We start from the raw sequence: 57,671 nt of genomic DNA on the forward strand, positions 1-57,671 counted from the left end.
GAAGAAATCAATGTATGAAGTGAGAACAGATATTGTGCAACCTATCGAATAGATATATCAACCCCCATTTTTATTTCTTCGCTCAGTATCGAATAAATCTGTTGCCAGTCTGGGTGTTTTTTCATCATATCAAGGTGTGCTTTAATAGTACCCCCATCTCCCCTGCTTGCCGGTCCTGTTTGCCATTTTGCAGGATCACTTCCATCCATCCTTAAAGCAGTTTCCCTGATCAACGGAAGCAATAATTTAAACTCTGTCTTATTCTCTTCACAAAGATTATACGCGATTCTGTAAAAAAGGTTTGGGAAGTTATTGACCCAAACTGCAGCAAGGTGCATTCTGGCACGCTGTTCATCATCAGCTATTTGAAAATCGGCGCCAACTGACCTCACCAGGTTAATCAGCAGTTCAATATCAGGAGGTTTGGAAGCATTTATGAGGAAAGGGAATTGGGCTGTAACTGGCTCCGACCCTCTTAAACTCTGTAGTGGGTACAATACTCCATATCGATCACTTATACCCGATAATACTTCCCTTGAAACTGTTCCGGCTGTATGAACCACCAATTTTCCTGGCAGGGATATATACCTGCCGATTTCAGGTAGCGCTGAATCGGATATAGCAATAATATAAAGATCAGCATCAGGATTTATCTGTTGCCAATGGCTGGTATATGGTACTCCCATCGCTTCGCCAAACTCTGAGGCCTTGGTTTCATCGCGGCCATATACCTGGAGTAATTCGTGGCCTGCATTTTTAAGTAATACTGCCAGTGTTTTAGCAACATTTCCTGAACCTATCAAAACAAGTTTCATGTAGTACATTTGGTTGTATGAAAATAGCACAAAAGCTTGCCATCAATTACCTCAGGGCAAAATTGAGTCTTACTTCAGTTTTCTCTAAGAGAAAAGCTGCGGAACAAGCGTTTGAAATTTTCTGCACACCCTTCCGAAAAACAAAAAGAAAGGAGCCACCTATCTTTGACAAGGCCGACAGGCTCTATATCCAGGTAGAGGGATACAGGGTTGCTGTTTACAGATGGAATAAGGGAGGTATCAGAAAGGCAATGATTATACATGGTTTTGAATCTTCTGCACGAAATTTTGACCGTTATATCATTCCTCTGATCAAAAAAGGGTACGAAGTGATAGCCGCCGATGCTCCGGCTCATGGGGCATCTGAAGGTTCACAGATCAGTCTGCCGGTTTATATGAGAACAATCGCCGCAGTTTACCATGAGTTTGGTCCCATAGAAAGTTCTATGGCACATTCCTTTGGTGGCCTCTCGTTAGTTCATTTCCTGGAAAATATTCAGCATGGTGACCAGTACAGAATTGCGCTTATTGCACCAGCAACAGAAACAGTAACAGCCATAGATTCTTTATTTAAATTCCTGCAGCTTGATGTAAGTATCAGGGATGAGTTTGAAAAAATCATTATAGAAAAAGGAGGTGTTCCATCCCAACATTATTCCATTGCCCGGGCGCTCACCAATGTGCATGCCCGAATACTCTGGGTACATGATGAAGATGATGATATAACTCCTATAAAGGATGTAAAACCTATAATGAATAAAAATCTTCCGAATATTGAATTTATGATCACCAAAGAATTAGGACACCGGCGAATATACCGGGATAATAAAGTTGTGCGGAAAGTGATTGAATTTCTCTGACAGTATCATGATTAAGAACCACTCCCTTCCCTGCCTTCCAGCATGGGTACAAAAGAAAAATTTGCAAAAATCTCTTCGCTGTAGGAACCATCGGCATGCTTGGTGAGTCTTAACATGCGTTGTACCGCACCATCGCCTACAGGTATCACCATTTTACCACCAGTCTTAAGTTGGGCAATGAGTTTATCCGGGATAAAAGGCGCAGCGGCAGTGATGATGATTTTATCAAATGGTGCATAAGTGGGCAGTCCCGCAAACCCATCACCATAAAAAAATTTAATGTTTGAGTATTTTTTGAGGAAGGGGAACTTTTTATTTTCTTCAAACAGCGCTTTCTGTCTTTCAATTGTAAATACCTGTACGCCCATTTCCGCTAATACACTTGCCTGGTAAGCGCTTCCCGTACCGATCTCCAGCACCTTGTCGAATGGCTTTAATTCTAGTAACTGCGTCTGGTATGCCACGGTATATGGTTGAGAGATCGTTTGACCAACAGCAATAGGAAAGGCTTTGTCTTCATAGGCCTTTTCGTCAAAAGCTGAATCAAGAAAATAATGACGTGGAATATCATTGATGGCTTCAAGTACTCTTTCATCGGAGATGCCTTTTTCTTTTAAGAGTGCCACCAGTCTTTTTCTAAGTCCCTTATGACGGTATGTGTCTTCGAAAGTTCTCATCGGGCACAAGATAAGGAAAGACGGTGAACGATGAATTCCTCATCATTCACCGCTTTAGGTTGAAGATCACAATTTCATATCGCTTATTATTCCTTTTATTCGGGCATCCATCTCTTCTTCTGCCGCAGTGAAAGAAGCTGCGTCGGGAATGGTAGTGTTCACACTGAAGTAGAATTTTATTTTGGGCTCAGTTCCACTGGGCCTTGCACTTATCTTGCTATCATCTTCAAGAACGAATTGCAATACATTGCTTTTGGGTAATGCAATAGTCCACTCCTCACCGGTCTGCAGGTTACGGCCCTTCTGCAGTTCGTAATCCAGAAGCATCACAACCGGCGATCCGTTGATCATCTTTGGGGGGTTGCTGCGGTATGATTCCATCATGTCAGCGATCTGCTGTTGGCCGTCCATTCCCTTTTTAGTAATCGAAATAAGGTGTTCTTTATAGTAGCCATATTGAACATAAAGATCAATGAGTTTCTGGTAGAGACTTCTTCCTTTGTCTTTCTCATATGCCGCCATTTCACATAGCATTGCTACTGCACTGATGGCATCTTTATCACGGATCTGAGATCCTATCATTAAACCATAACTCTCTTCACCACCTACCACGTAATTCTCTTTTCCTTCTTTCTCTTTGATTAGTTCGGCGATCCATTTGAATCCTGTAAGAACATTGTAACAGGTAATATCATTCTGGCGGGCGATCTCATCAATCAGTTCAGTAGTAACAATGGTTTTGACGACCATATCATTTGGTTTTGCCAATCCTTTTGCTTTGCGCGCTTCAATCATATAATTGAAGGCAAGCACGGCAGTCTGATTACCATTCATGAGTACCCAGTTACCATCATTATCTTTAACGCCAATACCTACGCGATCAGCATCCGGGTCGGTACCGAGCAGGATATCCGCATTAATTTCCTTTGCTTTCCTTAATCCATAGGCCATCGCATCTGCCTCCTCCGGATTAGGATAGCCAACTGTTGGGAAATTCCCATCCGGAATACTTTGTTCCTCTACTATTGTCACATTTGTAAAGCCAAATTCTTTAAGCACCTGGGGTACCAGTGTGATACCGGTTCCATGAATTGGTGTATAAACAATTCCCAGGTCTTTTTGCCTTTCAATGACATCGGGATAAACACTAAGGCCCTTTACCATTTTTATATAGGCCTCATCAATTTCGGGACCTATGATCGTTATATTTTTTTCTCCGCCATCCCATTTTACCTCATCCACAGAGGCGATTTTCTCCACTTCAATAATTACGTTATTGTCGTGAGGAGGAACCAATTGTCCACCATCATTCCAATAAGCTTTATAACCATTGTATTCTTTTGGGTTATGTGAAGCTGTGCATACAACACCGCCCTGGCAGCCGAAATGGCGAATGGTAAAACTCAACTCGGGGGTGGGCCTCAGCGCCTCGAACAGGTATACTTTGATTCCATTGGCTGCAAAAACGTTTGCGGTGGTTTCTGCAAAAAAACGGCTATTGTTACGGCTGTCGTGGGCAATGGCTACCTTGATCTCCGAATCGCCGTAAGTTTTTTTCAGGTAGTTGGCAAAGCCCTGTGTTGCCATCCCGATCGTGTATTTATTCATGCGGTTGGAGCCAACACCCATGATGCCGCGAAGACCGCCTGTTCCAAATTCCAGGCTTCGGTAAAAGGAATCTGTCAACTCAGCCGGGTTTTCTTTAGACAGATTCTGAATTGATTCTTTTGTGGTGGAATCATAATTTCCATTTAGCCACTGGTCTACTTTTGCTTGAATTGCTGCATCCATAATAACTGCTTTAAAATAGGCGTTGAAGGTATACAATTTCAGTTTTCAAAACTGATTGTTCTTTCTGAACGTACTTTTATCAATTGAAACTAAAAATTTCGTGCGGCATCCCCAAAATATCATAGTATACTGTTTGCTGTTATTTATACTGCAAACCTATTGCGGCAGGATATGGGCACAGGATTCTGATTCTTTGTCTCCCACCCTTTCCCATAAAAGGAAATGGCTGGTTGCAGGTGGGCATGCCGCCATGTGGACGGGCACTTATATTGCTCTTGATAAAGCCTGGTATGATGGTTATGAAAAACGGGGCTTCCACCTTTTCGATGATGGTAAGGAATGGAACCAGATGGATAAGTTAGGGCATGTGTGGACTGCCTATCAACTGGCGAGGGCATCTGGTACAACATGGCAATGGGCAGGCATCAAACCATCCACTGCTACCTGGCTGGGAGGGGCAAGTGCTGTCGCTTTCCAGAGTATTATTGAATTACAGGACGCCTATTCTGATAAATGGGGTTTCAGCTGGTGGGATATGGCTTCCAATATTGTAGGATCAGGTGCCTATGTTGCCCAACAATTAACCTGGGGCGAACAACGAATACAGGTCAAAATGGGGTATTTTCCACAGGATTATCCCGGCGAGCTGGTAAGCAGGCGGAACGAACTTTTTGGAAAAGGTTCGGTGGAAAGGATCCTGAAAGATTATAATGGGCAGACGTACTGGGCAAGTATCAACCTAAGAAGTTTTATGCCTGAAACAAATATTCCGCGCTGGTTAAACCTTGCAGTGGGGTATAGCAGTGACCTCATGGTGGGGGGAATGGATAATACCTTTACCGATGAAAACGGAGAATTGAAAAATTATAATTCTATTGACCGTACAAGACGCATTTATTTATCTGCAGATGTTGATTTAACGAGGATAGTTACCCGAAGCAAATTTCTAAGGACAATATTCTTTACCATTAATGCTATCAAGATACCCGCGCCGGCTATTGAATTGAATTCCCGGAGCCACTTGCGTCTGCATGCAATACATCATTAATCCATGTAGGCACCAGTGATTGTTTGTCCATCCACCTCAACATATATATGTTCCTGTAAAGTTGTTGCAATACTGATTCCAACATAGTCGGCCTTTACCGGGAAAGCCTTATGGGTCCTTTCCACCAGTGCCAGGATCTGTATTTTTCGGGGATGCCCTTCCAGGAATGGTTTAAGGGCATATAGCAATGTTTTCCCACTATTGGTTACATCATCCACAAGAACAATCACCCTGTCGTTGAAATCTATCTGGCTGCTTATGCTTATTTCGACGGGGTGTCTTTTGTCGAGGCTGATTTCAATTATTTCGGTACTGATTTCTGCGATCTCTTTTAATTTACCCGCAAGGATACGGGCCATTACCACGCCATTATCTTTAATGCCGGCAAGTATAACCGGGTCTTTTTCCTGGCTGAGTTCCTCCGCCATTTCATATGCCATCCTTTCCATCTTCCTGGCAGCAGATGGGGCATCCAGTATATATTTACGTTCGTTGCTCATGGATCAGATTGAGGGCGAAAAATTACAACAAAACATCGAGCCAATCCTAAAACGCTTAATTTAGCCACACAATACCATACTCAATGCAATACCTGCAACAAATCGCCTTCGTATTGTTAGCTGCTGCCGCTATCGGTTTTTTTTCTTTCAAAGTAAAGGAGATCAGAAGAAACATCCTGTTGGGAAAGGATGAACCATATAATGATAACCCCGGGGCAAGATGGAATAATTTGCTTTTGCTCGCCTTCGGACAAAAGAAGATGTTTAAGAATCCTCTGGTTGCTATTATGCACTTTGTGATTTATGCAGGCTTTATAATAATTAACCTGGAGGTTCTTGAAATCGTACTGGATGGCATTTTCGGTACACACAGATTATTTGCGCCTATTCTTGGCGGACTATATAATTTTCTTATAAATAGTTTTGAGCTACTTGCATTGGGTGTGCTTATAGTATGTGTGGTTTTTCTTATCCGTAGAAACATACTCAAAATAAGAAGGTTCATTAGCAGGGATCTTGATGGATGGCCACGTAGTGATGCTAATTATATCCTTGTCACAGAGATCATACTAATGAGCTTATTCCTTATAATGAATGCCGCCGATACAACTTTGCAGGAACGTGGTGTGGGTCATTTTGCTGACCATCTCACGGGTGATTTTGTTGTATCAGGAATCCTCAAGCCATTGATTGCGGGCATGTCAGACAGCAGCCTTATGGCGCTGGAGAGAGGTTCATGGTGGTTACATATTATCGGGATCTTTGCTTTCCTGAATTATCTGCCCTGGTCAAAACACCTGCATATATTACTGGCATTTCCTAATGCCTATTATGCCCGTTTGGAACCACAGGGCATAATGAAGAATATGCCTGCTATCCAGAACGAAGTATTATATGCGATGCAACCCGAACTGGTGCCTGCAGAAAGCGTGGGAGAGCCATCATTCGGAGCTAAAGACGTCCAGGATCTTAGTTGGCGAAATCTGCTTGATGCATATAGTTGTACTGAATGCGGGCGTTGCTCAGAGGCTTGTCCCGCTAATATTACAGGAAAACTACTTTCACCCAGAAAGATCATGATGGATACCCGCGACCGCCTGGTGGAGGTTGGCAATAATATCAGGGCTAACGGGAGCTTTCAACCGGATGGCAAAACACTCCTCCATAATTATATATCAACAGAAGAACTTAGAGCCTGTACTACCTGCAATGCCTGTGTGGAAGCGTGTCCGGTGAGCATCAGCCCCCTTGAGATTATTCTCGAACTGAGAAGATCTCTTGTAATGGAAGAGAGCAATGCGCCACAGGAATGGAATGCTATGTTCAGTAACGTGGAGAATAATTTTGCTCCATGGAAATTCAGTCCCGATGACAGGGATGCCTGGGTGAATTCCTGAAAGATGATTTTAAACTTCCCATTAGCTGACCAGGGTCAATACCTGCCGATTGCTTTTTTAATACCTTGGAAAAAATATTTCAGCCATGGGTATTTTACAAAATAAGGTGGCAATTGTAACTGGTGCGGGCTCAGGTATTGGGCAGGAAATCGCCTTACTTTATGCCTCTGAAGGAGCAAAATTAGTTGTATCTGATATTAACGTGGACCACGGGGAATCAACTGTTGCATCCATATTATCCCAAGGGTGTGATGCCATTTTCATTAAGGCAGACAGTTCCAAACCGGATGATAACCGCATATTAGTTGAAAAGGCAGTTGAAAAATTCGGCGCGCTGCATATTGCTTGTAATAATGCTGGAATAGGTGGACCAATTTCACCAACAGGTGAATATCCGATTGATGGTTGGCAAAAGGTTATTGATATTAATTTAAGTGGCGTGTTTTACGGGCTTCGATATCAGATCCCTGCTATGTTAAAGAGTGGCGGGGGTGCCATTGTGAATATTGCATCTATTCTTGGAATGGCAGGAACCAGGAACTCCCCTGCTTATGTGGCAGCCAAACATGGCGTGGTAGGGTTGACTAAAGCAGCTGCACTTGAATATGCTGATAAGAATATCAGGATAAATTCTGTAGGGCCAGGCTATATCAAAACTCCTTTACTCAGCAGCCTCGATGAAGCAACTATTAAGGGGTTGAAAGTTATGCATCCAATAGGTAGATTAGGAGAATCGCGTGAAGTTGCTGAACTTGTACTATGGTTAAGTTCAGACAAGGCTTCGTTTGTGACCGGCTCCTATTATAATGTTGATGGCGGGTACCTTGCACCATAGCACAATTTTTCAATTGATGCGCTAATCATCAGCATGATTTAGTTATTTTGTTTTCATGACATCAGTTGCAAACTATCTGGCCCTGGGCGATTCCTATACAATTGGTGAACAGGTTTCCATTTTTGAAAGCTTTCCTTATCAACTTGTTCAGTTGTTAAGGGCAGAGGGGAAGTATTTTTCAGCACCTGAAATTGTTGCCAAAACAGGGTGGACTACTGATGAGCTTCAACTGGGAATAAACAATACAAAGTTACTACCTGCATACGACCTTGTAACGCTGTTAATAGGGGTAAATAATCAATACCGGGGACGAACAGCCGATAATTATGAAGTTGAGTTCCTCAGTTTACTTGACCAGGCGATCCGTTTTGCCGGCAATCAACCAGGCAATGTTGTTGTGTTGTCTATACCTGATTGGGGCGTAACGCCTTTTGCAGCTGGCCGCAACCGTGAGTCAATCCGCAAAGAGATCGATGACTTTAATAGAATAAATCGAGACAAATCCAGGCTGTTGAAAGTACACTATGCGGATATTACTGCGAGAACCAGGGAAGCTTCCACTGATCTTAGTTTACTTGCAAACGATGGACTTCATCCCTCAGGAAAAGATTATGCCCGCTGGGCAAAAATGGTAATGGAAAGATTTATCAAATAAAAAGCCCACTGTAACTAATGCTACAATGGGCCTGGTCGGGACGACTGGATTCGAACCAGCGACCTCTTGCACCCCATGCAAACGCGCTACCGGGCTGCGCTACGTCCCGAAAATCCGCCGTTAGAAAAACATGATTATTTTACTAATTGTGGGTGGCAAAAGTACACCAAAATTTGATTTCACAAAAATCAAATAACAGTGCTAATTTTGCCCAACGTTACACCGATGAAAGTATTATTACAACAGGTTGTTATCAACGATCCCCGCTCCGCTTTTCATGGTTCCACGAAAGATATTCTTATTGCCGACGGCAAGCTCCTCCGGATTGATAATGCTATTGAAATGGCAGATGTTCGCACCATTAACGATGATGGTGCTGTAGTATCACCGGGCTGGGTTGATCCGTTTTCACATTTTAACGATCCGGGAACGGAGCACAAAGAAACACTTGAGTCGGGGGCAGCAGCAGCTGCTGCCGGTGGATTTACGACAGTGTTTGTAATCCCTAATACGAAGCCTGCCATCGATACCAAATCTTCAGTTGAGTATATTTCTGCCAAATCCATACACCTTCCTGTTAGTGTTCTGCCAATTGGTGCGGTTACCCGTAATACCGAAGGCAAAGAACTTGCTGAGATGTATGATATGCGAGCGAGTGGAGCTATAGCTTTTAGCGACGGTATAAGACCAGTTCAATCAGCAGGACTACTTGTTAAAGCATTACAATATGTGAAGGCATTTGACGGAGTGATCATTCAAGTGCCTGATGATACCAGCCTTGCACCTCATGGATTGATTCATGAAGGGATTATTTCAACCCGCCTGGGATTACCAGGGAAACCGATGATGGCTGAAGAACTGGTTGTGGCGAGAGATATAAAACTGGCCCGTTATGCGGACAGTCATATTCATTTTACAGGAATCAGTTCACCCAAATCGATAGAGTATGTAAGAAGGGCAAAGGAAGGCGGACTTAAAGTGAGCTGCTCCGTAACACCATATCATCTCTTTTTCTGTGATGAAGACCTGGTGAACTACGATACCAACCTTAAAGTAAATCCACCTTTGCGAAGCCGTAACGATATGCTTGCTTTAAGGGAAGCGGTTATGAATGGATGGGTTGATTGTATTGCCACCCATCACCAGCCCCATGATTATGATGCAAAGGTTCTTGAGTTCGAATATGCTAAGTTTGGAATGATTGGTCTCGAATCGGCTTTTGCAGCAGTGCATTCAGTGCTCCCGCACTTATCATCTGAACAACTGGCCTATTTATTCTCCATTAATGCAAGGCGCATCTTTGGAATTGCAGATGCGATTATAGAAGAAGGCTCGCCGGCAGAACTGACCATTTACAAACCTGATGAATCATTCAAATTCGATAAAGTCATGATTCATTCAAAATGCCATAATTCACCCTTTATCGGCCAGGATCTACGGGGTAAGATCATAGGTGTTGTTTCGGGAATTAAAACCAGTTTTACCCATTCCAAATGATTAATAAGTTTGCTTTACTGACAGGTGCCATTGCAGGAACGCTGTTCGCCGCCAGTTTATTTATATCCTGGCAAATGGGAATTAATTCACTTGCTGCATTTCATAAAATGTATGCATTTCTGCCGGCCATTTTCCTGATTGTGCTGGCTGCCGCATGGTGGTTGCAGCAAAGGCAGGGCTGGCAGTTGGAAATGAAGCATATGATCCGGTTTTCATTTCTGAGTTATATTGTATTTGAGGTTTTTTATTTTTTCGCCAATTACCTTCTTTTTGATATAATAGATCCATCCGCATATCCAAGACTGGTAGATACATTAAACCAGCAGGATGTAGCTAAACTTCGTGCGGAAGGTGCTCCGGAGGATAAGATCGAGGAAACGATCAGGATGGGCGAATATGCCAAAGAATCGCTCGGCTTTGGTCAGCGCATGATCGGAATCGGACAGGCTCTGATATTGGATTTCATTAAATCCGTAATTATTGGTACCATTATCAAACAATTTAAAAGGTAAATCAAGCAGCCCGAATGGATCTTTCAATCGTCATACCATTGTTGAATGAAGAGGAATCGCTTCCTGAACTATGTGCCTGGATACAGCGGGTGATGCAGGATAACAGGTATAATTATGAGATCATCCTCATTGATGATGGCAGTACTGATGATTCCTGGAAAGTGATTCGTGAACTTCAGGAGAAGGATCCTATGCATATCAAAGGAATCAAATTCCAGCGGAATTATGGGAAGTCTGCGGCACTCAATGAAGGCTTCCGTGCTGCCCAGGGCGAAGTGATAATTACCATGGATGCAGACCTGCAGGATTCTCCCGATGAGATCCCCGGACTAAGACAAATGGTTTTGGATGAAGGGTTCGACCTGGTGAGCGGATGGAAGAAAAAGCGTTATGATAATGCTCTCACCAAGAATATGCCCTCGAAATTTTTTAATGCTGCAACCCGGAAGGTTTCAGGCATATACCTCCACGATTTTAATTGCGGGTTGAAGGCATATCGGAAAAAGGTAGTTAAAAGCATAGAAGTATATGGTGAAATGCACCGTTATATACCAGTAATCGCGAAATGGGCTGGCTTCAGACGCATTGGCGAGAAAGTAGTTGAACATCGTGCGAGGAAGTATGGTATTACTAAATTTGGCCTCGACCGTTTTGTAAATGGATTTCTCGATCTGGCCTCAATAACTTTTGTTGGCAAATATGGTAAAAGGCCAATGCACTTTTTTGGTATGTGGGGAACTTTCGCGTTTTTACTGGGTGCTGTTTCGTTTGCCTATCTCGTTATAGCCAAGATCATTAATCCCGAAGTTAGCCTGAGCAACAGGCCAGCTTTTTTCATTGCACTGGCTGCTATGATCATCGGTTCCCAACTTTTCCTTGCAGGCTTTCTTGGTGAACTTATCTCCCGGAATGCATCAGGAAGGAATCTTTATCTTGTTGAAGAAAAACTGGGATTGGGCTGATGCCCTTCAATCAACATGCCACTTAATATCGTCATATTAGGTCCGGCCCATCCCTTCCGGGGTGGCGGAATCACCACTTTCAATGAGCGACTAGCAACGGAACTTCAATCTGCCGGCCATCTGGTAAGAATTGTCAATTTCAGTGTGCAGTATCCTTCCATTTTGTTTCCCGGGAAATCACAATATACAGATGAGTCTGCGCCGCCCGGATTAACGATAGTAAGGATGTTGCATTCTATGAATCCCATCAGTTGGGTCAGAACCGGCAGATACCTGAATAAACTTAAACCAGATCTCATAATAGTACGTTTCTGGCTTCCCTTAATGGCACCAGCATTTGGTACCGTTCTAAAAATTGCAAAGAAAAATAATCATAGCCGGATCATTGCTATAACAGACAATGTTATTCCTCATGAGAAGAGGTTTGGCGACAAAGCACTCACGCATTACTTTATTGGAGCATGCGATGCGTTTGTTACAATGAGTGAAAATGTATTGAATGATCTGAAGAACTTCAACGCAACTAAACCAGCCATCCAATTACATCACCCACTCTATGATAATTTCGGTGAAAAAGTCACAAAGAGCACTGCAAAAAAATGGCTGGATATTCCAGATGAAATTACCCTCATTCTATTTTTTGGGTTTATTCGGAAATACAAAGGTTTGGATATACTTCTTGAAGCCATGCAATGGGTGGATCGTCCGGATGTGAAATTATTGATCGCCGGTGAGTTTTATGATGATCCTGCCTACTATCGAAATATTATTTCCAGATATGGGCTGATGGATAAGGTGATCCTGAAAAACAGCTTTATTCCTAATGAGGAAGTAAGATATTATTTTAGTGCTGCAGACCTTGTTGTGCAACCCTACAGGAATGCCACACAAAGTGGAGTAACACCACTCGCCTATCATTTTGAAAAACCCATGGTTGTTACTAATGTTGGCAGTCTGCCGGATTATGTTCCGCATTTAAAAGCAGGACTGGTAGCGGAAGCCGAGCCACAGTCTATTGCAAAGGCAATTAATGAATTCCTCCGGCTTGGTGAATCCTATTTCAAAGAAGGGGTTGAAGCTGAAAAGAAAAAACTGGGCTGGGGTCATTTTGCAAAGGCTATTGAAGAGCTTTACCAGAAAATTAAAAATTAAAAATATGATGAGCCGAATCAAAGCAATAATCAATGAATCCATTTCAGTGAAAACTGTGTTGGTTCAAGACCAGCAAATGATGGAAAAGATCGGGCAGATCGTGGATTTAGTAACAGAGGCCTTCCGCCATGGAAACCGTGTTTATTTTTGCGGTAATGGTGGAAGTGCTGCAGATGCCCAGCACCTTGCAGCTGAATTCAGTGGCAGGTTTTATAAGAATCGAAAAGCGCTTCCCGCCGAAGCTCTGCATTGTAATACTTCTTACCTCACCGCTGTAGCAAACGATTATAGCTATGATGATATTTATGCCAGGCTGGTGGATGGAATAATGAACAGCGGTGATGTTCTGTTTGGATTTTCCACTTCTGGAAATTCCGGCAATATTATAAAGGCATTTGAGGTTGCAAAAACCAAGGGCGTTGTTACGATCGGCTTTACCGGTGATACTGGTGGCAAGATTAGGGAACTTTGTGACCACCTTATCAATATCCCTTCAAGCGTAACGCCAAGAATACAGGAAAGTCATATTATGGTTGGACATATAATTTGTGAATTGGTGGAGGAAAAATTCTTTGCATGATCAAACTCCATGAGATCGATAAAAGCTGGTCACTTTTCCTGGACCGTGACGGGGTGATCAATCATGAAAAGCATCTCGACTATATTTACAATTACGCCGAGTTTGTATATTATGAAGGTGTTGATGAGGCAATGACAACCTTTGCACGAAATTTTGGGAAAATTTTTATTGTTACCAATCAGCGTGGGGTTGGGAAAGGATTGATGACCGAATCTGACCTGAATGACATACACAAAAAGATGGTAGAAAGGTTTCAGGGATTGCATTGTAATATCGACGCAATCTATTACTGCACCTCACTGGATAACAGCCATCCCGACCGAAAACCGAACCCAGGCATGGCTTTCAGGGCAAAAGAAGATTATCCCGAAATTGATCTTTCAAAATCAATCGTAGTAGGTAACAACCTCAGTGATATGGAATTTGGACGCAATGCAGGGATGCATACGGTTTTTGTTCAAACCACCCATCCTCTCCAACCCCTTCCCCACCCTTCAATAGACCTAGCATTCAAGGACCTGTTAAATTTTTCAAGGGCATTGCCACCGGCATGAAAACTGTAACTTCATTGCTCCATATGGATATGAAAACATCAATTTTCGCTATTTTCTTGTTGTCACTGGCCATTACCGTTTCCGCACAAAGCCGAATAACGGAAGCCAATTATACAGATCTTTCAAAGAGGGAGCTGTCTTTGAAGGGTTATGCGGATAGTATGATCAATGCGCAGAATGCCGGTACTCGCTTTAGAAGTGACAGCATATTCGTGCGCAATCTTGTTAAGGCATTACAGGTTCAGCACTCATTCGATTACGCCTTTGATTCCATACAATCAATATCCCGTCTATATGCTCCGGATAGCAGCTTTCGGATATTTACCTGGCAATTGAAGAAGGATGAATATTTCTATTATCAGAAAGGAGCGATCCAGAAAAAGACTAAAGATGGATCTTTACAACTCTATCCGCTTTTTGATGCATCAATGTTTACCGCAAAACCCATGGATTCGGTTCGCAGCAGGCGAAACTGGATAGGTGCCATTTATTATAAAGTCATTCAAAAATCATGGCAGGGAAAGAATTATTATACCCTTCTTGGATTTGATGGATTCACGGTGAGCAGTAACCGTAAATGGATGGAAGTATTGACCTTTGATGAAAAAACAGGAGAGCCAATGTTCGGGGGACCATATTTTACTGTTAAGCCGGATACGGCAAAGAAAGCGATAAGTCCATACCGGTACCTCATGGAATATAAGAAGGAAGCCAGCACTACATTCAATTATAATGGCGAAATGGATATGATAATCTTTGATCATCTAATATCCGAATCAGACGAACCACATCGCCCCCAGACCTATATTCCGGATGGAGATTTTGAAGGCTTTCAGTGGAAGAACGGAATGTGGGTGCATGTCAATAAAGTATTTACTGATGTGCCTGACGAATTCAAGAAAGTAGATCCACTATTAGGAAATGCACCGGCAGAGGAGGCTATCCGTGATAAGGATGGAAATATTGATGAGAAGAAACTGGAAGAGCGCTCCCGGCAAAATGACCAGAAAGCAAAGGAAAAAGTAAAACCAAAACCGAAAAAACCGGGTGGCGGACAATAGTAACAGGATTCCCTTCAGGCAACTGCTGTTGCAGTATAGCAATACTGCGCTTAATATTATTTTTCCGCTGATCCTCTTTCCCTATATGACCCGTACCCTGGGCCCCACAGGTTATGGCGTTATTGGATTTTATGAATCATTGATGCTGGTCGTAAATGTATGGGCAGCTTTCGGTGTTAATTATTACGGACTTCGTTTGCTAAGCAAGTCTGCCATAGGTGATACAGATCATTCCAATACCGTTTTACATTTACTCCTGATCAATACCGTAATGGCCATTTCGGGTGTGCTTGTTTACCTTTTGTATGTATTCACCAAACCAATTCCAGTTTCAGGTTTTGAAATCACCTTGCTTTATGCTTTTATCATGGTGATCTATATGTATCACCTTGACTGGTATTTTCAGTCGCAGGAGAAGTATAAGTTCCTTCTTCAACGAACATTTTTTCTGCGATTGTTCGTTCTGGTTAGTGCTTTGATTTTTGTCCGAAAGCCTGAGCACCTTATTTATTATATTATCATCAGTACGCTAAACTATACACTAATTGCCGCCAGCGCATTCTGGCATATGCGTGATCTTTTTACTCATTGGCGCTGGGATCCTGCCTTGTTCAGACGACTGCTTATTTCATTATCACCATTTGCATTACTGGGAGTGTTGAGTTCATTGTATTTCACCATTGATACGATTCTACTGGCCAGGACAGGAAACATTACAGCCCTTGGACATTATACTGTTGCTGCTAAAATGGTGCGACTTGGATTGAATGTTTTTATTGCAGCTTCCATCGTATTCTTTGTCAGATTATTCCGCACATCAGTTGACAAGCGCTTACAAAAAGATAGTTTGTTAATGACCCTTCATCTAAGTATTCCGATTGGAGCGATGCTTTTCTTTTTTGCCAAACCTGTCATCCTGTTTATATCGGGTGAAAGTTACCTGCCGGCAATCTCAATACTCCGGATCTTTTCCATTCTATGGGTAATAGTTCCTTTGCATGATTTTTTCAATATACAAGTGTTGATGGTCCATCATCGTGAAAAACTACTGGTGAGAATATACCTGGCAGCAACAGTGATCTCATTAATATTGAATCTTGTTTTGATACCATTCTGGTTTACTGAAGGGGCGGCAACAGCAGTGGTTATTTCGGAGACATTTGTGCTATTTGCAGCCATCTGGTTCTCCCGTCCCTATTTCAGGATGAATGCTGAAATGACAAGGGAGATAATTTATTGTGCAACCGCATACCCTGTAGCCTTGTTAGCCTGGAAACTAACTACAGTAATGGAGATCGGTGTTTTATGGCAACTACTTGGAGGAACAATAATTTTCCTTGCAGGATACTTATTTCTGCAGGTTGTGATATTCAGAAATGCTTTTCTATTAAGGATGCAGCTGGCAATTAAAGGAGCGAGATCTTAAGCATGGCCTAATCATCCAGTTTAAGCACAGCAAGAAATGCTTCCTGGGGTATTTCAACTGCACCGATCTGACGCATGCGCTTCTTACCTTCTTTCTGTTTCTCCAATAATTTTCGCTTACGACTGATATCGCCACCATAACATTTCGCGGTAACATCTTTGCGCATAGCACTGATGTTTTCCCTTGCAACTACCTTAGCGCCGATGGCGGCCTGGATAGCTATAAGGAATTGCTGCCTTGGCAGGAGTTCTTTTAATTTCTCGCAAAGTTTGCGGCCGAAATCATTAGCACGTGCCCGATGTATCAGGGCACTGAGGGCATCTACCCTTTCAGCATTAAGCAGGATATCCATTTTTACAATATCTGCTTCACGGTAACCAATAGGATGATAATCAAATGAAGCATACCCTCTGGTCTGGCTTTTAAGTTTATCATAGAAATCAAAGACGATTTCTGTAAGCGGAAGTTCGAATACCAGTTCAACACGTGTTGTAGTCAGGTAACTCTGGTTTATAAGAATTCCTCTTTTCCCAAGGCAGAGTGTCATGATATTCCCAATGTATTCGGGCTTGGTGATGATCTGTGCTTTGATGAAAGGTTCTTCAATTCTATCGATCCGGCTTGGATCGGGCATTTCAGTAGGATTGTTTACAATCACTTTTTCACCCTTGCTTGTGTAGGCGATGAAACTTACGTTGGGTACAGTAGTGATAACAGTCTGGTTAAACTCACGCTCCAGTCTCTCCTGGATGATTTCCATATGCAGCATGCCAAGGAATCCGCAACGGAAGCCGAAACCAAGTGCCTGTGAAGTCTCCAGTTCATATGTAAGTGAAGCATCGTTGAGTTGCAGTTTATCCATGCATTCGCGCAATTCCTCAAATTCATCTGTTTCAACAGGGAAGATTCCTGCAAATACCATTGGCTTCACTTCCTCAAATCCCCTGATCATTTCAGGCGTGGGATTGTTTGCCAATGTAATGGTATCTCCCACCTTTACTTCCTTGGCATTCTTGATACCGGTAATGATATATCCAACATCGCCCGCCAGCACCTCTTTTTTCTCAGTCATCTTTAGTTTCAGGATACCTATCTCATCTGCAAAATATTCCTGGTCGGTAGACACGAACTTTACTTTATCTCCTTTACGGATCTTGCCGTGCAGAATTCTGTAGTATACGATGATGCCTCTAAAACTATTAAAAACACTGTCAAAGATCAATGCCTGAAGAGGTGCTTCAGGATTTCCTTTTGGTGCAGGAATTCTTTCTACAATTGCTTCAAGGATTTTGTCCACTCCCAGTCCGGTACGACCACTGGCAAGAAGTATCTCCTCTGGTTTACAGCCCACCAACTCCACAATCTGGTCCTTCACTTCTTCTATCATGGCACCATCCATGTCTATCTTATTGATCACCGGAATGATCTCCAGGTCATTGTCGATGGCCAGGTAAAGATTACTAATAGTCTGTGCCTGTATGCCCTGTGTAGCATCTACGAGCAATAAGGCACCCTCGCAGGCAGCGAGCGCCCTGCTCACCTCATAACTGAAGTCAACGTGGCCTGGTGTATCAATGAGGTTTAGAATATATTCCTGGCCATTAACATGCTTATAATTGATTTGAATAGCATGGCTCTTGATGGTAATGCCTTTTTCACGCTCCAGATCCATATCATCCAGTACCTGGTCCATCATATCACGATCGCTGATAGTACCTGTACTTTGCAGCAGGCGATCTGCCAGGGTGCTCTTTCCGTGGTCAATATGGGCAATAATGCAAAAATTCCGGATATTCTTCATCTGGTGGTTTCTTAAATAAGTCTGCAAAGGTAAGCAAAAAGGTCGCAGTAATACCTTTATACTAAGCTAAAAACAACTACTTTTGCAGCAAATTTTCAAGGGACATGGATCTAAATCAACAATTTGAGCAGGCGGTAGCAGAAAGTAAGGAGCTTAAAGAGCGACCCAGCAATGATACTCTGTTACAGCTTTATTCCTTATATAAGCAGGCAACTGAAGGTGATGTGAATGGCGAAGCTCCTGCCATGTTCGATTTTGTGGCTAAGGCAAAATACGAAGCCTGGTCAGCACTTCAGGGAAAGACCCAGGATGAGGCCCGGCAGGAATATATTAACCTTGTTCAAAAACTAAGGAATTGATTCAGATCCCACCTCTAATGGTGGGATTTTTTATGAGGTTTTCCATTTCCCGCAATGCACTACGAAGATGATTCCCTTCGCTGATTTCATTTGCCATGTTTCGCATATTACTGATTGCCCTTTGGTAATCATCTTCTGTTAATGCAGATATCAAACCTGGAATTTCATCCAGACTATTTATTAGCCACCCTATTCCATTTTCGCGTATATAAGCTGCCGAACCGGCAAATACTGGCGCCAACACGGGCATTCCAGCCAGAATATAAAGTGATAATTTATGATGGTTTATATACTGCATATAATCACCGAGGCTACCAGAAGCCTGATGTATTGAATCGCCATCCCATATAAGTCCGAAACTTCCCTGAATCATTGCTGGTAGCTCATACGGATCAAATACGCCATACCATTTACAATTGCCGGCTGCTTTTAAAAACTTCGATGGGTCGGGCCCGTAAGTATGAAAATACAATTGTGGTAAATGATCGAGTTCATCGAGAAATTTACTTTTCCCGAGGTTGCCAGCGAAACATATTTCGTTGCTTATTTTACGCGGGACGAATCGCGGCTTAGTAAGAAAATCGAAAGGCCCCCACTGAACAAATTTAGCAGCAGGAAGCTGGTGCGATAAATATTTCATCATCGCGTTATTATGCGCAACGAAATAATTAAATGAAGCCATCTGCTTTAATTCTTTAATAAGCAGGCTCGGGTTGCCGTCTTTTAAACCATCGATATCTGCCACCAACAAAATAATGTCGATATCCTTTTCCCTGAGCTGGCTGATCATCAACTGGTACATACGGGGATAAAGTGGAAACTGACATACAACCAGAGATCCCGGAGATATTTTTCTAAGAATACGTTTCATAGCAAGCCATCTCCTGAATGTTCCCAGCAAACTATGGCTTTCCGGAAGCCTGACAGGCAGGTAACCTTCAGCAAGTAATATCTTCTCAGCATCGGTATTACCAACCCCTCCATGCATAAAGCGAATGGAGTGATAGGTATGCAGAAAATAACGGTCGGATGCCATAACGGGAATAATACGTAATATTAATTTGGTAAATGTATGAATTGCAATGAAGCTTGGTATCCAGGAAACAGAACATTTTGAGGGCGTATATCCGGTTATTCGCTTATTTGATAATGGCCATAACACTATTTACCTGTTTGTTAACCAGGGAACAGCTGATCGCCTTTATGATTTATTTGGCGAAGATGCAAAACGGTATTTTTGGGTAATCCGGTTAAATAACGAATCTACCTGGTCATATTGTAATCGTATGATCGGCATCATAAAAACAGAAGAAATTTCTTTCCTTTATCTTAATACAGTTAGTATGCACCATGTAGTGTATGCATGGATGTTATACCGGTTACCAAAGTTGCAAACAGTCCTCACCGTTCATGATGTTAATTGTCTTTTTCATGATAAGCCCCGTTTATCTCCCAGAAGCATAATAAAATATATTGGAAAGAGATTGCTTTCAAAAAGAGTAAATGCATTTAATACAGTGTCTGAAACGGTTAAGCCTTACCTGGAATCTGAAAGTGGGGGGGCAAGGGCAATCTTTACTGTGCCAGGAGCAGTATATGAAGCAAAATTATCAGTTACGTTTATTGATGATAATATTAAAATAGTAATTCCTGGTTCTATAGACCGGAGGCGAAGAAATTATGAGATGGTCTTTGAGCTCCTTACCCTTACCCTGGATATGCCTGTTCAATTCATATTATTGGGAGGAGGCGATGATGATTATGCGCGATCAATCTGGAAAAGATGTTCAGAAATAGAAACCAGAAGAATCACCTGGTATGAGACCAGAATTGTTGACCAGGAAGTATTTGATAAGTGCATGAATAGCTGTCATTTTGTGTGGGTGCCATCAGTGGTTGAAACCAGTATTTGCGATGGTATTCCCGAAGTATATGGTATCACAAAATCATCAGGTAACATTTTTGATATTATAAAACATGCTAAACCTTTTATAGTACCCCGATCACTGGTAATAGACCCGGTTATGGAATCATCTTCTTTCCGGTACCAAAATGCGACAGATATAAAAGACTATTTAAATTATATGATAAGCCACAAAGCCGCTTATCACGAAATGGCACTGGCAGCACAGAATGTTTCCGGTTCATTTACCATAGATGCTATCAGGAAGAAACAGTATCCCCTGTTTGAATCAGGGTTGGATAAAATTTCCCATAATGCTGTTTGAATGCATTATAAACTGTTTCATAAGGAATGATCTTTGAAACTTCGGGATCATTTCCAGTGGAATAGAAATAATCATTCAGCTTTGGATTGACTATTTTCAGGAGCAGGTTGTAGTCGTAGATTTCTGTTGGACTGGTACAGTTGAATATGGCAATGCCTGGAATGCCATAGGCCAGAGCAATATGCATGGCTAGCGTATCACCCGACAAAACAAAACCGCAGGAATTTATTTCACGCAGATAATCTCGTATATCTTCCCGCTTACCAAAATAAATAACCTCAAACCCTTCTTTCTCTAACTGGTTACCAAGTGCCTCATAGCCATGCCACTGTTTATATGCCCATCTTGCACCTGCTGTTTTCTCAATACCAATCCTGCGTTTATTTCTTTCAACGGGGGGCTGATATATCTTGTATGGCTGACCGGTAAATGGAACCCCCAGACTTTGAAAAAAGAGTTCCTGGAAACTGTATGGATTGACCTTTTTCAATTCGTTGGCTGCTTCCTTACCTAAAGGTGAAATAAGACTCATGTCAAGCCATGGCTTAGAATCATTTGTATACTTTATACCATTATCCCAGTATACGCCAACCAGTTTTTTAGTATTAAGAGAACTGGCAAGTTTGGCGCAATCAGCTTCCTCTTCCTGGGAGAGCACGAGGTCATAAACATCAGACAATACTGTATCGGGATAATTATTAATATCGAAAACAGCTATCTCCTGATCAAGATCCTGGAAAAATGCAATATAGGGTTCGCTTGTAAGCCAAACCACACTATCATCCTTAAACAGGTTCAATACTGAAGTAGTTCTAACAACATCTCCGGCGGCTCCTGTTTTAATAACCAGGATCTTTCTTTTCTGTGTCATGGCGCTAAAAATACAAGTTTGCTTTTAATTATTGGTCCTCCTGCTTGGCATCCTGGATAAGACCTTCTTCTTCCCAGCCCTTATCAACGGATAGGTTTGGCATTCTATTGTCATTTTGAATGATCTTTTCCATTTCCTCTATGAATTCCCGTGAGGTATTGATATAAAGTTTCTGATCACGGATAGATGAAAGTTTTTTCAGTGACCATTCATCGTATTTCCGGAAAGTGATAGCAGCCCTTTGAGCTGTATATGCACGGAATCCCAGCTTTTTCATAGTATCCACCCCCATTCGAAGTGAACTATCAAGTGTTTCACGATATATATTAAGCATACCCGCATTCATCTGGTCATATGCATCATTACGGTTAGCCGCTCTCACCATGATCTGCAGATTGGGGAAATGCTTTTTTATGGTTTCAATCATTTCCAACCTTTTTTCTGCATCTGAAATTGTTACCAGAATGATGCTGGCCTGTTCTGCACCTGCGGCATGAAGAAGATCATACCTTGATGCATCTCCATAATAAACCTTAAATCCCATTTTACGAAGAAAGTCCACCCGGTCAGAATCAATATCCAGAATAGTTGTTCCAATACCATGAGCCTTCAGAAACCTGCCAACTGTATTTCCAAAATGCCCGAAACCGGCAATGATAACTGGGTTCTTCTCATCAATTATATCAGCGGCTTTATCATTCTTTTCAAGTGTTCCAAATTTGGGTTGGATAATTTTTTCATTGAGAATAAAAAGAAGTGGCGTTAGGGCCATACTTAGGGCTACTGCTGCCAGAATCATATCAGCCGAAGAATCTGGTATGATTTTCTCCTGCCTGCTATAAGAGAGCAAAACAAATGCGAACTCCCCTGTTTGGCATAAGCCCAGTGAAAACAACGCATTCTGATCGGTACTAAGTTTAAAGGATTTGCCGAGAAACCATAAGATGATCCCCTTCACCAGCAGTAGGGCAAATAACACTAACGCTAATTGCAAAGGTTCTGAAGCAATAAGATTGAAATTTATAGACGCTCCTACTGCAATAAAAAATAACCCCAATAGCAATCCTTTGAATGGTTCTATATCACTTTCCAGTTCATGCCGGTATTCACTATTGGCAAGTACCACACCCCCAAGAAATGTTCCAAGGGCCGGACTCAATCCCACCAAACTCATTAATACTGTTATGCCTATTACGAGAAGTAAGGCGGTAGCTGTAAAAATCTCCCTTATCCTTGCCCCTGCCACTAATCGGAGCAAGGGTTTAACCAGGTACCGCCCTGCAAGAACTATTCCGCCAACTGCTCCCAATACGATCAATGTTTGAAGCCATCCCGGTTGTTGGGCTATAAAGGAACCTTCCGTTTCATGATTAGCTTGAGAAGCTGACAATGTAGATAGTAATGGAAGAATACTGAGCATGGGGATTACTGCAATATCCTGGAATAACAAAACCGCAAAACTACTTTGTCCGGCTTCACTTTTCATGAGCCCTTTTTCCTGCAATGTTTGAAGTACAATGGCTGTTGAACTGGGAGCGAGTATCATTCCTGTAGCAAGGGATTGTTGCCAGGTGAAACCTAAAGCGGCTGTAATGCCTGCGATGACAATAACGGTGATCAATACCTGTAATCCTCCCAATCCAACAATTGACTTTCTGAGTTTCCATAGAAGTTCGGGTTCAAGTTCAAGGCCTATAATGAACAACATGATCACCACCCCGAATTCTGCTACATGCATGATATCAGTACTCCTGTCTCCCGCGAGATTAAGAATTGCAGGTCCAATCACAATACCAGCAATTATATATCCAAGAACAGAACCCAGGCCTGCTTTTTTAACCAGGGGAACCAGTATTACAGCCGCAGTGAGGTAAACCAGGCTCTGGAATAAAAAAGATTGCTGATCCATATATTATGATTGTATGGATGATGGTATTGGAATAAGATCATTCATATAATTGCAGGTATTTTTTTCAGCAATACTGAAGCGGTCATCAGCGAGGGAAAGTAATAGCTGCTCATATTGAATGGCGTGCAGATGCATATCTGTTTCGGTGAGCTTATGGGTGCCATGAATTACAAAAGGAGGCCAGTATTCCATATTGCAAAGGGTTGCACTGTGTTCAAAAGGAAGCAGGTAATCACGGATCTTTCTATTGTTCTTACCCGTTGGAAGATATGATTGAAGTGAGCCGCCGCAACTAATGGCATTAAGCATAATCTTTCCTGTGAGAACCTTACCCGTACGTCCATATGCCCATCCATGTTCAAGTACAAGGTCCATCCATTGTTTAATAATGGCGGGTGCACTGTACCAATAAAAGGGGTGCTGAAATATTATAATATCATGCTGAAGCAGGAGCTGCTGTTCCCTTTCAATATCAATATGGAAGTCAGGATAGTTTTCATACAGATCATGAAAACGAATTCCCTGCTGAGAAGGAATATGTTTTACCAGTTTAAGATGAACCCTGGATTTTTCAAATGCCGGGTGAGCAAAGAGCACAAGAATTTTAGCCATTCTAAAAATTACATGAGTAAAAACTTGAAATGAAAAAAAGCTATTCCCAGAAATGATTTTTGTAGCTGTTGCAAACAGGCTGGTGATCATCCTCATGGAACATTAACTTCTGGAGTTTATCTGGCGGAACAAATGATTGCATCGTTTGAAAAACAATCCGTTCTTCATACCGTACATGCTGATCAAGCTGGTCGGTGAGATCTGATAATAACCTGTAAGTTACTCCTTCCTGTTTCAAATGTTCCATTCCGGTTCGAATCAATTCATGATCGCGCAGTATGGTTTCTGCAAAAACCTTCCCTTCAGGATAACCTTTAAGCACAGGGATGAGCTTTGATTCTTCTTCTTTAAAATGAGGCAAAAGATCCTGCTCCCAGCTTTTAAGGAAAAAATCTGTCATAACTCCTACCGGGGCCTGTTTACTGATGCCTTTGCGGATCAGTAAACAGGTCATCAAAGCAGCCTTATGCTGCCTCGACAATGGTTGTAGTGCATCAGCCCTTTGCATAATATAATTATTTAAGTGCTTCCATTATTGCTATAAACTCCTCTTTTACAAGAGACGCCCCACCTACGAGGCCACCATCAACATCTTCACCACTGAATATTTCGCGGGCATTGGCGCCTTTCACACTTCCTCCATAAAGAATGGAAATTGAATCAGCGATGTCATTTCCAAATTTTTCTTTCAGAACAGTCCTGATATGGGCATGCATTTCCTGGGCCTGCTCTGCAGATGCCGTTTTACCTGTACCAATAGCCCAGATAGGTTCATATGCTATAATCAGTTTCTCTGCCTGGTCTGGCTGAAGGTGAAACAAAGATTCTGCCAGTTGTGTTTCCACATAACTATTCTGGCTCCCTGCTTCACGAATGGATAACGGTTCTCCACAACAGAAAATGGGTTGAATTCCCTGGCCGAGAAGAAGGTCGATCTTTTCTGCCAGTTGGGCATTTGTTTCATTAAAGTATTCACGACGCTCACTATGACCAATAATGCAATATTTTATGCCGATGGAGTATAACATTTCAGGTGCCACTTCACCTGTAAACGCTCCTGATTTTTTATGGTGGCAATTCTGTGCAGCAACTGAATAATTAGATTCATTGGCAACTTCGCTGTTGGCCATTATAAGATAAGGAAAGGGTACTGCGAATATAACCTGCTGGTGAAAGTGAAGCGGAGTTTTAGCTTTCAGGATTTCATCCAACAGTTTTTCTCCCTGCTGGTAAGTTAGATTCATTTTCCAATTTGCTGCTGCGATTTGCTTTCTCATTCTATTGGTGTTGATTTAATAATTATCGTAAATGTATTTTAAGATATTCTCTTCTCTTTCACTCAATACCACATCTTTCAGTTTTTTCCAATTTCGAATATCTCTGATGGACTTATCATAATCATATTTGCGTATACCATCTGCGCCCCAGGAAAAATTGGGAATGTATTTGGGTAATAACCCCGATCCAAAAATACTGCATGATACACCCACCACAGTTCCTGTATTAAAAGAGGAATTGATGGAAGCCCTGCTATAATCTCCCATCAACAAACCACATTTAATGCCCGTCATTGCTTTATTTCCTTCACTTGCAGGCGAGTATACAAGCACCTCTCCTGCATTGTTTTTAATATTTGACGCTGAACTGCCGGCTCCGATATTACACCACTCTCCAATAACAGAATCGCCAAGGTATCCATCATGCGCTTTATTGGAATACCCCATCATGACTGTATTCTTTATTTCACCACCAGCTGTACAGGCAGGGCCAATGGTTGTGGCACCATAAATTCTTGATCCCATTTTGATTACAGCATCCTCACAAACGGCGAGGGGACCACGGATGGTTGTTCCTTCCATTACCAGTGCATTTCTTCCTATATAAACCGGACCCGTAACCGCATTTATTATTGCGTGTTCTACACTTGCGCCTTCTTCGATAAAAACCTGCTCCTCATTGCTGACCTTATTTGTTGGTGAAATTGGCGCTGATCTTTTGTCCTTCGTAAGGAGATCAAAATCAAGCCGCATGGCAGTATCATTCAGGTGGAAAATATCCCATGGATATACGATTTTAGGTGTATCATCCTGAAAGGATATTGTTTCACGAACCCTGATTTTATGGAGGCTGGTTACATCGCTGGAATGAAAATGAAATGCTATTGCCCCGGCAATGGGATGGGTAAGAAACTGACCGGGCTCCAGTGAGATAACAGCCTTTGCAAGTGCAGGGGTTGGAATAATATTGGAATGAACCAAAAGATAATGACCCTCGTTGATTTTGGAATCAATGGTTACAGAACGATCGCCCTCCTTATAATCTCCTTCCCATTTATCATACGATGGTAGTTTCAGCATCAACTCCCATTTTTCACGGATGGTGAGTATACCAATTCGGATATCCTGTATCCGACGGGTCAAGGTAAATGGAAAGAGGTTTTCTGGCTGGCAATATTCTTCGGAGAAGATAATGCATTGCATGCTTTAAAGGTATGCAAAAAAGCATGACTGAAACATGGAGGAGGCACCAATAAAAAAACCGGCATTTGCCGGTTTCTTTCTTTTATTTTTTCGCGTATTTCTTTTTGAACTTGTCGATACGACCTGCTGTATCCAACATAACATTCTTACCTGTAAAGAAGGGATGTGAGGTATTGGAGATTTCCAACTTGATAAGCGGATATTCGTTACCGTCTTCCCACTGCACTGTTTCTTTTGTTGCGGCGGTTGATTTGCTGAGGAAAGAGACACCATTACTCATGTCCCGGAATACTACAAAGCGATAATTTTGCGGATGGATACCTTGTTTCATAACTGCTATTTTTAGGCAGTACGGATTTTGCCGTACTATTTTAATTTATTTACGAAAGCGCAAAATTAGCGCATTTACACTGTTTCTTCCAAAGAAATCTGCTTTGAACCCTAAAAATTCATAAAAAATTGAATATCAGGACTTCATATTAATATATTGAAGCGGTATATTCAATCCCCATGTTTTACTGGCCTGAATTACTGCCTGAAGGTCATCGATCTTTTTTGCTGTTACCCTCACGATATCCTCCATAATGGCAGCCTGAACTTTCAGCCCGCTATCTTTAATAAGTTTCACGATCTTTTTGGCATCCTCCTGTTTCAATCCATTACGAACGGGGATTTCTTTTTTAAACAGCTTACCACTCTGGAAGCCTGGCTTTGCCTCAAAATCATAAATATTGGCATCCAGGCCCTGTTTGATGGTGCGGCTGATCAGTACATCAGTAACCTGGTTAAGTTTCATATCACTTTCTACCTCAATCACCAGGTTATAATCTTTCTTGTTCAAATCGATCTGTACATGCTGATCTTTAAAATCAAAGCGGTTGGTTATCTCCTTCTTTACTGTATTGATGGCATTATCCAGGGTCTGGATATCTACTTTGCTGACCAGGTCAAATGATGGCATATTTAAGTTTTACCCTGCAAAAATAATGATCGTCCCGTAGAAACAGGACGATCTAACCTTAAACTAACTAACACTCTAGAGAAATATTTATTGCTGGTTACCTCCACCAACACGATTTTGTTCATCAGTTGCGCTTCCGGTTTTCCGGCGCTGTGGTCCTCCATTTTGCAATTTGCCAAATCTATAATTGAAACTTAGCGCTGCTCTCCTGTTATCCCACCTTGCATTGATTTCTGTATCAATTGATCCAAACTGGGTATAACCCCTGAATTTTTGTATGTAGAATGGATCGTTGATAGAAAGTTTGAGGGTGCCTTTCGATTTCAGTACCTGTTTGGAGACACCAAAGTTTATAACACCCATTGGCAATGCCACGATCAAGCCACCATCCTGCATTTTACTGCGGTAGAATCCACTGATCTCACCTCCCCATGTCTTGGCAAATTTGAACTGGTTGTTCATATTGGCCATGAATGCAGTAAAGCCTGCATCAAGTGGTAGTCCATTTACGAAACCTGTGAATTGGTTATTGAATACATTTCCATAAAGGGATACTGTCCACCATTTGGTAATGGGTTGGTTATAACTTATTGCAATGCCAACATTTCTTCTCCTGGCGATATTTTCCTTTGTCTGGAAGGTCACCTTTGTGCTATCATTCTGCTTTAGGATATCATTGATTATATCTGTAGTTACTGAATAGTTAAGTGTTGTATTCAATACACCTTTATAATTATGTGACACTTCAATGTTATGGCTGAATTGTGGCTGGAGATAAGGGTTGCCCATCCGGAAGGTGTACTGGTCAAGGAAATACTGGAATGGGTTCATGTCCTGGTAATTGGGTCTTTCAATTCTACGGCCATAGTTTGCACTGAGTTGGTTCTTATCATTTAATTTATAGCTAAGGAATGCTGTAGGAAATAACTGTGCATAATCTCTTTTGAAGCTTTCATTATTTGAAAGCTGCGTGCCCTTGGCATTGGTATGTTCCATGCGGAGGCCAGTCTGGAATGACCACTTCTTTAACTCCCTGCTGTAATTAATATACGCCGCATTTATATTCTCTTCATAGAGGAAATGATTACTGCGGGTAAGATCGTCAGCCCAATCTTTTGCATCAGCATCCCATAGATAATAGCGTGCATCATTATCTGTTTTTACGAGGCTGGTCTTCAATCCTGCTTCCAGTTTACCAAGCTTTCCCAGTGGATGTACATAATCTACTTTCGCGCTGTAAATTTTAATATCTGATGGAAGATTACCCCTCAGCAGAAAAGAATCTGCAAGCTGGTTCCCTGGCTGGTAAAAGGTGTAGTTGTCGGATGTTTGCACAGCATTGGAACCATACCATATATGATCAAGATCAGCAGTTATTTCCCTGCCTGTTGTATCGAGGCGTTTCCTGAAATTGAAGTTGGCTCCAAAATTCTTCCATTTGTCAGTATTCCTGCTAATGGCAACATTGGTTGAATCAAGTAAACTTTCCCCATCGTAAATGGCTGCAGATCCTTCAGATGAAAAAGTCCTTGGATTGTATGTGCCATTTACCTGCAGACCTATCGAGGTATTTTTATTGAACGCATATTCTGCACCAGTCCTGATTCCCATATTTTTACTGGAGAAATGCCCATTGGATTCCTGGTCAAAAATGGCAGAAAGTGGTTCTCCTCCTTTGCCCGGGAACTTGCGAACCAGCTTGAGTTCATTGAATCCTTCCCAATAAGAATAATTAAGTGCTGTAAATAAGGTCCATTTATCTTTTTTATAATTCAGGTTAAGGCTGTTTGGTGATTTTGGATACAGCGCCTGGATATAACTTAAGTTAACAGAGCCATTGAATCCATTCTGGCGACCTTTCTTAGTACGGATGTTTATAATTCCACTGTTACCTGAAGCATCATATTTTGCTGACGGCTGGGTCATGATCTCCACAGTTTCCAGTTGGTTGGATGCAGTATTACGAAGCAGATTCGCGAGATCCTGTCCACCCAGAAAAGTCTGCTTTCCATCTATTAATACAATCACTCCCTGCTTTCCTTTAAGGCTGATATTGCCATCGCGATCAACTGTAATACCAGGTGATTTTTCCAGCACATCCAAAGCTGTGCCACCGGCATTGGAAATAAAAGCTTCAACGTTCACAATAGTTTTATCAGCTTTTACTTCTACCATGGGTTTCCTGGCAACCACAGTTACATTCTCCAAAGACCTGGTTGCGGCTTCCAGTGAAAGCGTACCGACGTTAATAGGCTCAGTACCCTTTATTTCAATATTCTGTTTTTCGAACGGTTTGAATCCAACGAGTGAAGCAGTAAGCTTATAACTGCCATCTCCCAGATTGATGATTTCAAACTCTCCCTTTTTTGTGGTGGTTGAAATTTTTACCAGCTTACCACTTGCCTGCTGGTATAGTGATAATGTAACGGCCTCCAAAGGCGTACCCGTTGCATCGGTAATAATTCCTTTTACAGTTGCTGTTGATTGCGCTATTGCCATGCCGGAAGCAGCAATAGCAATAAACAGGAGAAGTAGATATTTTTTCATTGATGAGGTTTTTGGTATACTATAAGTAAAATTCATTAAGAAGATCTGATATCAATAGTTAATTGGTTCGGATGGTTTTTGCTGTATTTCACAGGTTAGAAAAAATGACCAATACATGAGCGGTCCAAATCAGGTACGAATTAATTAGGGGAAACTTATCTTGGAGAGATGGAGAGATGGAGAGATGGAGAGATGGAGGGATGGAGGGATGAAGGGCTGAGGCAATGTAACGGCTTTCCATCTCTCCATCCCTCCATCTCTCCAAAAGGTTTAATGGTTATGATACTTAATTATTGCCTCCCATTTTCACCCGGTTCAGTTCATCGCTGGCTCCGCCTGTTTTCCTTTTTGATGGTCCCTGAATCGGCTTACCAAAACGATAAACGAACGATAAATTAACTACCCTTGAATCACGGCTGTTACGGAACCAAGCTTCGGTTGACTGGAATTTAATATCACCCTGTGCTACCTGGGTATAGAACATATCGCGAACATTCAATTTTACCGTTCCTTTAGATTTGATCACCTGCTTGGAAACACCAGCTGATGCAGCACCCATCGGGTTGATCATTATCTGGCCTTCAATTCCCTTTGTTCTGTACCATCCACTTAGTTCAGCGCTCCAACCTTTATTGAATTTGAACTGGTTATTTATATTTATCATCAGGTTGCCCGCTTCAACATTGATTGATTCGCCATAAAGCTCCCCTTCAAATTTGCTGTAGTTATAATTTGAATAAAGGATCGCTGTCCACCATTTCTGAACCGGCACCTGGGCACTAATGGAAATCCCTGCATTCTGACGTTTTCCTATATTACCCTGTCTAACAATTGTTGCATATCCATCCTGGTCAAAAGTTTCACTAAAGAGATTTTTAGTGTTGCTGTAATTCACAGTTGTTGTAAGGATACTATTGAAAGTATGTGTGAGCTCTACATTCCTGGTAAATTGTGGCTGGAGATATGGATTTCCTGCCTCGTAAGTGAACTTATCGATAAAGAACAGGAATGGATTGAGGTTCTGGTATGCCGGACGATCAATTCTCCTGCCAACTGAGAGCGAGAACTGGTTTTTGGCATTGGCTGCATAACTGATAAAAACGGTTGGGAAAAGACTACCATATTTTCTACTGAAGGATGAATCCTGCTTAGTTGGGTTATCGAATTGCTTTCCTTCATAATTTGTATGCTCATAGCGCAGACCAGTTTGAATTCCCCATTTTTTAATCTGCCTGTTAATATTAATGTAACCTGCCATTATATTTTCTTTATACTGGAAACGGTTAGATTTATTGAAATCTGTTTCCCAGTTTTCATCAACAAGGTTGGAATAACTGGCAATGTTATCGGTAGTTACAAAGCTGGTTTTTAAGCCTGTTTCAAGTTTCATATCCTTGCTGAGTGGTTGAGCGTAATCAACTTTTGCAGAATAGATATCAACATTAACAGGTAGCCCACCTTTCATGCTCTCATTGTATTTCAGATTCCAGTCAGGATCATAAGTACTGTTCAGGAAATTCTGTTTATTATTTGATCTGTAGGTTACATAATCAAGGTCGGCAGTTAGTTCCTTTCCTGTTGAATCAAACTGATGCCTGAAATTCAGGTTTGCCGTTCCATTCTTCCAGAGATCTTTTATATGATTATCTGCATTGATGATGCTATCAACCCCACGCTGGCTATCCATAAGGTAACTTATGCCATTGGCAGTCCAGTCTTCAGGAGATATATTACCATTGAGAACAATACCCAAGGTTGTTTTCTTTGTTACAAAAAAATCAGCACCAATCTTAAGGTTGTAATTGTCATTGTTGTTGCGCATGAAAGTACTCTGTTCAAAAATATCAGTCACTTCCTTTGAATTGGGATCCTTATATTTCCTTTTTATATCCAAAACCTGGAAACTGTTCCATTTACTGTAACCACCATTGGCAAACAAATTGAATTTCCCGTTACGATAATTGGTATTGAAACTGTTATTCGTTCTCCAGTATTTTCCTTGTGAATAATTGGCGGTAACACTACCGTTAAATCCTTTTTTCTTTTCCTTTTTCGTTTTAATATTCACGATTCCTGAATTGCCTGCTGCATCATATTTTGCTGAAGGGTTAGTCATGATCTCAATCTGCTCTATTGAACTTGCTGGCATTGACTTGAGCAGGCTTGCCAGTTGCTCGGCACTCAGGTAAGTAGGCCTTCCATCCATCATCACCATCACACCCTGCTTGCCCTTCAGACTGATATTGCCATCTTTATCTACGCTTATCCCCGGGGCTTTTTCGAGAACTTCCAAAGCAGTGGATCCTGCATTGGTTACAGCTGCATCAACATTGATCACCATTTTATCAATCTTCTGTTCGATAAATGGCTTTCTGGCTGTTACAGTAACTGCTCCAAGCTCTTTAGACTCGGCAACCAGTTGAATGGAAGGAACTGTTACAGCCGCGGCCTCACCATTTATTTGTAACGGTGCAGAGAAAGTCTTTTGGTGTCCAACCGCAGAAACCATGATTAAATACTGACCGCTTCCAATGGTTTCGAAATTGAACTTTCCGGTTTTATCGGTAGACAGGATTTTGGCTACTGATGAATCTTTTGCGTGGAGCAGGCTAACTGTTACTGCCTCTAGAGGCTGTTGTTTCTGGTCGAGTACAATTCCCTGTACGCTGGCTGATTTCGATTGGGCCTGGCTGAGGAAGGATAAGGTTGTTAAGGCGAGTGTCAGCAGAGTAAGAAACTTTTTCATGATAGGTTCTTTAATTAGTTTGGTACCGTTTAAGGTCTATTACAAGTCAAAGGTAGGTACTATGTAATGCAATGTACATTGTTTTGTGGCGAATGGCTATTAGCATTGATTTTCGGTAATTACTTTGACAAACAATTGGACGTGGAACTAAGAAGGAGGTTACAGGCTTATCCAATTACTGGATAAATGGTGAAGGAACCGGATGGACGGAAATACAAAAGCCACCCTGTTAAGGATGGCTTTTAATTAATATGTAGTCAAATTATCTGGTGCTGGTAACTGGACGATTTTTGTCCACCATTTTGCCCATCCAGATCCAGAGTGCGATTCCTGTCAATACTAATAATGAAGAGATCAGTTCAGCCTGGGTGGGATGGAATCCAAAAATATCATACTCGGTGTTAACCCTGATTTTCTCTATAAAAAAGCGTTCAATGCCATTAAGGATAAGATATAGAGCGAAAAGTCGCCCTGGTATATCTATCCTTTTCCTGAAATACCAAAGTACGCCGAAGAGCAGCAGACACGCAATGGTTTCAAAAAATGCGGTCGGGTAAACGGCTTCGGGTAACTGGTTGCAGTATTGTCCTTCGCAACCTGGAATAGGTACCCCGGCACTAATAACATTATTGGGGTAAGTATAAGCCCATGCCCAATCAGGCAGGAAAGATGGTTTTGGCGATTTATTGGGAATTCCCCAATCACCATCGCCGGAAATATGACATCCGATCCGGCCTATGGCATAAGCCAGCATTAATGCTGGTGCCGCAGCGTCACACAGATGGCGGAGTGATATCTTATGTTTCCGGGCATACCAGAAAATAGCTAATGAGGCACAGATCAATCCCCCGTAAAAAGTGAGACCACTAAAAGAAAGCAGAGATCCGATAGGATCAGCTACAAATTCATTCCAGTTCTCCAGATTATGAAACACCTTAGCACCAGCAAATCCAAATACTGCAGCAAAAACTACTATATCTCCTACCCTGTCCTGGGGCCAAACCCGGATTGTCCTTTCCTCCGGCCTGGCTAGCTTTTGCTTGTTTTTTTCATACCATTTTAGTCCCGCGAAAAAAAGTCCGGTTATAATTCCAACCGGCCAGCTGCCATCCGTCGAAAATATAAAGGCCTGGGGGTCGGCCGGACCCACTACGAAAGCCCCAATGATCTTATACCCCAACAAAAATCCCAACAGGAAATTTGTTATTAACTCAGAAGCACTTGCTGGCTCACCTATTTTGATCTTGGTGTCTTCATACTGAAGAAGGCCTGCCTGGCTCTTACGACGCAGTTCCATGGTAAGCACCCATGCTGCAAATAAGAATGCGAGTGCTACAAAAAAACCAAACGAATTCACAAACCGGAGGCCAGTGATCTCAATGCCGAACAGGTCCCTGAAGGCATAATAGAGGTTGGGGTACATGCTGGTTGTTTAGTATGGCTTAGCAGTATTGCTCAAATGCTGAGATAAGATTATGGGCGATCATCTGTGCAGACCTACCTTCAATCTGATGTCTTTCAATAAAATGCACCAATTGTCCATCTTTAAATAAAGCTATAGAGGGGGATGATGGCGGATAAGGCAGTAGATGTTCTCTAAGCTTTTTTACGGCATCGATATCAAAACCGGCAAAACTGGTTGTGAGATAATCAGGCTTCTTGGGACTATTGGCCACTGCCATTAATACTCCCGGGCGCGCTGTTCCTGCCGAACATCCGCAAACTGAATTCAGCACTACAAGGGTAGTACCTTCCTGCTTCATCTGGTTCTCAACGGCATCTGCATTTAAAAGTTCAACGAAACCTTCTTCCGTTAACTCTTCTTTCATGGGCATCACTATTTCTGCTGGATACATAGTATTTGATTTTAAGATTGCAAAACTACTGGAAAAAACATTCGGGCAACTGCTTTGGTTTGAATCAGCCAAAACGGCGGTCAATTTCTTGCGAATACGACAGAATGGCTGTTATATTTTGGATAATCACTCCAGAAATATCAAAATGGCATCTAAACTTCAACTGGTACAGGCTTTGTCGATCTCATTCATATTAAAACAAAAAAAACAAAATCTATATGACCATGGTAAAGTTAAATCAGCCCGCACGTCCTTTCGGTACTCTGCTTGACGATTGGTTTCAGGAATTTCCTTCCTTCATAGGCAGAGAAGTATCACAGGCCTTACCCCAGGCCCCGGTTAACATTGTTGAGACCAATGAGGCCTATCACCTGGAAATGATAGCACCAGGTCGATCCAAAGAAGACTTTAAGGTGACGCTTGAAAATGGTCTCCTGACCATCGCTTTCAATCAAAAGTCAGAGGAGAAAAATCCTGACCTGAAAATGATTCGTAAAGAATTTAACCTGGCTTCTTTTAAAAGAACATTCACCGTTGATGAGAAGATCGATGGTGCAAATATTCAGGCAAAATATGAAGCTGGAATATTAAAATTACTCCTTCCCAAAAAGAATGTGGAAAAGCCACAACCGCGGGAAATTACCATTCAATAATTTTTCTCACAAGCAGTTGGTTTTGGTTATACCCCGTTGTTTCCACAACGGGGTTCTTTATATTCAAACTATTTTACATGCACATTCTAACAAATTGTTTAACAGGCTTCTGTTGAAAATATGCTAATATTGCTACACTTTTCAACCCTTGCAAATAACGAACAGAGAATGGCTAATTTTCGTTTTCGGCTTCATTGGTTATGCATATTGGCATTGTTGATTACAACATCCGTACAGGCCCAGACTGATACCATTCCTAAACGGGATACTACTTTATCACTGGATACTGTTCCTGCGTTAACCCATCCAGATTCAATTCAAATAGTTGCTCCCGACACTACATTGAGGATATTAAATCTCAATCCATATATCACACTGCATGTAGATTCTGCCATCGTATATAACCTTGATATAAATCGGGTTGACAGTGCCCGTTATTTCTGGTTTTTGAAGAATGCTCCGGTAGGACTCAAGATCAATAAAGATGAGGGGATCTTAACCTTTAAAGCTGAAAAATCATTGTTCCTTTCGGGCAGGCTGAAATACGACCAGGAATACCGTGTTCATCTCGGTGTGCAGAATCTATCTGATCCCAAGGAGCGCGTGGATACCTTTTTCACTCTGCTTTTTTATAATACCGAGATCACACTTTCCCAGATAAAACCAACCATCAGCAGCACCGTTATAATTGAAGAGGGTGATACCCTTTCTTTTAATATCCAATGCGAGAATGGCAATTTCCCTATAGAATCGATTACAACATTAACCAATATGCCCATAAAGGGCTATACAGCTATCCAGAAATGCAATGACAAATTTGAATGGCCTATTCCTTATGACTTTGTAAGAGATACTGATTCGGCAAAAGTCAGGGTTTTTAATATCACTTTGATCGGCTCCGATAAGTTCTACAATCGCGACACCTCGGTTATACGTGTAGTGGTAAGAGATGCACTCAACTATCCATTCCGCCTACAAGAATATCAAAAGCTTACGAAAGACATTTCACTCTATATTCTGCAGCTGAAATTTACCTTTAAGGAACTCGATAAAAAAGTTCGCGGTACCAAAAAAACCCGCACTTCCTTTGATCTCCTTTCTGGTACTTCTGCATTAAGCGGAACTATCCTGTCTACCAGCCAATCCGAAAGTTCAAAAAATGCTGGTAAGGTCATGCCAAGCGTTGGTGTTGCACTTGTGCCGGTGAAAGAAGCTGTTTCTCCTGTTAAGACCTATGAGCAGAATTCGGCAGCCCAGGTTCGTACCAGCATTAAACGCCTTGAGTATTCACTTCAGGACAATGCACTAAGTGGTGAACTTGATCTCGAAATTCTTAACAAGATCAATAAGCTTCGTGGCGAATTGAAACAGGTTCAGGTATCATTGATTGATGTACCCATGGTTGATACAGGCAACCTTAGTGAAGAAGATCTGAATAAATATTTCAATAACCCAAAGGTCAATAAGAAATACAAATTGTCGAAAAATTAAAGATTCCCCATTACAATCTGCAAGCAAGTTTTCTTATAAGCAACCATCCTTTCTCCTGGTATCTATAAGATATTGTATTTTCCATTTGCCATCGAGTTTTACCAGCTGAAAGGAGTTTACGCCGCAATGGCTAAAAGTGGTTCCTACAAAGAATTGATAGGGCGTCCACACAGCAGCAAGATTTGCATCAATTTCTATGTTGCCATAGCTAATGCGTTCATCATAAATTTCTTTGTGAGGCTTGCCAATCGAACTAATAAATCCGGATACTTCATCTGTCCTCACAACTGTACTACCATCTTTTTTCTGAATAATTGTCTGCAGTATGGCACCTGGTGCAAACGCATGCGCCAAAAGTGCTGTATCTGACGACCTCATGCCGGTAAAAAGCTGATCAATCACTTTTTTTATCTCATTTTCCTCAGCCAACTGGGCAGATGCAGTCCATGAGAAAAACATTAACAGAAAGCTAAAAAACAACTTCATACTTATATATGTTTAAACGGAAGACCTATCTTATGGTCTGCTAAACTAAAGCGTATCATGAAAACTACTCTCAAATTTTTATCAGCGGTAATTAAGTGGTTGTCTGAACAGATCGGAAATGGTTCAGAATCTCAACCTGAATTGGTTCCGGTACCTGTTAAACAGCCTCCATATTCGAATTCCTGATCCGCTCCTGCTCCAGTACCAGCTTGCGTTCTATGGCAGTCATCGGAATAAGTTCTTCTTTAGCCAGGGCCAGGTCATAAGGTCCAACCGGAAGTAATAATTTGGCTAGTATCGGTGCTGTTTCCAGAATTATGATCAGCAGGCTGATCAGCAGGTTGGCGAGCCAAACACTTTCCTCTTTTTCGGATAAATCATGCAATGCCTTATTTCTTTCCAGGAAGCCGATATTATTTCGGGCACCCTGGGCAAACGCGGTTTTGGTAGCGTTAAGACTGTCGTTGCCCGTGGAGAGCAGCATTTGCTGAACGGCAAGCAGTGAGTCAATATTTCCAAATTCTGCCGCATATTGCTGGGCCGTTTGCTGGTAAGCCCCCATTTTGAGCCTTGTAATCGTTTCAACACCCCTCTTCCCTGATCCGCCTGTGCCATCCGCTTCCTTCACATAAGAAAGTTGTAGCCCCAGCAAAGTATCTTCCATGGCCTTACGCCTGGTTGACAGGAGGTTACGCTCTGCGGCAGTAGATGCCATTTTCACCTTGTGAAGAGAATCCTGGGTATTATTATATTGCTTAATCTTTTCTACCAGGTTAGTTTCTACCTGCTGGTTGATCTCCTTTTCAAATAATTTTAGTTCCAGCGGTCGCGCAATCGTGATGCCGATCATCACTGCAAGCACAATACGGGGGAAAGCAACTCTTATCTGCCGGCCCTGCGACATTCCGTACTTCCTGATACTCGCTACCATGAACCTGTCGAAATTAAAAATGATAAGTCCCCAGATTATAGCGAATGCCACAGCCCAGCCAACGTTTTCAAATATGGTGTAAAAGGCGTAGCCAGAAGAAAGTGCAGCGAGAACAAAGGTGGCGAGCAAAACGCCCCCCAGGGTGTTATATTTAGGATGTTCAGTTGAGAATTGCTTGAGGGTGGGTCCATGGGCACCGGCGCACCACCACAAAAACGATCCGCCTTCCCCTTTACTACCTGTAAACGAATCGTAGCCGGCAATATCATTGCCCGGGCTATCCGTGGAATTAGCCATAGTGTTGATTGTAAGGTGAAAAAACTAGTTAGGTAGAAGTTGGGATACTGCAATTAACGGTGATTCCTCGGTATTATTTCTTAAAAGAATGGTAAGGTGTGCAAAAGGCCGGAATTGGTATTTTCGCCCTTATACACTAAACTTGCAGGTTCCATCTTTCATTTTATAATTGATTTTGAACTACATGGCTAAGAATTTATTGATAGTGGAGTCGCCCGCAAAGGCCAAAACCATCGAAAAGATCCTGGGTAAGGATTTTGAGGTGAAAAGCTGCTACGGACATATCCGCGACCTGGAAAAAGACGAGATGGGTATCGATATAAAGGACGACTATAAGCCCCGTTATATAGTTCCGGATGATAAGGAGAAGGTGGTGCGGGAATTGAAGCAGCTGGCAAAGAAGAGTGAGGAGGTTTGGCTGGCAACGGATGAGGACCGTGAAGGGGAAGCTATCAGCTGGCATCTCTGCGAGGTACTCGGATTAGATCCCAAAACAACTAAGCGGATCGTGTTCCATGAAATCACCAAGCCCGCTATTCAAAAGGCAGTGCAGAACCCGCGGACGGTTAATATGGATCTGGTTAATGCCCAGCAGGCTCGGCGGGTACTTGATCGGATAGTTGGATTTGAACTCAGTCCGGTTCTCTGGCGCAAAATGAGCATGGGAAGTTCCCTTAGTGCCGGCCGGGTGCAGAGTGTGGCGGTACGTCTGATAGCAGAACGTGAGCGTGAGATCAATGCCTTTAACACCGTCAGCCATTTTAAAGTGGAGGCCTGGTTTACTGCCCAGGATTCTGGTAATAGACCTGTGGGTTTTAAAGCTGAGGGACAGCGTTATTCTAATGAGGAAGGGGCCGAAAAGTTTTTACAATCCTGTATAGGGGCCAGTTATTCCGTTTCAGATATCCAGGTAAGGCCAGGCAAGAAATCGCCTGCTGCTCCTTTTACCACTTCCACCCTGCAGCAGGAAGCCAGCCGAAAGCTTGGCTATTCTGTGAGTAAGACAATGCTGCTGGCACAGAAGCTCTATGAAAGCGGAAGGATCACCTACATGCGTACCGACAGTGTAAACCTCGGCGAAACGGCCATGGAAGGCATCAGCCAGCAGATTAATGCACAATATGGAAAACGATACTTCCAGGCCAGGAAGTATAAGAATAAGAATGAATCGGCACAGGAGGCGCATGAAGCAATCAGGCCAACCTATATGGACACCATTTCAGTTGATGACCCTGATACACGCAGGTTATATGAATTGATCTGGAAGCGAACCATGGCTTCCCAGATGGCGGATGCCGAACTGGAAAAGACGACCGCAAAGATCCTCATATCTACTAATAAGGAAGAACTTACTGCAAGTGGTGAAGTGCTCAAGTTTGATGGCTTTCTGAAAGTTTACAGAGAAGATCGTGATGAAGAAGATATGACCGAAGAGGAAGGCAGTGAGAGCATGTTACCACCATTATCGTTAAAGCAGATTCTTCCATTGCGCGAAATGCGTGCAACCGAAAGGTTCAATCGCCCTGCGCCTCGTTATACAGAAGCATCACTGGTAAAAAAGCTGGAAGAATTAGGTATCGGAAGGCCTTCTACCTATGCTCCTACCATCACTACTATCCTTAAAAGAGGATATGTTGAAAAGCGTGATAAAGATGGAACGCGTCGCGATTTCCGGATACTGAAACTGGATGACAGAAATGTCATAAAGCAGATGGATCATGAGACCACCGGAGCCGAAAAGTCGAAACTGTTTCCAACTGATCTTGGTTTGGTGGTTACCGATTTCCTGAACCAGAACTTTAATGATGTGATGGATTATGGTTTCACCGCTAAAATTGAAAATGAATTTGATGAGGTAGCAAATGGAAAACGCGTATGGCATAAAATGATCGATGAATTTTACAATCCCTTTAAAAAGGATGTTGATAATACCATCGAGCATGCAGAACGTATCCGTGGAGAACGTGATCTAGGTGTTGATAAGGAGAGCGGAAAAAAAGTTGTGGCCAGGATGGGCAGGTATGGCCCGATGGTGCAGATCGGAGATGTAAATGACGAAGAGAAACCACGCTTTGCCAAATTGAAATCAGGGCAAAGTATTGAAACCATATCATACGACGAAGCCATGGAGCTTTTCAAGCTTCCAATGACCATTGGTGAGTATGAGGGACAAGAAGTATCCGTTAACATCGGAAGGTTTGGCCCCTATGTTAAATGGGGGGAAGAGTTTGTCTCTATTCCTAAAGGTGAGGACCCTGTTACACTCGATATTGACAGGGCTGTTGCACTGATCAATGAAAAGAAACATGCTGATGCTCCTATAGCAACCTACGAGGGTATTCCTGTTACCAAGGGAAAAGGCAGGTTCGGTCCATTTATCAAGTGGAACGATCTGTATATCAATATTCCCAAGGCATATGATTTTGACAGGTTGGGACAGAAAGAAGTAGACGAACTTGTTTCAAAGAAAATCGAAAAAGAAGCGAACCGATATATTCATCAATGGCCTGCAGAGAAGATTTCGATTGAGAATGGCCGTTGGGGTCCCTTTATCCGCTTTGGTAAGAAAATGCTTAAACTCTCGCGTAAAGGGGATGGCGGGAAATATACAGAGGAAGAACTCGCTGGCATCACATTAGAAGAAGTCAAGAAAATGATTGAAGCCGAATTGCCTGGAGCATTTGACAAAAAAACAAAACCAGCCCCAGCCAAAAAAGCAGCAACTAAAAAAGCAGCGACAAAAAAAGCCCCGGCAAAGAAAGCCCTGAAAGGTAAGAAGTAAGAATTAAGAGGTAAGATTTCCTTTGGAGTTATACCTCTTACATCTTACCTCTTAGATCTTACCTGAGTTTGTTCACACTCGTGGATAATTATCCTTCCAACTCTATCCTGTTCACCCGATATTTATTTGCAGATCCCTAACAATAAATGACGGCCTTCATGCGTCATAATAATGTTGCTGATCACTATCAATTTTGTGTGAATGGAAGAAACCCGTGAAATATCTGCCCTTTTTCATCTCATCGATGACCCCGATGATGAAGTATTCACTACGGTGAGTGACAGGATCATCTCCATGGGCGCCAACATCATTCCAAACCTGGAACATCTATGGGAGATAACACCTGATGAATCTGTCCAGGAAAGGATTGAGCTTCTTATCCATCGGCTGCATTACTGTGATCTGACGGTTGAATTCCAACGATGGAAGAATCTAAAGGAACCCGATCTTTTATCAGGGGCACTATTAGTGGCGAAGTTTCAATATCCGGATCTCAATGTGAACACTGTTCTACAGGAGATCGAAAAGATGCGACGTAATATATGGTTAGAGTTAAATAATTATCTCACACCTCTTGAGCAAACAAATGTTCTCACAACCATCCTGTATAACTATTATCACTTAAAAGGATCGGAGCTTAATTATGGCGAACCGAATGATTTTCTGCTCAATAAAGTGATTGAAATAAAGAAAGGTAATTCCATCAGTAACGGTATTCTTTACCTGGTTATGTCTGACCTGCTTGATATTCCAATCCGTGCTGTGAATATCCCACGTCAGTTTATTCTTTCCTACTACGATGTAGAACCCGGGCAATGGGATCTATTACCCAACAATCCTATTCAACGTATCCAGTTTTATATTGATCCCATGAGTGGACAGGTGTTTACGCAAAAAGATGTGGAGGCATATTTCCGCCGTATATCTGTTCCCCCCACCGCCTCCTACTTCAGGCCAATGAGCAATATCAGGATCATCCAAATGCTGCTGGAGGAATTTGCAAAGTGTTTTGATAACGATAAGCAATACTACAAAAAAGAAGAACTGCTGAAACTTTCAGTTATATTAGGAGAGTAAATCAAACTCTTTTAGCATGAAAGCAGATATTGGCATTACTCCTAAAAATGCTCAGGCAGTTTCCATTAAATTGAATACTCTTCTTGCAGATGAACATGTGCTTTATATGAAGCTGAGAAATTATCACTGGAATTATGAAGGGGATAATTTTTCGGAGATGCATGCTTTTTATGAAGCCCAGTACGAGCAGCTTGCAGGCAGTATTGATGAGATAGCGGAGAGGGTTCGCATGTTGGGAAATTTCGCAACAGGTAGGTTGAAAGATATGCTGGCACTGGCCAGGCTTGAAGAGCCGGACTATACTACTGACCAGAAAGGTCAACTAAAGAATTTATTGAATGACCACGAATCATTAATCAAACAACTCCGCGCTGATATTGATGAGGTGGATGAAAAACATAAGGATGCGGGTACTGCCGACCTGTTAACCGGCCTCATGCGTGAACATGAAAAAATGGCCTGGATGGTCCGAAGCTACCTATGACAGGTAAGCTTTAAGATTTAAGAGGTAAGATTTACATTGGAGTACTTTCTCCCAAATCTTACCTCTTACCTCTTACTTCTTACTTCTTACTTCCTTACAGGTCCCATCCTTTTCTTCTTTCTCTTTTTACGAATTGGTTTGCATCTTCGAAATTGGTGATGCGCATATTCTTTGCATCCCAGAGAAGCGTTTTTCTTCCGAGGTATTTATCACCCCATCCTTTCAGGTTTGGATTCTTAAGCATCCAGCTGCGAATGGCGAGGTTTCCTATCAGAATGCTTTCAGTGAATGGACCGGCAAATTCAAATGGAGAGCTCGTTTCAGCCTTTCCATGACCTGCTATGCAGGCATTCACCCACTGAACATAATGCCCTTCCGGAACACGCTTTAACGTTGGTGCAGGAAGGTTGCTTTCCTTCATTTTTACTGTCGGTAACAGTCTCGGATTTTCGCCATAACAATCCATCAGGAGTTTACCCTTATCACCAATAAACAATGCGCCACCATCCCAGTTACCGAACGCTTCTTCCGGTAATAACTCATCAGGGCGGGCGGGTAGTAATCCCCCATCATGCCAGGAGACTTTTATTTTTCCTTTCCCATCTTTCCGCGGATAGCTCAGGTGTATGATTGATGATGGTGGACATCCATCAACATAATTTCCTTCAACCCACATATCCTTCCAGATATTGGCAACACTGCATTCAACCGATTCCGGATAATCAATAGGAAGTATGCGATAAACCGGGTCCATAATATGACAGGCCATATCACCCAAAGCTCCGGTACCAAAAGCCCACCAACCTCTCCAGTTGAAAGGAATATAAGCAGGATTATAATCTATATGCTGGGCTGGACCAAGCCACAGATCCCAATCCAGTTCTTTTGGGATATCATGTTTTCCGGAAGGCGTTGGAATACCCTGAGGCCATACCGGGCGGTTGGTCCAGCAATGAACTGTATGTACTTCACCTATAAGTCCTGCATCTACCAGTTCTTTAGATCGGCGAACACCTTCACCGCTTCCTCCCTGGTTACCCATCTGGGTGACCACTTTATAGCGTTTAGCCGCTTCCGTTAGCAGGCGTGCTTCATAGATATCATGAGTAAGTGGCTTCTGCGTATACACATGCTTACCCAGCTGCATAGCCGCTAAGGTTGCATTGGCATGCGTATGATCGGGGGTGGATATAGATACGGCATCTATATTTTTATTTTCTTTAGAGAGCATCTCCCGGAAATCGCGGTAATAAGGTGCTTTCGGAAAAGCTTTACGGGAAGCTGCTGCTGCCCGGTCGTCAACATCACATAGCCCCACAATATTTACCTTCTTTGATTTGAAGAATTCTGCGAGGTCGCTTTGTCCTTTACCTCCTACTCCAATTCCTGCTACGTTAAGTGTATCACTGGGGGCAATATGTCCTTTTCCCAGAACATGCCGGGGAACAATAAAAAAACCTGCCGCTGCCAGGGATGAGTTTCGAATGAATTTTCTGCGTGATGCTGATTTGCTGGGCATAATTACAATCGGTTTGCTTGTTAAAAGGAGATTCAATTTACACTGTAGATGGTTAAAATCAAAAGTATTATTTCATTCAAATCCACAGAACTCATTGTACTTTAGAAATAAAAATGATCGAATGGTCTGATTTTGAGAAAATCGATATGCGGGTGGGTACAATAATAGCTGCAACTTCCTTTCCTGAAGCCCGTAAACCAGCTTACCAGCTTATCATTGATTTCGGTTCAATGGGAATAAAAAAATCATCTGCCCAGATCACCGTGCTTTATTCAACAGACTCATTGGTAGGTATGCAGGTCATTGCTGTAGTGAACTTCTCACCCAAACGGATTGCAGGATTCACCAGTGAATGCCTCGTTCTTGGAATATATAATGAAAACAATGATGTAGTTTTATTGAAACCCGAACGACCCGTTTCAAACGGTCATAAAATAGGTTGATCATTATGCCTCAATCGTGGTACCACTCTCCCATTGGCATTATTCGCATAACCGTTACTGAAAGTTATGTGGAGGAAGTTCATTTTTGTGAACAGGATGATTTAAGTAATATGTCGCAGGCCAATAGCTGGAACTCCCTGTTACAGAATTGTACCGACCAGCTTATTGAATATTTTTCTGGTCAGCGAAGGCAGTTCGACCTGCCCGTGAACCAGGCCGGAACGGGTTTTCAGCAGCAGGTATGGGGTGAACTTACAGCCATCCCCTTTGGACGTACAATATCATATATGGACCTGGCAAGAAAACTGGGTGATCCAAAAGTTATACGCGCTGCTGCTTCTGCAAATGGCAAAAATAATATCGCCATAATCGTTCCCTGTCACCGCGTAATAGGAACTAACCGCGAAATGGTAGGTTATGCAGGCGGTATCGGGAGAAAGAAATGGTTACTGGATCATGAAAGAAAGATCGCCCATGGTGTTCAAACTCTTTTCTGATTCAGGTGCCCATATCACCGCCCGAAAAGGATAGTGGCAACAACATGCTCGCGCTGGAGATAATGTATACAGGCCCTTCCATTCCACCAAGGATCAGCCGTATAGGGTGCTTAACCCGGTCTTCATATTCCTGCAGCGATTGCCTGCAAATTCCGCATGGTGTGATGGGATGATTACTTTCCACCTGGCTGCTCCGGTAACTTAATGCAATAGTGTCTATCGGGATCTTGGGGAAAAGAGAAGAAACGGAAGCCAGTAAAACCCTTTCTGCGCATAACCCTACAGGAAAGGATGCATTTTCCTGGTTGGAACCAGCGAGGATCTCCCCATTGGCAAGTTTTGCTACCGCCCCCACAAAAAAATTGGAATAGGGTGCATAAGCATGTAATGTAACTTCCCTTGCTTCGGCCAGAAGCCAGGCATCCTCTTCTGTCAGTTCATCGAGGGATTGGTATACATCATAATCAAAATGGAATGCTTTTCTGGTCATGGTTATGATAAGTTATATCCCTAAGAAGGTACGCTATTTTATACTCCTGAACAACCTGTTCCAGCGGATACCATTATTCATGCTCATCCAGATGATCCAGGCCTCTCCTACTACATGGTCTTCAGGAACAAAACCCCAGAAGCGACTATCCTGTGAGTAATGCCGGTTATCGCCCATCATCCAGTAATAATTCATTTTAAAAGTGTACTGGTTGGTCTCCTTGCCATTGAGCATGAATTTTCCGTTCTGCTGTTCAAAACTATTTCCCTCATACACACGAATGGCCCTTTCATAAATGGAATAATTTTCAGGAGTGATGGTAAGAGTTGCACCTTTAGCAGGTATCCAAACCGGACCAAAATAGTCAACGGTCCATTTGTGTAATGTATCATTTGGAAAAGTAAGCTTTCCCCATAACCTGGGATCTACCTGGTCTTTACTTGTAAGCTGGGCGGTGAGTGTTTTTGCAAAGCCGGATGACTTCATTTTTTCTGCTGCTTCATGCGTAAGTAAAACCATGAACTTATTATTTCCCATTGATCCAAACTCTTCCGGATTCTCAATATCAATATTGAAATTTTCCAGCATGGATGCCTGGTCCAGTGGCTGGCCATTTGTTTCCAGTTCATAGGGCAATTGTGAATGCGGAGGATTGAAGCCGGGCTGGCTATTGATATATACCTGTCCGCCGCGAACCTCCAGGGTATCTCCTGCTATTGCTACACAACGCTTAATATAATTTTCACGCTTGTCAACGGGACGTATCACCAATGGATATGTGTCGGGATCATTTAAAATGTATTGGCGACCTATGTTCATATCGCCATTTCCGATGCGCCTGGCCTCCTGGTAAAAAGGAACAAGCGATTGGTAGGCAGGTGTATTGATAACAGTATCACCTTCAGGAAAATTAAAAACGACCACATCATTGCGTTTTACAGGGCTTGCAAACCAACGACTATAGGGAAGCTTGATCATTTCAGTATAAGACCGGGAAGACGTGCCGGGAATAGTATGATGCATAAAGGGGATGGCCAGTGGGGTATTAGGAATACGCGGGCCATAGCTGAGCTTACTTACGAACAGAAAATCATTTACCAGCAAAGTTTTCTCCATCGAACCGGTTGGAATCGTATATGCCTCAAAAATAAATGTGCGGATCAGGGTTGCGGCCACTACCGCGAAAATACCTGCATCAACCCACTCACGTACTGTTGATTTCTGGTAGTGTTTTACTCCCGCCGGGCCGATGAACCTGGTATTCTTATCCATCCCCACATAGGGAAAATAGATAAAGGGTACAAGGCAGGTAAGGGCATGCTCCCAAAAGCTGAATTTGGCAAAGCATTTGACCCATTCTATGAAAATTCCCATTGTCACAAACCATCCTGCAACCGGAATGAACTGCCAGAAGAACCAATGTTTGGGTCTTTGTGCAACATCCAACATAACCCAGGTGTTATAGAAAGGAATCCATGCTTTCCAGGAAGGAACACCCGCTTTTTCGAACATCTTGGAAAGTCCGAAAGCCGGGAGAAATACCAACAGTAATGAGATAAGGGTTATGATCAGGATTTGATACAGTGACATTCAGTGAATTTTAGATTCCGGCAAAAATACCATTCTGGAGGCAAAATGGTGTTTATTCAATCTATTTGTGTCGGATTTATTATAATTGTGACAGGCAGCGATTAAAAGATTTGTTAAGGAGGGGTAAGTTAGCATCATTAGTAGCAAAAAATGAATCATTTTACCATCAGTGATATTGAAAACCTTACCGGTATAAAGGCGCATACCCTTCGTATTTGGGAGCACCGTTATGGTGTTTGTAATGGAAAACGAAAAGATAGTGGCCACCGCTATTATGATGACGAGGACCTTAAGAAAATGCTTCGCCTTTCCATTCTATATAAAAATGGATTTAAGATCTCCAAACTGGCCGGCTTAAGTGATCTGGAACTTCGTAAACTGGCATCAGTTTACGATAAAGGCTGTTTTCATGAGAATTATATCGAACAGTTAATGCTTGCTGCACAAGCCTTCGACTTTGAACATTTTGAAAAGTTATTAAGAATATATATTGAGCAACTGGGCTTCGAGAAATCTGTTATCGAAGTTTTTTATCCTTTCCTCGAAAAGATGGGAATGTACTGGTTAACTGATAAAGCCATGCCAGCCCAGGAACATTTTAGTAGTAACCTTATTCAGAAATCCATGATGGTTGCTATAGATGAACTGCATGTTCCGGTACTTCGTGCCGATAAAAAAATTCTCCTGTTTACTCCTAAGGGGGAAGCTCATGAGATTCCTTTGTTGTTCATGCAATACCTTTTTAAACAACATGGGAAAGCAACGGTATATATGGGTGCCGAAGTTGAACTAAGCAGCATTGAATTTTATTGCCGTCACAAGAAAGTAACACATCTGTATTTTCACCTGATCACACACCTGAACAATATTGATCTGAAGACTTACCTGGCAGAGCTATCAGATAAAGCACCGGGAACAAAAATTATAGTATCCGGACCTGCATTAAAAGATGTAGCCGAGCAGTTACCCCATGGCATCAAATACCTGCGTTCGCTGCAGGAGCTGTTAACATTTGCCAAAGCGAATTAATCAGCGCTTGGGAGAAACATTGTTGATCACATCCTCTTTGAGAATTGACTTGCCTGAGAGAATAACCAATCTTTCAACCACATTTTTCAACTCGCGTATATTACCTGTCCATTCATATTCTTTGAGTGCTTCCATGGCAGGTTTTTCTATTTCTTTTTTCGCGATTCCATATTCCGCGCAAATGTTCTCAAGGAATTTATCAACCAGTTGCGGAATATCATCTCTCCTCTCATTTAGTGATGGTACATGGATGAGGATCACACTAAGGCGGTGGTATAAGTCGAGCCTGAAATTCTTTTCTTCAACTTCTTTAAGAAGATCCTTATTTGTAGCTGCCACCACCCTTACATCAACTGATATCTCCTTATCACCTCCTACCCTTGTGATCTTACCTTCCTGGAGTGCGCGCAATACCTTAGCCTGAGCACTGAGACTCATATCGCCGATCTCATCCAGGAATAAGGTTCCACCATTTGCCTGTTCAAATTTTCCAATGCGTTGTTTGATAGCTGAAGTGAATGATCCCTTTTCATGGCCGAACAATTCACTCTCGATCAATTCCCCCGGAATAGCCGCACAGTTAACTTCAACAAGCGGACCGCTGGCCCTGTTGCTTTTCTCGTGCAGCCATCTTGCCACCAGTTCTTTACCTACGCCATTTTCTCCTGTTATCATTACCCTCGCCTCAGTAGGTGCTACTTTCTCTATGGTATCCTTGATTCGTTGGATGGCGGGTGAATTACCAATCATGTCCTGCACCCTGCTAACTTTTCTTTTGAGCACTTTTGCTTCTGAAACCAGCGATGTTTTATCCATTGCATTTCGCAATGTAATTAGAAGCCTGTTTAGATCCGGTGGTTTAGAGATATAGTCGAACGCGCCTTTTTTTACTGCCTCTACTGCAGTTTCAATGGTACCATGACCAGAGATCATAATGATGGGAACGTCGGGGTTTGCTTCCCTTGCTTTGTCGAGGAATTCAATGCCATCAAGTTTAGGCATCTTGATATCACAGAGCACCACATCAAATGTGGTTTCCCTGAATTTTTTCAATCCCTCTTCTCCATCAGAAGCCTCTTCAATTTTATAGCCTTCGTATGATAAAATTTCTCCTAATGTTTTCCGTATGGCTCTTTCATCGTCTATGATGAGGATATTTGACATATGCTTTTATTGATGCGTTCAAATGTAGTATAAATGATTTTCAAAAAGCAACCTTAGTATTCATGATATATACTATCGTAATTCTACGAAAAAAATCGGGTAAAAGCGGCCTTGACAAGGCATACAAGGCGTTGTATTTTTGTTATATCCTATTGAAAGCAAAAATATCCTACTATGACTACCCTGAAACATCCTTTAAAAACAACTAAAGAAGTAAGTGTATGGCAAATGACTGCAAAACTGGTGGTACTTGCCGGCATCCTGATGGCTTATAGTTATTGCTTCCTTCTTACGGTTGGAAGTGTACTACGTTAAGCGTTCTTTTCTCAGAATTTTATAATGGTTAATGCAAAGAGGTGTCTGAATTTCAGACACCTCTTTGTTTATAAGTAATTCAATGAATCGAATTATTTTTTCATGTACATCACTTCCTTCACCAGTTTCACTGTACGTTCTACATCAGGCAGGGCAAGTGCCACAAGGTTGGGTGCATAATGCAGAGGAGCATCAGCTGCTGTAATACGGCGGATGGGAGCATCCAGGTAATCAAATCCTTCCTTCTGTATGCGGTAAGCGATCTCAGAAGAGATAGAAGCGAAAGGCCACTGCTCCTCCACAATGACAAGCCTGTTTGTTTTCTTCACGCTTTCAAGGATAGTCATCCAGTCGAGCGGACGAATTGAACGCAGGTCAATAACTTCTGCATTCACTCCTTCTTTTTCTAATTCTGAAGCAGCACCCAGTGCCACTTTCATCATTTTATTAAAAGAAACGATGGTTACATCACTACCTGCTTTTTTAACATCGGCCTTTCCAATAGGGATATAATATTCTTCTTCAGGCACCTCAGATTTTTCACCATACATCACTTCACTTTCCATGAAAATGATAGGGTCTTCTTCATAACGGATGGCTTGTTTCAAAAGCCCTTTTGCATCATATCCGTTACTTGGAGATACAACCTTCAGACCAGGAATATTGGCATAATAACTTTCGAATGCGGTGGAGTGCTGGGCGCCAAGCTGACCGGCAGAACCATTGGGTCCGCGGAAAACAATGGGGCATGACAACTGGCCACCACTCATAGCAAGCATTTTTGATGCCGTGTTGAGGATCTGGTCGAGAGCCAGAACGGCGAAGTTCCAGGTCATAAATTCAACGATCGGACGGAGGCCGTTCTGTGCAGCACCAACGGCTACTGCTGCAAATCCCAGCTCAGAGATCGGTGTATCAATAACACGCTTGTCGCCAAACTCATCCAGCATACCCTGGCTCACTTTATAGGCGCCATTGTATTCTGCTACCTCTTCACCCATCAGGAAAACACGGTCGTCGCGACGGAACTCTTCATTCATCGCTTCGCGGAGCGCTTCTCTAAATGCGATTGATCTTGCCATGCTATTGCTTTATTTTGGAGTGGCAAATTTATTGGTTCAACCTCAAATGCGCAAAAATTAGAGTCCTTAAGCGCAAAAAGTCCCGATAATCGGGACTTTTGCTAAACATTTGCCTGTATATCAGTTCAAAATTGCCTTTCTTATTTCAGAATAAGTGCGCGAATCATCCACCAATACCTTGCGCTTGTTCATCGGCAGCTTCTCATAGTTGCGAAGATCCTCCATATTCATAGTCTCTCCTCCTGCTGCACGAAGTGTTCCTGTAACTATATAATTCACTGCTGCTGCCAACATTGATTCCTGCAGATCACCCCATTGCTTATCAAGACCATCTGCTACAATTTTATCAGGTGTGAAACCATTGAAGTAGCTTCCTTCGTTGGCGCTGTTAACAAGCCTTGAAGAAACAGGGAATACATACCAGTTGCCAACAGGAATCGGGAAATATCCGACTGGCTTACCATTGGTAGTATTTGGCCCAACTGTTTTTACTTCCATATGTGGTTTCATCAGGTTGATAAGCGCTTCACTTGCCGATGCAGTATTCCTTGAAATCAGCATTACCATTTTTGGAACATTCACTGTTCCTTTTTTAGAAAAGTTTACAGTCCGATTAAACTCCTGCAGTATATCATTATATACCTGCTTGTACATCACATTTCCATTTGATGCATTTGGAACGATATAATTGGCGAGCTCTTCCTGCAACGCAACATAGCCACCCCCGTTATAGCGAACATCAACCACGAGGTCGGTAATACCTGCTGCGGCAAACTCACTGAAGGTCTGCTGGAACCTGTTCTTCATTGTGGTCTGGTCACCCAGGAAAGAATTCAGCACCATATACCCGATCTTCTTTCCTCCTGTATTATAAACTGTATCCAATACAAGGGGTTGTTCCTGGTAAGAAGTTGCAGCTATCGTAAGATCAACTGTGCTTCCATCTGGCTTCTGAAAATTGATATCTGCAGAGGTACTGTAGTAGATGGCATTAACCACAAAATCAATAGTAGCCTGGTCTGCAACATTAATATTTCGACCATTGATCTTCATGATACGCCATGCCCGCTGAACGCCTGCCTTGCCAGCAGAAGATGCAGGCTCCACATAGGTTACACGGAGATCATTTTCTGTACGGAAGAATATCCCAATTCCAAAATCGCCACTGATACCACTGCTGATATCATCCCACTCAGATTGAAGTATTCCAAAACTCCACCTGTCAACCGGATTGGTAAATCCTGGTTCCTTGCTATATGGACGGATGCCTGTCATAACACCATCAGGATCGGCAAACTGCCTGGGATTAAAATTGGCAGGGATCTGCTTGTACCATAGGTAGGCCTCACGGGCTATCATGAGCGAAGTATCTTTCACTTTATCAGCAGCAGATACTGGCGGAGGAGGCGGTGGAGTAGTATCGTCCGTTCCCTTGTCCTTTTTACAGGAACTGATGAAAAGGCCGAGTAAGAGCGATAGTGTCAGTATGCGTTTCATTAGGTAATTTTTGCTTTTCAATATACGCGTTTGTTTTTTTTATAGATGTTTTGTTGGCCCGAATGGTGGCAATACTGGCAAAATATTAACCAATTAAGGTAATTCCCTTGTCATCAGCCAATCCGTTTGAAGATCACGACCTAACATAAATGGATGACTGCCAACTTTTTCAAATCCCCATTTCTGGTAAAAACCGATTGCTCGCTGGTTATGTTCCCAAACGCCCAGCCATATCCTTTCAAATCCCAGGCCAGAAGCAAATTCCAGCAAATGCGACATCATTGCCTTGCCAACCCCTTTACCGATGGAATCAGCGATGGCATAAAAACGCGCCAGCTCAATACTGTTTCCTGCGGGGATGCAATCGGGATGACCTTCCGGCCTTTCCCTTAAACGCAGGTATCCAACAGGGCGTTGCCCATCCCATGCAATAAAAAAATGATTACCGGGGAGGAAGATTTCTTTTTCCAGTGCTTCCGGCTGCAGGTGCTCGGCCAGGTATAATTCCATATCCTCAGCAGTGTTATCGGCTGCAAAAGAATCATAGAATGTATCCCTTGTTAAAGTTGCAATAAGAGATGCATCTTCCGGTAAGGCCTTTCGAACTTCCAGCATACTATTAATTGATATTTTCTATAACCATGGCAGAAGCTCCTCCTCCTCCATTACAGATTCCTGCAGCACCATATTTTGCATTATTTGCCTTTAACACATTCAATAGTGTTACAATTATCCTTGCACCTGAACATCCAAGGGGATGGCCTAATGAAACTGCCCCACCATGAACATTTACTTTTGCCGGATCAAGCTGCATACGCCGACTATTCTCTATTCCCACTACAGCAAATGCTTCATTGAGTTCCCAATACTCAACATCCTGCATTTTCAGTCCTGCTTTTTCAACAGCTTTAGGAACTGCAAGAGATGGCGTAGTGGTGAACCACTCAGGTGCCTGCTCGGCATCGGCCCAGGAGAGGATTCTTGCGATTGGTTTCAACCCCAGTTCATCTGCTTTCTCTTTGCTCATCAACACCAGTGCTGCTGCGCCATCATTCATGGTGGAGGCATTTGCTGCTGTTACAGTTCCATCTTTCTGGAAGGCAGGTTTCAATTCAGGGATCTTATCAAACTTAACATTGAATGGTTCTTCATCTTTTGCAAACATGATGGGGTCTCCTTTTCTCTGGGGAATGGGAACCGGGATCACCTCATTATCAAACTTTCCGGTCTCCCAAGCTGCCTGGCTTCGGCGGTAACTCTCCTTCGCGAAATTGTCCTGCTCCTCCCTGCTGATGCCACAATCTTTTGCACAAAGCTCTGCTGCATTGCCCATGGCCTTTCCATCATATACATCGGTTAAACCGTCCTTGGCAAGTCCATCAATCAATGTACTATTCCCATACTTGTTTCCCCAACGCATATTCTCCACGTAGAAAGGAACATTACTCATACTTTCCATGCCGCCTGCAACAACAATATCAGCATCTCCCAAACGGATGCTTTGTGCTGCCAGCGCCAGGGCTTTCATCCCACTGGCGCAAACTTTATTGATGGTTGTACAATTTACCGAATCTGGTAGTCCCGCAAATTTGGCTGCCTGCCTTGCTGGCGCCTGGCCAAGATTAGCCTGTATTACAGAGCCCATCAAAACATCATTTACTTTGTGCGGATCAATTCCCGCCTTTTCCAATGCTGCCTTTATTGCGATTGCCCCAAGCTGGGTGGCAGAGATATCTTTCAGGCTGCCACCAAAACTTCCCATCGGTGTGCGAACTGCGGAAATAATATAAACGTCTTTCATATGCAAGTTTTCGAATTTGAATTATTAGCAAATGTAAGGAGGATGCCTGTAAAACTAACAGTTGATAGTTTCATGGTTTGTCATCTCCCAGCAGTTCCGCCATTGCTTGTCCGCCCTCCATTCTTTCGGCCACCAATTTCAGGATCGCCGCGAATGGCACAAACAGGATCATGCCGGCTGCACCCCAGAGAATACCACCAATAATAATGGCAACGATGGTCATCAGCGTGTTCAGGTTGAGCCGCCTGCTTACGGCCCAGGGAAATATTATATTGGCTTCCAGGTATTGCACGAAGGCAAAAATCCCGATCACGCCAATGGGATACCAGATCGAATTGTAGGTGACCCATGAAAGTGTAATCGGAAAGAGCGATGCTACCAATATTCCCACATAAGGAATAAAAGTAAGCAGTGCTGCAATGCATCCGAACAGAATGGCATGGGGTACACCAAGAATTAAAAGGCCAACACTATTAAGAACTCCCACTATAAGGTATACCACGATCATTCCTTTAATGAATTCATAGTAGGAATGAATGGCAAGCTGGATAATTTCGATTATACCTGTACGATAGTGTACCGGCAAAAATAATATGAGTGCTTTTACGAGCCTGTGTCGATAATACAAAATAAGAAAACTGTAAATGGGAATGAGGAATAACAAAACAGCCGACACGGCAGATGCGCTGATGGTTTGCTGTACGAGGCCAAAAATATGTGAGGTGGAATTCTTGCCGAATTCCTCCAGCCATTCTTTCTGGGTTGCTTCACTAATATTCCATTCCTGCACCAGGTAAGCTGAGAACTGGATTGACGACTGGTTTAGCTTATCTCTGAGTAGTGGCCATTCATTTCCAAAATTCTGCAATTGCTGTATTAGCAGGAATATTATCCCACCCAATAAGAGCGTAACCATTACGAGGTTTATAATGATAGCGGTAGATTTTCCTATTCCTTTTTTCTCCATCCACTTACATATGGGATACAGGATAAAACTTATCAGCAAGGCAAAGCTAAGTGGGATAAAAAGCGAGCGCCCGGTATAGAGTATTATACCTGCCAGCACTATGGCCAGCAATATTTGCAGGTACCTGGGCATTTAAATTAGTTTGTTGTGAATCTACTTAAACTGTTCTGCTTTTGCGACGTTTAAACCATTTTTCAATTTCCACTGCAAAAAATACTGCTGATGAAATTGCCATCGCAATACCCAGATCAGTAAGCGAAAGTGGTGCTGTTTTAAATATCGGATTCATCACCGGTGTATAGATAATCATGAGTTGTAAAAGAAAGGTCAGTGCCACTGAAAATATCAATCTCTTATTCGAAAATATCCCTTGTGTAAAGAAGGAATCCTGCTCCGATCTTATCGCAAGGACATGCCCCATCTGGCTGAAACAAAGAACCGTGAATACGATCGTTTGCCAGTCGTGGTTACCCGACCTGATTTCAAATGCCTGTGTAATAAGCGTGATGGCACCCATCAGCAATCCAACCCAGATGGCATGGAATCCAAGACCCTTGGCAAATATGCTTTCATTGGGATGGCGTGGTGGCCTCTTCATAATTCCTTTTTCTGCCGGCTCATAAGCAAGTGCAAGTCCGGGTAATCCATCCGTAACGAGATTAATCCATAATATATGAATGGGTAGTAAAGGCACTGGCAGTCCAAAGAATGGCGCAAGAAATATGGTCCAGATTTCACCTGAGTTGCCCGTCAGCACATACTTGATAAACTTCCGGATATTGTCATAGATCCTTCTGCCGCTTTTTACAGATTTTACAATGGTGGCAAAATTATCATCCAGCAAAATCATATGACCTGCTTCCTTGGAAACATCTGTTCCGGTGATGCCCATTGCAATACCGATGTTTGCTTTCTTCAATGATGGCGCATCATTTACACCATCGCCGGTCATTGCAACAAATTGTCCTTTTTCCTGTAGGGCCTGCACGATCTTTAATTTCTGCACAGGTGAAACCCTGGCGTATACCCGAATATGTTCCACTTTATCAGTGAACTCCTGGTCGGTCAATGCATCCAACTGCGGACCGGTAATCACCTCATCATTATTCTCTTCCAGGATACCGATACGTTTTGCTATCGTCTTTGCGGTAAGGGGATGGTCGCCCGTTATCATAACCGTTTTTATTCCGGCAGTTTTACATTCTGTGACGGCCTGAATAGCTTCTTCGCGTGGTGGGTCCATCATACCTACCGCACCCAGAATTTCGAGGTTGCTTTCAATGGTTTTCACCTCTTCAACAGAAGGTTCATGATCCCACTTACGCATGGCAAAACCCAATACCCGCAGACCATCCATGGCCATTGTATCAGATGCATCCTTTAATTTTTCACTATCCTCATCTGTTAAACCGGCTGCTTTTGTAACCAATATATCCAACGCTCCTTTGGTGAAGGAATAATGAGCATTATCATGGCGATGAATGGTGGTCATCATTTTACGATCACCGTCAAAAGGAATTTCATTTACGCGTGGAAATGATTCTTCCAGTTCAAACTTGATGATATTATTTTGTTCTGCCAGTTCATATAATGCAATCTCCGTGGGATCGCCCATGGCATTTTTATTGGCATCCGCCACTACATCATTATTGAGGGTGAGTGCATGGAGCAGCCATTTTTCATTTTCACTGATACCATCGAGGTGCATATCTGCCGGGGCAATGAAGTTTCCTTCTACATACACTTTTTCAACCGTCATTTTATTTTTAGTAAGTGTTCCGGTTTTGTCGGAACAGATATAGGTGACAGATCCCAATGTTTCAACGGCAGGAAGTTTGCGGATTAGTGCCTGCTGCTTTACCATTCTTTTGGCGCCAATTGCGAGTGCGATGGTAACTACTGCTGGCAATGCTTCCGGAATAGCTGCCACGGCAAGTGAAATTGCTGTAAGCAGAATGGGCAGTGGTTCTTCACCCCTGATAATACCTATGATGAAGACAAGCGCACAAATAGCCAGCACCGCCCAGGATAGTTTTTTACCAAAGGCTGCCAGCCTGTGTTGTAAGGGTGTTTTTGATTCTTCTCCCTGCAGCATACCGGCGATCTTTCCCAGTTCTGTATGCATGGCAGTATGCACCACTACCGCTGTTGCACGGCCATAGGCTACATGTGTGCTTTTGAATGCCATATTGAGCCGGTCGCCCAGCGGCACATCCTCCCGATCAAGTGTATTGGGATTTTTTTCTACTGCTTCAGACTCTCCTGTAAGGCTGGCCTCGGTTAGTTTCAACTGGCTTGTTTCAATCAACCGGAGATCAGCAGGAACAATATTTCCTGCTTCCAGTTTGACGATATCTCCCGGCACCAATTCTTCAGCGGGTATA

Annotated in this window: 55 protein-coding genes and 1 tRNA gene (2 of these 56 running past the window's edge); 25 read left to right on the forward strand and 31 right to left on the reverse strand. The window is 42.5% G+C overall.

The window, feature by feature from the left end; genetic code table 11:
* Window positions 1–52, forward strand: the final stretch of a protein-coding gene (locus V6M43_RS11230) for an SRPBCC family protein (RefSeq protein ID WP_332735268.1). Its footprint begins 965 nt before the window's first position; only the last 52 of its 1,017 coding nucleotides appear in the window; its start codon lies beyond the left edge, outside the window; the stop codon is at window positions 50–52.
* On the opposite strand, the gene V6M43_RS11235 is transcribed toward V6M43_RS11230, so the two are convergent.
* Window positions 42–815 carry a Rossmann-like and DUF2520 domain-containing protein gene (locus V6M43_RS11235; protein ID WP_332735270.1) on the reverse strand — a complete coding sequence of 258 codons (774 nt, stop codon included), beginning with the start codon at window positions 813–815 and terminating at the stop codon, window positions 42–44. The genes V6M43_RS11230 and V6M43_RS11235 overlap by 11 nt on opposite strands.
* A gap of 17 nt (window positions 816–832) precedes the next feature.
* Here V6M43_RS11235 and V6M43_RS11240 point away from each other — a divergent pair, with 17 nt between their 5' ends.
* Window positions 833–1,675 carry an alpha/beta hydrolase gene (locus V6M43_RS11240; RefSeq protein WP_332735272.1) on the forward strand — a complete coding sequence of 281 codons (843 nt, stop codon included), beginning with the start codon at window positions 833–835 and terminating at the stop codon, window positions 1,673–1,675.
* 11 nt (window positions 1,676–1,686) lie between these two features.
* On the opposite strand, the gene V6M43_RS11245 is transcribed toward V6M43_RS11240, so the two are convergent.
* Complete coding sequence (locus tag V6M43_RS11245; RefSeq protein WP_332735274.1) at window positions 1,687–2,352, reverse strand: protein-L-isoaspartate(D-aspartate) O-methyltransferase; 666 nt, start codon at window positions 2,350–2,352, stop codon at window positions 1,687–1,689.
* Window positions 2,353–2,418: 66 nt separating this feature from the next.
* Window positions 2,419–4,143, reverse strand: a complete 1,725-nt coding sequence (locus tag V6M43_RS11250; protein WP_332735276.1) for a phospho-sugar mutase — start codon at window positions 4,141–4,143, stop codon at window positions 2,419–2,421.
* Between the two features lie 100 nt (window positions 4,144–4,243).
* Between V6M43_RS11250 and V6M43_RS11255 the strand changes: the two genes are divergently transcribed.
* Window positions 4,244–5,191, forward strand: coding sequence for a DUF2279 domain-containing protein (locus tag V6M43_RS11255; protein WP_332735278.1), 948 nt, complete (start codon window positions 4,244–4,246; stop codon window positions 5,189–5,191).
* Here V6M43_RS11255 and V6M43_RS11260 read toward each other — a convergent pair.
* Entirely contained in the window at window positions 5,188–5,691 is a 504-nt protein-coding gene (locus V6M43_RS11260; RefSeq protein ID WP_332735280.1) for a phosphoribosyltransferase family protein, read from the reverse strand. The genes V6M43_RS11255 and V6M43_RS11260 overlap by 4 nt on opposite strands.
* Before the next feature lie 83 nt (window positions 5,692–5,774).
* On the opposite strand from V6M43_RS11260, the gene V6M43_RS11265 reads away from it, so the two are divergent.
* The 3 genes from V6M43_RS11265 (at window position 5,775) to V6M43_RS11275 (ending at window position 8,578) form a co-directional block, all read left to right on the forward strand.
* Entirely contained in the window at window positions 5,775–7,088 is a 1,314-nt protein-coding gene (locus V6M43_RS11265; RefSeq protein WP_332735282.1) for a (Fe-S)-binding protein, read from the forward strand.
* An 85-nt stretch (window positions 7,089–7,173) separates the two neighbouring features.
* Complete coding sequence (locus tag V6M43_RS11270; protein WP_332735284.1) at window positions 7,174–7,923, forward strand: SDR family NAD(P)-dependent oxidoreductase; 750 nt, start codon at window positions 7,174–7,176, stop codon at window positions 7,921–7,923.
* A gap of 55 nt (window positions 7,924–7,978) precedes the next feature.
* Entirely contained in the window at window positions 7,979–8,578 is a 600-nt protein-coding gene (locus V6M43_RS11275; protein WP_332735286.1) for an SGNH/GDSL hydrolase family protein, read from the forward strand.
* A 32-nt stretch (window positions 8,579–8,610) separates the two neighbouring features.
* Here the strand turns inward: V6M43_RS11275 and V6M43_RS11280 are convergent.
* Window positions 8,611–8,687 (reverse strand) — tRNA-Pro (locus tag V6M43_RS11280).
* Between the two features lie 116 nt (window positions 8,688–8,803).
* On the opposite strand from V6M43_RS11280, the gene V6M43_RS11285 reads away from it, so the two are divergent.
* Genes V6M43_RS11285 through V6M43_RS11320 form a run of 8 tightly spaced genes read left to right on the forward strand, consistent with a single transcriptional unit; the run spans window position 8,804 to window position 16,322 of the window.
* Entirely contained in the window at window positions 8,804–10,075 is a 1,272-nt protein-coding gene (locus V6M43_RS11285) for a dihydroorotase (protein WP_332735288.1), read from the forward strand.
* A complete protein-coding gene (locus V6M43_RS11290; RefSeq protein WP_332735290.1) occupies window positions 10,072–10,587 on the forward strand; it encodes a DUF4199 family protein in 516 nt (171 codons plus the stop codon). Before V6M43_RS11285 ends, V6M43_RS11290 begins: the two co-directional genes overlap by 4 nt.
* 14 nt (window positions 10,588–10,601) lie before the next feature.
* Window positions 10,602–11,549, forward strand: a complete 948-nt coding sequence (locus V6M43_RS11295; RefSeq protein WP_332735292.1) for a glycosyltransferase — start codon at window positions 10,602–10,604, stop codon at window positions 11,547–11,549.
* 15 nt (window positions 11,550–11,564) lie between these two features.
* Window positions 11,565–12,701: a glycosyltransferase gene (locus tag V6M43_RS11300; RefSeq protein ID WP_332735294.1), complete on the forward strand. Its 1,137-nt coding sequence runs from the start codon at window positions 11,565–11,567 to the stop codon at window positions 12,699–12,701.
* Window positions 12,702–12,705: 4 nt separating this feature from the next.
* Window positions 12,706–13,281: a D-sedoheptulose-7-phosphate isomerase gene (locus tag V6M43_RS11305; protein ID WP_332735296.1), complete on the forward strand. Its 576-nt coding sequence runs from the start codon at window positions 12,706–12,708 to the stop codon at window positions 13,279–13,281.
* Window positions 13,278–13,835, forward strand: a complete 558-nt coding sequence (locus V6M43_RS11310; RefSeq protein ID WP_332735297.1) for a D-glycero-alpha-D-manno-heptose-1,7-bisphosphate 7-phosphatase — start codon at window positions 13,278–13,280, stop codon at window positions 13,833–13,835. Before V6M43_RS11305 ends, V6M43_RS11310 begins: the two co-directional genes overlap by 4 nt.
* A complete protein-coding gene (locus V6M43_RS11315; protein ID WP_332735299.1) occupies window positions 13,832–14,896 on the forward strand; it encodes a hypothetical protein in 1,065 nt (354 codons plus the stop codon). Before V6M43_RS11310 ends, V6M43_RS11315 begins: the two co-directional genes overlap by 4 nt.
* On the forward strand, window positions 14,883–16,322 hold the full coding sequence (locus tag V6M43_RS11320; protein WP_332735301.1) for a flippase: 1,440 nt from the start codon (window positions 14,883–14,885) through the stop codon (window positions 16,320–16,322). Before V6M43_RS11315 ends, V6M43_RS11320 begins: the two co-directional genes overlap by 14 nt.
* A 7-nt stretch (window positions 16,323–16,329) precedes the next feature.
* Here V6M43_RS11320 and lepA read toward each other — a convergent pair whose 3' ends face one another.
* Window positions 16,330–18,123: a translation elongation factor 4 gene (lepA, locus tag V6M43_RS11325; protein ID WP_332735303.1), complete on the reverse strand. Its 1,794-nt coding sequence runs from the start codon at window positions 18,121–18,123 to the stop codon at window positions 16,330–16,332.
* A gap of 104 nt (window positions 18,124–18,227) precedes the next feature.
* On the opposite strand from lepA, the gene V6M43_RS11330 reads away from it, so the two are divergent.
* Entirely contained in the window at window positions 18,228–18,482 is a 255-nt protein-coding gene (locus tag V6M43_RS11330) for an acyl-CoA-binding protein (protein WP_332735305.1), read from the forward strand.
* Between the two features lies 1 nt (window position 18,483).
* On the opposite strand, the gene V6M43_RS11335 is transcribed toward V6M43_RS11330, so the two are convergent.
* A complete protein-coding gene (locus V6M43_RS11335) occupies window positions 18,484–19,518 on the reverse strand; it encodes a hypothetical protein (RefSeq protein WP_332735306.1) in 1,035 nt (344 codons plus the stop codon).
* Between the two features lie 46 nt (window positions 19,519–19,564).
* Here V6M43_RS11335 and V6M43_RS11340 point away from each other — a divergent pair, with 46 nt between their 5' ends.
* Window positions 19,565–20,710 carry a hypothetical protein gene (locus V6M43_RS11340; RefSeq protein ID WP_332735308.1) on the forward strand — a complete coding sequence of 382 codons (1,146 nt, stop codon included), beginning with the start codon at window positions 19,565–19,567 and terminating at the stop codon, window positions 20,708–20,710.
* Here the strand turns inward: V6M43_RS11340 and V6M43_RS11345 are convergent.
* The 12 genes from V6M43_RS11345 to V6M43_RS11400 all read right to left on the reverse strand — a co-directional run bounded on the left by V6M43_RS11345 (window position 20,646) and on the right by V6M43_RS11400 (window position 34,692).
* Window positions 20,646–21,581, reverse strand: a complete 936-nt coding sequence (locus tag V6M43_RS11345; protein WP_332735310.1) for a glycosyltransferase family 9 protein — start codon at window positions 21,579–21,581, stop codon at window positions 20,646–20,648. The genes V6M43_RS11340 and V6M43_RS11345 overlap by 65 nt on opposite strands.
* A 28-nt stretch (window positions 21,582–21,609) precedes the next feature.
* Entirely contained in the window at window positions 21,610–23,490 is a 1,881-nt protein-coding gene (locus V6M43_RS11350) for a monovalent cation:proton antiporter-2 (CPA2) family protein (protein WP_332735312.1), read from the reverse strand.
* Between the two features lie 3 nt (window positions 23,491–23,493).
* Entirely contained in the window at window positions 23,494–24,102 is a 609-nt protein-coding gene (locus V6M43_RS11355) for an NAD(P)H-dependent oxidoreductase (protein WP_332735314.1), read from the reverse strand.
* Between the two features lie 40 nt (window positions 24,103–24,142).
* Window positions 24,143–24,610: a hemerythrin domain-containing protein gene (locus V6M43_RS11360; RefSeq protein WP_332735316.1), complete on the reverse strand. Its 468-nt coding sequence runs from the start codon at window positions 24,608–24,610 to the stop codon at window positions 24,143–24,145.
* 7 nt (window positions 24,611–24,617) lie between these two features.
* The gene (gene tpiA, locus V6M43_RS11365; protein WP_332735318.1) at window positions 24,618–25,379 is read right to left on the reverse strand and encodes a triose-phosphate isomerase; all 762 of its coding nucleotides are present in this window, start codon (window positions 25,377–25,379) and stop codon (window positions 24,618–24,620) included.
* 15 nt (window positions 25,380–25,394) lie between these two features.
* On the reverse strand, window positions 25,395–26,582 hold the full coding sequence (locus tag V6M43_RS11370; RefSeq protein ID WP_332735320.1) for a putative sugar nucleotidyl transferase: 1,188 nt from the start codon (window positions 26,580–26,582) through the stop codon (window positions 25,395–25,397).
* A gap of 82 nt (window positions 26,583–26,664) precedes the next feature.
* On the reverse strand, window positions 26,665–26,913 hold the full coding sequence (locus V6M43_RS11375; RefSeq protein ID WP_039129228.1) for a type B 50S ribosomal protein L31: 249 nt from the start codon (window positions 26,911–26,913) through the stop codon (window positions 26,665–26,667).
* A 135-nt stretch (window positions 26,914–27,048) separates the two neighbouring features.
* Window positions 27,049–27,543: a YajQ family cyclic di-GMP-binding protein gene (locus V6M43_RS11380; RefSeq protein ID WP_039129225.1), complete on the reverse strand. Its 495-nt coding sequence runs from the start codon at window positions 27,541–27,543 to the stop codon at window positions 27,049–27,051.
* Between the two features lie 87 nt (window positions 27,544–27,630).
* A complete protein-coding gene (locus V6M43_RS11385) occupies window positions 27,631–30,090 on the reverse strand; it encodes an outer membrane beta-barrel family protein (protein ID WP_332735323.1) in 2,460 nt (819 codons plus the stop codon).
* 286 nt (window positions 30,091–30,376) lie between these two features.
* Complete coding sequence (locus V6M43_RS11390) at window positions 30,377–32,836, reverse strand: outer membrane beta-barrel protein (RefSeq protein ID WP_332735325.1); 2,460 nt, start codon at window positions 32,834–32,836, stop codon at window positions 30,377–30,379.
* A gap of 262 nt (window positions 32,837–33,098) precedes the next feature.
* Complete coding sequence (locus tag V6M43_RS11395) at window positions 33,099–34,259, reverse strand: prolipoprotein diacylglyceryl transferase (protein WP_332735327.1); 1,161 nt, start codon at window positions 34,257–34,259, stop codon at window positions 33,099–33,101.
* Between the two features lie 19 nt (window positions 34,260–34,278).
* Window positions 34,279–34,692: a BrxA/BrxB family bacilliredoxin gene (locus V6M43_RS11400; protein ID WP_039129215.1), complete on the reverse strand. Its 414-nt coding sequence runs from the start codon at window positions 34,690–34,692 to the stop codon at window positions 34,279–34,281.
* Window positions 34,693–34,916: 224 nt separating this feature from the next.
* Here V6M43_RS11400 and V6M43_RS11405 point away from each other — a divergent pair, with 224 nt between their 5' ends.
* Window positions 34,917–35,345, forward strand: a complete 429-nt coding sequence (locus V6M43_RS11405; protein WP_332735331.1) for an Hsp20/alpha crystallin family protein — start codon at window positions 34,917–34,919, stop codon at window positions 35,343–35,345.
* Window positions 35,346–35,513: 168 nt separating this feature from the next.
* On the forward strand, window positions 35,514–36,836 hold the full coding sequence (locus tag V6M43_RS11410) for a hypothetical protein (protein WP_332735333.1): 1,323 nt from the start codon (window positions 35,514–35,516) through the stop codon (window positions 36,834–36,836).
* Window positions 36,837–36,869: 33 nt separating this feature from the next.
* On the opposite strand, the gene V6M43_RS11415 is transcribed toward V6M43_RS11410, so the two are convergent.
* A complete protein-coding gene (locus V6M43_RS11415; RefSeq protein ID WP_332735335.1) occupies window positions 36,870–37,322 on the reverse strand; it encodes a nuclear transport factor 2 family protein in 453 nt (150 codons plus the stop codon).
* A gap of 157 nt (window positions 37,323–37,479) precedes the next feature.
* The gene (locus V6M43_RS11420; protein ID WP_332735337.1) at window positions 37,480–38,550 is read right to left on the reverse strand and encodes a DUF4407 domain-containing protein; all 1,071 of its coding nucleotides are present in this window, start codon (window positions 38,548–38,550) and stop codon (window positions 37,480–37,482) included.
* Between the two features lie 184 nt (window positions 38,551–38,734).
* Here V6M43_RS11420 and topA point away from each other — a divergent pair, with 184 nt between their 5' ends.
* From topA to V6M43_RS11435, 3 genes are all read left to right on the forward strand, one after another.
* Window positions 38,735–41,332, forward strand: coding sequence for a type I DNA topoisomerase (gene topA, locus V6M43_RS11425; protein ID WP_332735339.1), 2,598 nt, complete (start codon window positions 38,735–38,737; stop codon window positions 41,330–41,332).
* A gap of 201 nt (window positions 41,333–41,533) precedes the next feature.
* Window positions 41,534–42,409 (forward strand): transglutaminase-like domain-containing protein, encoded by an 876-nt coding sequence (locus tag V6M43_RS11430; RefSeq protein WP_332735341.1) that lies wholly within the window; start codon window positions 41,534–41,536, stop codon window positions 42,407–42,409.
* A gap of 16 nt (window positions 42,410–42,425) precedes the next feature.
* Window positions 42,426–42,893, forward strand: a complete 468-nt coding sequence (locus V6M43_RS11435) for a Dps family protein (RefSeq protein ID WP_332735343.1) — start codon at window positions 42,426–42,428, stop codon at window positions 42,891–42,893.
* 94 nt (window positions 42,894–42,987) lie between these two features.
* Here V6M43_RS11435 and V6M43_RS11440 read toward each other — a convergent pair whose 3' ends face one another.
* A complete protein-coding gene (locus V6M43_RS11440) occupies window positions 42,988–44,412 on the reverse strand; it encodes a Gfo/Idh/MocA family protein (protein WP_332735345.1) in 1,425 nt (474 codons plus the stop codon).
* A 113-nt stretch (window positions 44,413–44,525) separates the two neighbouring features.
* Between V6M43_RS11440 and V6M43_RS11445 the strand changes: the two genes are divergently transcribed.
* Together V6M43_RS11445 and V6M43_RS11450 are read left to right on the forward strand one after the other, a co-directional pair.
* Window positions 44,526–44,855 (forward strand): tRNA-binding protein, encoded by a 330-nt coding sequence (locus V6M43_RS11445; RefSeq protein WP_332735347.1) that lies wholly within the window; start codon window positions 44,526–44,528, stop codon window positions 44,853–44,855.
* Between the two features lie 5 nt (window positions 44,856–44,860).
* Complete coding sequence (locus V6M43_RS11450; RefSeq protein WP_332735349.1) at window positions 44,861–45,352, forward strand: methylated-DNA--[protein]-cysteine S-methyltransferase; 492 nt, start codon at window positions 44,861–44,863, stop codon at window positions 45,350–45,352.
* Between the two features lies 1 nt (window position 45,353).
* Here the strand turns inward: V6M43_RS11450 and V6M43_RS11455 are convergent, their stop codons facing one another.
* On the reverse strand, window positions 45,354–45,842 hold the full coding sequence (locus tag V6M43_RS11455; RefSeq protein WP_332735351.1) for a cytidine deaminase: 489 nt from the start codon (window positions 45,840–45,842) through the stop codon (window positions 45,354–45,356).
* A gap of 33 nt (window positions 45,843–45,875) precedes the next feature.
* Window positions 45,876–47,432 carry a S26 family signal peptidase gene (locus V6M43_RS11460; RefSeq protein WP_332735353.1) on the reverse strand — a complete coding sequence of 519 codons (1,557 nt, stop codon included), beginning with the start codon at window positions 47,430–47,432 and terminating at the stop codon, window positions 45,876–45,878.
* A 150-nt stretch (window positions 47,433–47,582) separates the two neighbouring features.
* Between V6M43_RS11460 and V6M43_RS11465 the strand changes: the two genes are divergently transcribed.
* On the forward strand, window positions 47,583–48,461 hold the full coding sequence (locus V6M43_RS11465; RefSeq protein ID WP_332735355.1) for a MerR family transcriptional regulator: 879 nt from the start codon (window positions 47,583–47,585) through the stop codon (window positions 48,459–48,461).
* On the opposite strand, the gene V6M43_RS11470 is transcribed toward V6M43_RS11465, so the two are convergent.
* Window positions 48,462–49,625, reverse strand: a complete 1,164-nt coding sequence (locus V6M43_RS11470; RefSeq protein ID WP_332735357.1) for a sigma-54-dependent transcriptional regulator — start codon at window positions 49,623–49,625, stop codon at window positions 48,462–48,464. It lies immediately after the preceding gene.
* A gap of 174 nt (window positions 49,626–49,799) precedes the next feature.
* On the opposite strand from V6M43_RS11470, the gene V6M43_RS11475 reads away from it, so the two are divergent.
* Window positions 49,800–49,940 (forward strand): hypothetical protein, encoded by a 141-nt coding sequence (locus tag V6M43_RS11475; protein WP_156123587.1) that lies wholly within the window; start codon window positions 49,800–49,802, stop codon window positions 49,938–49,940.
* 92 nt (window positions 49,941–50,032) lie between these two features.
* Here the strand turns inward: V6M43_RS11475 and V6M43_RS11480 are convergent, their stop codons facing one another.
* The 6 genes from V6M43_RS11480 to V6M43_RS11505 form a co-directional block, all read right to left on the reverse strand.
* Entirely contained in the window at window positions 50,033–51,022 is a 990-nt protein-coding gene (locus tag V6M43_RS11480) for a pyruvate dehydrogenase complex E1 component subunit beta (protein WP_039129180.1), read from the reverse strand.
* A 120-nt stretch (window positions 51,023–51,142) separates the two neighbouring features.
* Window positions 51,143–52,519 (reverse strand): S41 family peptidase, encoded by a 1,377-nt coding sequence (locus V6M43_RS11485; protein WP_332735360.1) that lies wholly within the window; start codon window positions 52,517–52,519, stop codon window positions 51,143–51,145.
* Window positions 52,520–52,612: 93 nt separating this feature from the next.
* On the reverse strand, window positions 52,613–53,134 hold the full coding sequence (locus tag V6M43_RS11490; RefSeq protein ID WP_332735362.1) for a GNAT family N-acetyltransferase: 522 nt from the start codon (window positions 53,132–53,134) through the stop codon (window positions 52,613–52,615).
* Between the two features lie 4 nt (window positions 53,135–53,138).
* A complete protein-coding gene (locus tag V6M43_RS11495; protein WP_332735364.1) occupies window positions 53,139–54,320 on the reverse strand; it encodes an acetyl-CoA C-acyltransferase in 1,182 nt (393 codons plus the stop codon).
* Between the two features lie 70 nt (window positions 54,321–54,390).
* The gene (locus V6M43_RS11500; RefSeq protein WP_332735366.1) at window positions 54,391–55,419 is read right to left on the reverse strand and encodes an AI-2E family transporter; all 1,029 of its coding nucleotides are present in this window, start codon (window positions 55,417–55,419) and stop codon (window positions 54,391–54,393) included.
* A gap of 25 nt (window positions 55,420–55,444) precedes the next feature.
* On the reverse strand, window positions 55,445–57,671 hold the 3' portion of the coding sequence (locus V6M43_RS11505) for a cation-translocating P-type ATPase (protein ID WP_332735368.1). It continues 374 nt past the right edge of the window; 2,227 of the gene's 2,601 nt are visible here — the last part of the coding sequence; its start codon lies off the right edge, out of view; its stop codon occupies window positions 55,445–55,447.

The organism is Flavihumibacter sp. (assembly GCF_036676075.1).
In the GTDB taxonomy this organism is placed as follows: Bacteria; Bacteroidota; Bacteroidia; order Chitinophagales; family Chitinophagaceae; genus Flavihumibacter.

Coding starts and splice junctions, on each gene's coding strand:
- V6M43_RS11275 (WP_332735286.1), top strand. CDS start 7,979: ATGACATCAGTTGCAAACTATCTGGCCCTGGGCGATTCCTATACAATT.
- V6M43_RS11410 (WP_332735333.1), top strand. CDS start 35,514: ATGGCTAATTTTCGTTTTCGGCTTCATTGGTTATGCATATTGGCATTG.
- V6M43_RS11290 (WP_332735290.1), top strand. CDS start 10,072: ATGATTAATAAGTTTGCTTTACTGACAGGTGCCATTGCAGGAACGCTG.
- V6M43_RS11395 (WP_332735327.1), bottom strand. CDS start 34,259: ATGTACCCCAACCTCTATTATGCCTTCAGGGACCTGTTCGGCATTGAG.
- V6M43_RS11435 (WP_332735343.1), top strand. CDS start 42,426: ATGAAAGCAGATATTGGCATTACTCCTAAAAATGCTCAGGCAGTTTCC.
- V6M43_RS11330 (WP_332735305.1), top strand. CDS start 18,228: ATGGATCTAAATCAACAATTTGAGCAGGCGGTAGCAGAAAGTAAGGAG.
- V6M43_RS11260 (WP_332735280.1), bottom strand. CDS start 5,691: ATGAGCAACGAACGTAAATATATACTGGATGCCCCATCTGCTGCCAGG.
- V6M43_RS11485 (WP_332735360.1), bottom strand. CDS start 52,519: ATGAAACGCATACTGACACTATCGCTCTTACTCGGCCTTTTCATCAGT.
- V6M43_RS11240 (WP_332735272.1), top strand. CDS start 833: ATGAAAATAGCACAAAAGCTTGCCATCAATTACCTCAGGGCAAAATTG.
- V6M43_RS11475 (WP_156123587.1), top strand. CDS start 49,800: ATGACTACCCTGAAACATCCTTTAAAAACAACTAAAGAAGTAAGTGTA.
- V6M43_RS11400 (WP_039129215.1), bottom strand. CDS start 34,692: ATGTATCCAGCAGAAATAGTGATGCCCATGAAAGAAGAGTTAACGGAA.
- V6M43_RS11470 (WP_332735357.1), bottom strand. CDS start 49,625: ATGTCAAATATCCTCATCATAGACGATGAAAGAGCCATACGGAAAACA.
- tpiA (WP_332735318.1), bottom strand. CDS start 25,379: ATGAGAAAGCAAATCGCAGCAGCAAATTGGAAAATGAATCTAACTTAC.
- V6M43_RS11415 (WP_332735335.1), bottom strand. CDS start 37,322: ATGAAGTTGTTTTTTAGCTTTCTGTTAATGTTTTTCTCATGGACTGCA.
- V6M43_RS11375 (WP_039129228.1), bottom strand. CDS start 26,913: ATGAAACAAGGTATCCATCCGCAAAATTATCGCTTTGTAGTATTCCGG.
- V6M43_RS11300 (WP_332735294.1), top strand. CDS start 11,565: ATGCCACTTAATATCGTCATATTAGGTCCGGCCCATCCCTTCCGGGGT.
- V6M43_RS11420 (WP_332735337.1), bottom strand. CDS start 38,550: ATGGCTAATTCCACGGATAGCCCGGGCAATGATATTGCCGGCTACGAT.
- V6M43_RS11390 (WP_332735325.1), bottom strand. CDS start 32,836: ATGAAAAAGTTTCTTACTCTGCTGACACTCGCCTTAACAACCTTATCC.
- V6M43_RS11355 (WP_332735314.1), bottom strand. CDS start 24,102: ATGGCTAAAATTCTTGTGCTCTTTGCTCACCCGGCATTTGAAAAATCC.
- V6M43_RS11310 (WP_332735297.1), top strand. CDS start 13,278: ATGATCAAACTCCATGAGATCGATAAAAGCTGGTCACTTTTCCTGGAC.
- V6M43_RS11370 (WP_332735320.1), bottom strand. CDS start 26,582: ATGCAATGCATTATCTTCTCCGAAGAATATTGCCAGCCAGAAAACCTC.
- topA (WP_332735339.1), top strand. CDS start 38,735: ATGGCTAAGAATTTATTGATAGTGGAGTCGCCCGCAAAGGCCAAAACC.
- V6M43_RS11345 (WP_332735310.1), bottom strand. CDS start 21,581: ATGACACAGAAAAGAAAGATCCTGGTTATTAAAACAGGAGCCGCCGGA.
- V6M43_RS11445 (WP_332735347.1), top strand. CDS start 44,526: ATGATCGAATGGTCTGATTTTGAGAAAATCGATATGCGGGTGGGTACA.
- V6M43_RS11380 (WP_039129225.1), bottom strand. CDS start 27,543: ATGCCATCATTTGACCTGGTCAGCAAAGTAGATATCCAGACCCTGGAT.
- V6M43_RS11340 (WP_332735308.1), top strand. CDS start 19,565: ATGAAGCTTGGTATCCAGGAAACAGAACATTTTGAGGGCGTATATCCG.
- V6M43_RS11235 (WP_332735270.1), bottom strand. CDS start 815: ATGAAACTTGTTTTGATAGGTTCAGGAAATGTTGCTAAAACACTGGCA.
- V6M43_RS11480 (WP_039129180.1), bottom strand. CDS start 51,022: ATGGCAAGATCAATCGCATTTAGAGAAGCGCTCCGCGAAGCGATGAAT.
- V6M43_RS11315 (WP_332735299.1), top strand. CDS start 13,832: ATGAAAACTGTAACTTCATTGCTCCATATGGATATGAAAACATCAATT.
- V6M43_RS11360 (WP_332735316.1), bottom strand. CDS start 24,610: ATGCAAAGGGCTGATGCACTACAACCATTGTCGAGGCAGCATAAGGCT.
- V6M43_RS11250 (WP_332735276.1), bottom strand. CDS start 4,143: ATGGATGCAGCAATTCAAGCAAAAGTAGACCAGTGGCTAAATGGAAAT.
- V6M43_RS11305 (WP_332735296.1), top strand. CDS start 12,706: ATGATGAGCCGAATCAAAGCAATAATCAATGAATCCATTTCAGTGAAA.
- V6M43_RS11405 (WP_332735331.1), top strand. CDS start 34,917: ATGGTAAAGTTAAATCAGCCCGCACGTCCTTTCGGTACTCTGCTTGAC.
- V6M43_RS11465 (WP_332735355.1), top strand. CDS start 47,583: ATGAATCATTTTACCATCAGTGATATTGAAAACCTTACCGGTATAAAG.
- V6M43_RS11495 (WP_332735364.1), bottom strand. CDS start 54,320: ATGAAAGACGTTTATATTATTTCCGCAGTTCGCACACCGATGGGAAGT.
- V6M43_RS11245 (WP_332735274.1), bottom strand. CDS start 2,352: ATGAGAACTTTCGAAGACACATACCGTCATAAGGGACTTAGAAAAAGA.
- V6M43_RS11490 (WP_332735362.1), bottom strand. CDS start 53,134: ATGCTGGAAGTTCGAAAGGCCTTACCGGAAGATGCATCTCTTATTGCA.
- V6M43_RS11265 (WP_332735282.1), top strand. CDS start 5,775: ATGCAATACCTGCAACAAATCGCCTTCGTATTGTTAGCTGCTGCCGCT.
- V6M43_RS11385 (WP_332735323.1), bottom strand. CDS start 30,090: ATGAAAAAATATCTACTTCTCCTGTTTATTGCTATTGCTGCTTCCGGC.
- V6M43_RS11295 (WP_332735292.1), top strand. CDS start 10,602: ATGGATCTTTCAATCGTCATACCATTGTTGAATGAAGAGGAATCGCTT.
- V6M43_RS11350 (WP_332735312.1), bottom strand. CDS start 23,490: ATGGATCAGCAATCTTTTTTATTCCAGAGCCTGGTTTACCTCACTGCG.
- V6M43_RS11455 (WP_332735351.1), bottom strand. CDS start 45,842: ATGACCAGAAAAGCATTCCATTTTGATTATGATGTATACCAATCCCTC.
- V6M43_RS11430 (WP_332735341.1), top strand. CDS start 41,534: ATGGAAGAAACCCGTGAAATATCTGCCCTTTTTCATCTCATCGATGAC.
- V6M43_RS11500 (WP_332735366.1), bottom strand. CDS start 55,419: ATGCCCAGGTACCTGCAAATATTGCTGGCCATAGTGCTGGCAGGTATA.
- V6M43_RS11450 (WP_332735349.1), top strand. CDS start 44,861: ATGCCTCAATCGTGGTACCACTCTCCCATTGGCATTATTCGCATAACC.
- V6M43_RS11270 (WP_332735284.1), top strand. CDS start 7,174: ATGGGTATTTTACAAAATAAGGTGGCAATTGTAACTGGTGCGGGCTCA.
- lepA (WP_332735303.1), bottom strand. CDS start 18,123: ATGAAGAATATCCGGAATTTTTGCATTATTGCCCATATTGACCACGGA.
- V6M43_RS11460 (WP_332735353.1), bottom strand. CDS start 47,432: ATGTCACTGTATCAAATCCTGATCATAACCCTTATCTCATTACTGTTG.
- V6M43_RS11440 (WP_332735345.1), bottom strand. CDS start 44,412: ATGCCCAGCAAATCAGCATCACGCAGAAAATTCATTCGAAACTCATCC.
- V6M43_RS11335 (WP_332735306.1), bottom strand. CDS start 19,518: ATGGCATCCGACCGTTATTTTCTGCATACCTATCACTCCATTCGCTTT.
- V6M43_RS11285 (WP_332735288.1), top strand. CDS start 8,804: ATGAAAGTATTATTACAACAGGTTGTTATCAACGATCCCCGCTCCGCT.